This window comes from Kitasatospora sp. NPDC096128, from assembly GCF_040303105.1.
In the GTDB taxonomy this organism is placed as follows: domain Bacteria; phylum Actinomycetota; class Actinomycetes; order Streptomycetales; family Streptomycetaceae; genus Kitasatospora.
This window is the reverse complement of record NZ_JBEOSP010000011.1, coordinates 168,996-219,212: the sequence shown is the minus strand read 5'-3', so window position 1 is coordinate 219,212 and position 50,217 is coordinate 168,996. Positions and strand designations below refer to the sequence as shown.

The 50,217-nt window shown below is 72.2% G+C and carries 43 protein-coding genes (1 of these 43 cut by a window edge); 31 read left to right on the top strand and 12 right to left on the bottom strand.

The genetic code is table 11. The annotated features are described in order from the left end of the window. Positions 1–316 precede the first annotated feature (316 nt). The 4 genes from ABTY61_RS15620 (at position 317) to ABTY61_RS15605 (ending at position 5,007) form a co-directional block, all read left to right on the top strand. Positions 317–2,926 (top strand): ATP-binding protein, encoded by a 2,610-nt coding sequence (locus ABTY61_RS15620; RefSeq protein ID WP_350505502.1) that lies wholly within the window; start codon positions 317–319, stop codon positions 2,924–2,926. Between the two features lie 86 nt (positions 2,927–3,012). Then, a complete protein-coding gene (locus tag ABTY61_RS15615; RefSeq protein ID WP_350505501.1) occupies positions 3,013–3,693 on the top strand; it encodes a response regulator in 681 nt (226 codons plus the stop codon). Between the two features lie 76 nt (positions 3,694–3,769). Then, the gene (locus tag ABTY61_RS15610) at positions 3,770–4,177 is read left to right on the top strand and encodes an OB-fold nucleic acid binding domain-containing protein (protein WP_350505500.1); all 408 of its coding nucleotides are present in this window, start codon (positions 3,770–3,772) and stop codon (positions 4,175–4,177) included. A 2-nt stretch (positions 4,178–4,179) separates the two neighbouring features. Continuing rightward, positions 4,180–5,007 carry a DUF3159 domain-containing protein gene (locus ABTY61_RS15605; RefSeq protein WP_350505499.1) on the top strand — a complete coding sequence of 276 codons (828 nt, stop codon included), beginning with the start codon at positions 4,180–4,182 and terminating at the stop codon, positions 5,005–5,007. Between the two features lie 120 nt (positions 5,008–5,127). On the opposite strand, the gene ABTY61_RS15600 is transcribed toward ABTY61_RS15605, so the two are convergent. Then, a complete protein-coding gene (locus tag ABTY61_RS15600; protein ID WP_350505498.1) occupies positions 5,128–5,799 on the bottom strand; it encodes a potassium channel family protein in 672 nt (223 codons plus the stop codon). After that, a complete protein-coding gene (locus tag ABTY61_RS15595; protein WP_350505497.1) occupies positions 5,799–6,467 on the bottom strand; it encodes a potassium channel family protein in 669 nt (222 codons plus the stop codon). The genes ABTY61_RS15600 and ABTY61_RS15595 overlap by 1 nt, the downstream gene beginning before the upstream one ends. Positions 6,468–6,714: 247 nt before the next feature. On the opposite strand from ABTY61_RS15595, the gene ABTY61_RS15590 reads away from it, so the two are divergent. Beyond that, the gene (locus tag ABTY61_RS15590; protein ID WP_502895322.1) at positions 6,715–8,790 is read left to right on the top strand and encodes an APC family permease; all 2,076 of its coding nucleotides are present in this window, start codon (positions 6,715–6,717) and stop codon (positions 8,788–8,790) included. A 365-nt stretch (positions 8,791–9,155) separates the two neighbouring features. Beyond that, on the top strand, positions 9,156–10,502 hold the full coding sequence (locus ABTY61_RS15585) for a class I SAM-dependent RNA methyltransferase (protein ID WP_350505512.1): 1,347 nt from the start codon (positions 9,156–9,158) through the stop codon (positions 10,500–10,502). Positions 10,503–10,601: 99 nt separating this feature from the next. Here the strand turns inward: ABTY61_RS15585 and ABTY61_RS15580 are convergent, their stop codons facing one another. Continuing rightward, positions 10,602–10,796: a hypothetical protein gene (locus ABTY61_RS15580; protein WP_350505495.1), complete on the bottom strand. Its 195-nt coding sequence runs from the start codon at positions 10,794–10,796 to the stop codon at positions 10,602–10,604. Positions 10,797–10,930: 134 nt separating this feature from the next. Beyond that, positions 10,931–12,073, bottom strand: coding sequence for an acyltransferase family protein (locus tag ABTY61_RS15575; protein ID WP_350505494.1), 1,143 nt, complete (start codon positions 12,071–12,073; stop codon positions 10,931–10,933). 220 nt (positions 12,074–12,293) lie between these two features. On the opposite strand from ABTY61_RS15575, the gene ABTY61_RS15570 reads away from it, so the two are divergent. Both ABTY61_RS15570 and ABTY61_RS15565 read left to right on the top strand, forming a co-directional pair. Then, positions 12,294–12,530 carry a toxin-antitoxin system HicB family antitoxin gene (locus ABTY61_RS15570; protein WP_270146936.1) on the top strand — a complete coding sequence of 79 codons (237 nt, stop codon included), beginning with the start codon at positions 12,294–12,296 and terminating at the stop codon, positions 12,528–12,530. Further along, positions 12,527–12,955, top strand: a complete 429-nt coding sequence (locus ABTY61_RS15565) for a fic family toxin-antitoxin system, toxin component (protein WP_350505493.1) — start codon at positions 12,527–12,529, stop codon at positions 12,953–12,955. Before ABTY61_RS15570 ends, ABTY61_RS15565 begins: the two co-directional genes overlap by 4 nt. A gap of 170 nt (positions 12,956–13,125) precedes the next feature. Here the strand turns inward: ABTY61_RS15565 and ABTY61_RS15560 are convergent, their stop codons facing one another. Further along, a complete protein-coding gene (locus ABTY61_RS15560) occupies positions 13,126–13,986 on the bottom strand; it encodes a GNAT family N-acetyltransferase (RefSeq protein ID WP_350505492.1) in 861 nt (286 codons plus the stop codon). 341 nt (positions 13,987–14,327) lie between these two features. Between ABTY61_RS15560 and ABTY61_RS15555 the strand changes: the two genes are divergently transcribed. The 6 genes from ABTY61_RS15555 to ABTY61_RS15530 all read left to right on the top strand — a co-directional run bounded on the left by ABTY61_RS15555 (position 14,328) and on the right by ABTY61_RS15530 (position 19,872). Continuing rightward, complete coding sequence (locus tag ABTY61_RS15555) at positions 14,328–15,221, top strand: ATP-grasp domain-containing protein (RefSeq protein ID WP_350505491.1); 894 nt, start codon at positions 14,328–14,330, stop codon at positions 15,219–15,221. 37 nt (positions 15,222–15,258) lie between these two features. Beyond that, positions 15,259–16,083: an ATP-grasp domain-containing protein gene (locus ABTY61_RS15550; protein WP_350505490.1), complete on the top strand. Its 825-nt coding sequence runs from the start codon at positions 15,259–15,261 to the stop codon at positions 16,081–16,083. A gap of 173 nt (positions 16,084–16,256) precedes the next feature. Further along, positions 16,257–17,153 (top strand): putative RNA methyltransferase, encoded by an 897-nt coding sequence (locus ABTY61_RS15545; protein WP_350505489.1) that lies wholly within the window; start codon positions 16,257–16,259, stop codon positions 17,151–17,153. A 90-nt stretch (positions 17,154–17,243) separates the two neighbouring features. After that, positions 17,244–18,656 (top strand): AAA family ATPase, encoded by a 1,413-nt coding sequence (locus ABTY61_RS15540; protein WP_350505488.1) that lies wholly within the window; start codon positions 17,244–17,246, stop codon positions 18,654–18,656. Between the two features lie 56 nt (positions 18,657–18,712). Next, entirely contained in the window at positions 18,713–19,075 is a 363-nt protein-coding gene (locus ABTY61_RS15535; protein WP_350505487.1) for a nucleotide pyrophosphohydrolase, read from the top strand. Between the two features lie 167 nt (positions 19,076–19,242). Next, positions 19,243–19,872, top strand: coding sequence for a DUF6099 family protein (locus ABTY61_RS15530; RefSeq protein WP_350505486.1), 630 nt, complete (start codon positions 19,243–19,245; stop codon positions 19,870–19,872). Here the strand turns inward: ABTY61_RS15530 and ABTY61_RS15525 are convergent. The 3 genes from ABTY61_RS15525 to ABTY61_RS15515 form a co-directional block, all read right to left on the bottom strand. Beyond that, entirely contained in the window at positions 19,818–20,054 is a 237-nt protein-coding gene (locus tag ABTY61_RS15525; RefSeq protein ID WP_350505485.1) for a hypothetical protein, read from the bottom strand. The two genes, ABTY61_RS15530 and ABTY61_RS15525, sit on opposite strands and share 55 nt — an antisense overlap. A gap of 1,144 nt (positions 20,055–21,198) precedes the next feature. Beyond that, entirely contained in the window at positions 21,199–21,774 is a 576-nt protein-coding gene (locus ABTY61_RS15520) for a GNAT family N-acetyltransferase (RefSeq protein ID WP_350505484.1), read from the bottom strand. A 23-nt stretch (positions 21,775–21,797) separates the two neighbouring features. Next, the gene (locus ABTY61_RS15515; RefSeq protein ID WP_350505483.1) at positions 21,798–23,204 is read right to left on the bottom strand and encodes an NsdA family TPR-like regulatory protein; all 1,407 of its coding nucleotides are present in this window, start codon (positions 23,202–23,204) and stop codon (positions 21,798–21,800) included. A 370-nt stretch (positions 23,205–23,574) separates the two neighbouring features. On the opposite strand from ABTY61_RS15515, the gene ABTY61_RS15510 reads away from it, so the two are divergent. The 10 genes from ABTY61_RS15510 (at position 23,575) to helR (ending at position 36,331) form a co-directional block, all read left to right on the top strand. Continuing rightward, a complete protein-coding gene (locus ABTY61_RS15510; RefSeq protein ID WP_350505482.1) occupies positions 23,575–23,832 on the top strand; it encodes a hypothetical protein in 258 nt (85 codons plus the stop codon). A gap of 84 nt (positions 23,833–23,916) precedes the next feature. Then, complete coding sequence (locus ABTY61_RS15505; protein ID WP_350505481.1) at positions 23,917–24,657, top strand: LbetaH domain-containing protein; 741 nt, start codon at positions 23,917–23,919, stop codon at positions 24,655–24,657. A gap of 2 nt (positions 24,658–24,659) precedes the next feature. After that, positions 24,660–25,964 (top strand): UDP-N-acetylglucosamine 1-carboxyvinyltransferase, encoded by a 1,305-nt coding sequence (locus ABTY61_RS15500; RefSeq protein ID WP_350505480.1) that lies wholly within the window; start codon positions 24,660–24,662, stop codon positions 25,962–25,964. Positions 25,965–25,966: 2 nt separating this feature from the next. Further along, positions 25,967–27,010, top strand: coding sequence for a serine hydrolase domain-containing protein (locus ABTY61_RS15495; protein ID WP_350505479.1), 1,044 nt, complete (start codon positions 25,967–25,969; stop codon positions 27,008–27,010). 10 nt (positions 27,011–27,020) lie between these two features. Further along, entirely contained in the window at positions 27,021–28,094 is a 1,074-nt protein-coding gene (locus ABTY61_RS15490; RefSeq protein WP_350505478.1) for a UDP-N-acetylmuramate dehydrogenase, read from the top strand. Then, on the top strand, positions 28,091–28,654 hold the full coding sequence (locus ABTY61_RS15485; RefSeq protein ID WP_350505477.1) for a peptide deformylase: 564 nt from the start codon (positions 28,091–28,093) through the stop codon (positions 28,652–28,654). Before ABTY61_RS15490 ends, ABTY61_RS15485 begins: the two co-directional genes overlap by 4 nt. A 449-nt stretch (positions 28,655–29,103) precedes the next feature. Continuing rightward, positions 29,104–32,271: a CHAT domain-containing protein gene (locus ABTY61_RS15480; RefSeq protein WP_350505476.1), complete on the top strand. Its 3,168-nt coding sequence runs from the start codon at positions 29,104–29,106 to the stop codon at positions 32,269–32,271. Further along, positions 32,268–32,939 carry a hypothetical protein gene (locus tag ABTY61_RS15475; RefSeq protein WP_350505475.1) on the top strand — a complete coding sequence of 224 codons (672 nt, stop codon included), beginning with the start codon at positions 32,268–32,270 and terminating at the stop codon, positions 32,937–32,939. The genes ABTY61_RS15480 and ABTY61_RS15475 overlap by 4 nt, the downstream gene beginning before the upstream one ends. Before the next feature lie 612 nt (positions 32,940–33,551). Further along, positions 33,552–34,007, top strand: a complete 456-nt coding sequence (locus ABTY61_RS15465; RefSeq protein WP_350505474.1) for an SbtR family transcriptional regulator — start codon at positions 33,552–33,554, stop codon at positions 34,005–34,007. Positions 34,008–34,171: 164 nt separating this feature from the next. Beyond that, entirely contained in the window at positions 34,172–36,331 is a 2,160-nt protein-coding gene (gene helR / locus ABTY61_RS15460; RefSeq protein WP_350505473.1) for an RNA polymerase recycling motor ATPase HelR, read from the top strand. 122 nt (positions 36,332–36,453) lie between these two features. On the opposite strand, the gene dapD is transcribed toward helR, so the two are convergent. Continuing rightward, positions 36,454–37,458 (bottom strand): 2,3,4,5-tetrahydropyridine-2,6-dicarboxylate N-succinyltransferase, encoded by a 1,005-nt coding sequence (gene dapD / locus ABTY61_RS15455; RefSeq protein ID WP_350505472.1) that lies wholly within the window; start codon positions 37,456–37,458, stop codon positions 36,454–36,456. 141 nt (positions 37,459–37,599) lie between these two features. Here dapD and ABTY61_RS15450 point away from each other — a divergent pair, with 141 nt between their 5' ends. From ABTY61_RS15450 to argF, 3 genes are all read left to right on the top strand, one after another. Continuing rightward, positions 37,600–39,237 carry a 3' terminal RNA ribose 2'-O-methyltransferase Hen1 gene (locus tag ABTY61_RS15450; protein WP_350505471.1) on the top strand — a complete coding sequence of 546 codons (1,638 nt, stop codon included), beginning with the start codon at positions 37,600–37,602 and terminating at the stop codon, positions 39,235–39,237. Then, on the top strand, positions 39,234–41,879 hold the full coding sequence (locus tag ABTY61_RS15445) for a polynucleotide kinase-phosphatase (RefSeq protein ID WP_502895321.1): 2,646 nt from the start codon (positions 39,234–39,236) through the stop codon (positions 41,877–41,879). Before ABTY61_RS15450 ends, ABTY61_RS15445 begins: the two co-directional genes overlap by 4 nt. A 173-nt stretch (positions 41,880–42,052) precedes the next feature. Beyond that, the gene (argF, locus tag ABTY61_RS15440; RefSeq protein ID WP_350505470.1) at positions 42,053–43,054 is read left to right on the top strand and encodes an ornithine carbamoyltransferase; all 1,002 of its coding nucleotides are present in this window, start codon (positions 42,053–42,055) and stop codon (positions 43,052–43,054) included. Between the two features lie 28 nt (positions 43,055–43,082). Here the strand turns inward: argF and ABTY61_RS15435 are convergent, their stop codons facing one another. Both ABTY61_RS15435 and ABTY61_RS15430 read right to left on the bottom strand, forming a co-directional pair. Then, positions 43,083–43,823: a superoxide dismutase gene (locus ABTY61_RS15435; RefSeq protein WP_350505469.1), complete on the bottom strand. Its 741-nt coding sequence runs from the start codon at positions 43,821–43,823 to the stop codon at positions 43,083–43,085. Positions 43,824–43,921: 98 nt separating this feature from the next. Beyond that, positions 43,922–44,269 carry a hypothetical protein gene (locus ABTY61_RS15430; protein ID WP_350505468.1) on the bottom strand — a complete coding sequence of 116 codons (348 nt, stop codon included), beginning with the start codon at positions 44,267–44,269 and terminating at the stop codon, positions 43,922–43,924. A gap of 30 nt (positions 44,270–44,299) precedes the next feature. Between ABTY61_RS15430 and ABTY61_RS15425 the strand changes: the two genes are divergently transcribed. The 4 genes from ABTY61_RS15425 (at position 44,300) to ABTY61_RS15410 (ending at position 49,871) form a co-directional block, all read left to right on the top strand. After that, positions 44,300–45,358: a hypothetical protein gene (locus ABTY61_RS15425; protein WP_350505467.1), complete on the top strand. Its 1,059-nt coding sequence runs from the start codon at positions 44,300–44,302 to the stop codon at positions 45,356–45,358. Beyond that, a complete protein-coding gene (locus ABTY61_RS15420) occupies positions 45,355–45,513 on the top strand; it encodes a hypothetical protein (protein WP_188305384.1) in 159 nt (52 codons plus the stop codon). The genes ABTY61_RS15425 and ABTY61_RS15420 overlap by 4 nt, the downstream gene beginning before the upstream one ends. 220 nt (positions 45,514–45,733) lie before the next feature. After that, a complete protein-coding gene (gene acnA, locus ABTY61_RS15415) occupies positions 45,734–48,394 on the top strand; it encodes an aconitate hydratase AcnA (protein WP_350505466.1) in 2,661 nt (886 codons plus the stop codon). A 166-nt stretch (positions 48,395–48,560) separates the two neighbouring features. Continuing rightward, positions 48,561–49,871, top strand: a complete 1,311-nt coding sequence (locus ABTY61_RS15410) for a glycoside hydrolase family 18 protein (protein ID WP_350505465.1) — start codon at positions 48,561–48,563, stop codon at positions 49,869–49,871. 108 nt (positions 49,872–49,979) lie between these two features. Here ABTY61_RS15410 and pepN read toward each other — a convergent pair whose 3' ends face one another. Beyond that, positions 49,980–50,217 carry the final stretch of an aminopeptidase N gene (pepN, locus tag ABTY61_RS15405; protein ID WP_350505464.1) on the bottom strand. It continues 2,327 nt past the right edge of the window, so the window shows 238 of its 2,565 coding nt (coding positions 2,328–2,565); its start codon lies off the right edge, out of view; its stop codon occupies positions 49,980–49,982.

Below are 50,217 nucleotides of genomic sequence, written 5' to 3'. Positions count from 1 at the left end.
CTGCAGGGGGGACCCTGTGGGAGAGTAGGACGCCGCCGAACAATCATTCAGAAGAACCCCCATCCGGATTCCGGATGGGGGTTCTTCGCGTTTCCCGGAAAGCCGGCGGGAATCCGGTGGAGATTCGGCGGAGAACGGGCCGCCGGCCCCCGATCGACCCCCGCCGAGTGGCTGCTCCTCCGTCAATATGCCGCTAAAACCGCATGATCAGTGCACTGATCACTGGAATGCTGCGGCCCACGCCGTAGTCTCGAAGGCAGGGGGAACAGGTGTCCGGGGGTGGCTCCCGGACTGAGCCGGATCAAGAATGGTGCTCATGGGACGAGGCAGGCTGCGCATCTACCTCGGGGCGGCCCCCGGGGTCGGCAAGACGTACGCCATGCTCGCCGAGGCACACCGGCGGCAGGAGCGTGGGACGGACGTCGTGGTGGCGTTCGTGGAGGACCACGGCCGGCGACGGACCGCGGACCTCGTGGCCGGGCTGGAGGTCGTGCTCCGGCAGCAGGTGGTGCACCGCGGCGCGCGGTTCTCCGAGATGGACCTGGACGCCGTACTGGCCCGCCGCCCGCAGGTGGCGCTGGTGGACGAGCTGGCCCACACCAACGTCCCCGGCTGCCGCAACGAGAAGCGCTGGCAGGACGTCGAGGAGCTGCTCGCGGCCGGGATCGACGTGATCTCCACCGTGAACGTCCAGCACCTGGAGTCGCTCGGCGACGCCGTCGAGGGCATCACCGGGGTGCGCCAGCGCGAGACCGTCCCGGACGAGGTGGTCCGCCGGGCGGACCAGATCGAGCTGGTGGACATGTCCCCGCAGGCGCTGCGACGGCGGCTGGCGCACGGCAACGTGTACATGCCGGAGAAGATCGACGCGGCACTCGCCAACTACTTCCGCCCGGGCAACCTGACCGCACTGCGCGAGCTGGCGCTGCTGTGGACCGCGGACCGGGTCGACGAGTACCTGCAGAAGTACCGCGCCGAGCAGGGCATCGAGGGCACCTGGCAGGCCCGGGAGCGGATCGTGGTCGGCCTGACCGGCGGCCCCGAGGGGGCGACGCTGATCCGCCGGGCGGCCCGGATCGCCGCCCGCGTTTCCGGCGGCGAGCTGCTGGCCGTCCACATCTCCCGCTCCGACGGGCTCGCCGGCACCGGCTCCCCGCAGACGCTGATCGAGCAGCGCGCGCTGGTGGAGAGCCTCGGCGGCTCCTTCCACAACGTCCTGGGCGACGACCCGGCCGACGGGCTGCTGGACTTCGCCCGGGGGGTGAACGCCACCCAGATCGTGCTGGGCACCAGCCGCCGGCCCCGCTGGCAGTACGTCTACGGGCCAGGCGTCGGCACCCTGGTCACCCAGAAGGCCGGGGACATCGACGTCCACATGGTCACCCACGAGCACGCCGGGCACGGGCGGCGCAACAAGATACCCGTGCGGCGGATCACCGACCTGGGCCGGACCCGGACCATCGCCGGCTGGCTGATCGGACTGGCCGGCCCGCCGGTGCTGGCTCTGGTGCTGACCACGATCGGCGGGCTCGGCCTGTCCACCGACATGCTGCTGTTCCTGTCGCTCACGGTGTGCGCGGCGCTGGTCGGCGGGCTGCTGCCGTCGATCGGTTCGGCGCTGGTCGGCTCCTCGGTGCTGAACTTCTACTTCACCCCGCCGCTGCACACCTTCTCCATCAACGAGCCGCAGAACATCATGGCGGTGGCGATATTCACCATCGTCGGCTGCTCGGTCGCCTCCGTGGTGGACCTGGCGGCCCGGCGCACCCACCAGGCGGCCCGCGCCCAGGCCGAGGCGCAGACCCTCAGCGCGCTGGCCGGCACGGTGCTGCGCGGCGCCCCGAACGGGGACGGAGTGCTGACCGCGCTGATGGAACAGGTCCGGGAGACCTTCGGGCAGGAGAGCGCCGCGCTGCTGGAGCGCCCCGAGCCGACCGGCGGCTGGGCACCCGTCGCCACCGCCGGGCCGCGCCCGCCCGGGCGCCCCGAGGAGGCCGACGTCGACGTCCCGGTCGGGGAGAGCCTGGCCCTGGTGCTGCGCGGCCGGGTGCTGCCCGGGACGGACCGGCGGCTGCTGGGGGCCTTCGCCGCCCAGGCCGCCGTGGTGCTGGAGCGCCGCCGGCTGGCCCGGGAGGCCGCCGCGGCCCGCCGGGAGGCCGAGGGCAACCGGATCCGGACCGCCCTGCTGGCCGCCGTCTCGCACGACCTGCGCACCCCGCTGGCGGGCATCAAGGCCTCGGTGACCTCCCTGCGTTCGGCCGACGTCCAGTGGGACCCGGAGGACGAGGCCGAGCTGCTGGCCGGGATCGAGGCCGGAGCCGACCGGCTCGACCACCTGATCAACAACCTGCTGGACATGAGCCGGCTGCAGACCGGCACCGTCACCCCGCTGATCCAGGAGACCGACCTGGACGAGGTGGTGCCGTACGCGCTCGGCGGCGTCCCGCCGGAGGCCGTGCGGCTGGAGGTGCCGGAGACACTGCCGATGATCCGCGCCGACGGCGGGCTGCTGGAGCGCTCGCTGGCCAACCTGGTCGAGAACGCCGTCAAGTACAGCCCGGAGGGCGTCAAGGTGCTGGTCAAGGCCGACGCCCTGCACCAGCCGGGCCGGCCGGGCCGCGTCGAGCTGCGGATCGTGGACCGCGGGCCGGGTGTGCCCGAGGACGCCAAGGAGCGGATCTTCGCGCCGTTCCAGCGCTACGGGGACGCGCCGCGCGGCGCCGGGGTCGGCCTCGGGCTCGCGGTGGCGCGCGGGTTCGTCGAGGCCATGGACGGTACCGTCACCGCCGAGGACACCCCCGGCGGCGGCCTCACCATGGTCGTCAGCCTGCCCGCCGCGGAACGGCCGCCCGAGCAGCCCGAGCTGCCCGAACCGGACGCGCCGGGCGGCGAGGGCCGGGACCCGCTCTCCGAACTGATCACGTGAGACCCGGCGGACCGCGCCGTACGAGCCGTACGAACAGCCAAGACACAGTCCGTAAGATCCGACAGCCTGAAAGGCGGAGCCCGTAAATGACCCGGGTCCTCGTCGTGGACGACGAACCGCAGATCGTCCGCGCACTGGTGATCAACCTCAAGGCCCGCAAGTACGAGGTCGACGCGGCCCATGACGGGGCGACCGCGCTGGAACTGGCCGCCGCCCGCCATCCCGACGTCGTCGTCCTCGACCTGGGCCTGCCCGACATGGACGGCGTCGAGGTGATCCGCGGGCTGCGCGGCTGGACCCGGGTGCCGATCATCGTGCTGTCGGCCCGGCACGCCTCCGACGAGAAGGTCGAGGCCCTGGACGCCGGCGCCGACGACTACGTGACCAAGCCCTTCGGCATGGACGAGCTGCTCGCCCGGATGCGGGCCGCCGTGCGCCGGGCCGAGCCGGTCGCCGGGGAGGACGACTCGCTGGTCGTCACCGAGAGCTTCACCGTCGACCTCGCCGCCAAGAAGGTCAACCGGGACGGCACCGACGTACGCCTCACGCCCACCGAATGGCACCTGCTGGAGGTCCTGGTCCGCAACGCCGGGCGACTGGTCAGCCAGACCCAGCTGCTCCAGGAGGTCTGGGGCCCGGCCTACCGCACCGAGACCAACTACCTGCGGGTCTACCTCGCCCAGCTGCGCCGCAAGCTGGAGCGCGACCCTTCGCACCCGCGCCACTTCATCACCGAACCGGGCATGGGCTACCGCTTCGAGAGCTGACCGCCCGGCCGCCGAAAGGCCCCCCGGCGGAGGCGACGCCTGCCGCCGGGGGCACCGAAACCGGTACCCTGCCGACATGAGTGGTGACAACAGCAGTGGCCAGCCGCCGGGGCGATTCCGCCGCATGCTCAGCCGGCTGACCACCTCGGCCGAGGAACTGGACGCCGAGGACCTGCGCCAGGAGAGCGCCGCCGAGTCCGGCTGCACGCCGATCGCCGGCTGCGCCGACCGGCAGCTGGTCACCGTCGCGGGCACGCTGCGCACGGTGACGCTCCGCCCGCGGGCCGGGGTGCCGGCCCTGGAGGCCGAGCTCTTCGACGGAACCGAGGCGCTGGAGGTCGTCTGGCTGGGTCGCCGTTCGATCGCGGGCATAGAACCGGGCCGCCGGCTCGTCGCCAGCGGCCGGATCAGCCACGCACGCGGGCGCCGCGTGCTGTTCAACCCCCGCTACGAACTGCGTCCGGTCGGACACGGGAGCGAATGAGCGTGAGCAACCACCCCGGCGGAGACGCCGCCGCCCGGATCGACCTGGACGCCGCCGACGTGGCGGCCTGGCAGGACGCCGCCGCCGCGGAGGCCGTGGACGGACTGGCCCGGTCGATCGAAGGCACCGAGCCGACCGCCGCCGAGCCGCCGCTCGACCCGGCGGCCGCGGAGGCCGCCCGGCAGGCCGCCTCCAAGGAGGCCGCCGACACCGTCCTCCAGGCCTTCGGCGGCGTGCGCGGCATGATCGACATGACGCTGCCCGGCCTGGTCTTCATCGTCACCTACAACATCACCCACCAGGTCAGCGCCGCGGCCTGGGCCGCGCTCGGCCTCAGCGCCCTGTTCGTGGTGGCCCGGCTGGTCCGGCGGGAGACCATCCAGCACGCGTTCAGCGGGGTGTTCGGCGTCGCCCTCGGCGCCTGGATCGCGATGAAGAGCGGCAAGGCCGAGGACTTCTACCTGCCCGGCCTGCTCTGGAGCGTCGCCTACTGCGCCGGCTTCGCGGTCTCCGCCCTGGTGCGCTGGCCGATGATCGGACTGATGCTCGGCCCGATCACCGGCGAGATGTTCACCTGGCGCAAGGAGAACCCGGGCCGGCTCGCCGCCTACACCAGGGCGACCTGGGCCTGGGTGGTGATCATGGGCCTCAAGCCGGTGATCCTCTTCCCGCTGTACTTCACCCACAACGTCAACCTGCTCGGCTGGCTGAAGGTCGCCCTCGGCATCCCGCCGCTGCTGCTGGCGATGTACGTCACCTGGCAGATCCTGCTCAAGGCGCCGCCGCCGATCAAGGCGCCGGTCGACGACGAGGAGGAGCCGGCCAAGTAGCCGCTCCCACCGGTACGGCCGAGGGCCCGCACCCCCATGACGGGGGTGCGGGCCCTCGGCCGTACTCGCGCGTGCGCGCCCATGGGGCGCACGGGCTCCTCCCGGGCTCCTCCCGGGCTCCTACTGGGCGCCGGAGGTCGCCGACAGCAGCTGCTCCAGCTCCTCCTCGCGCTCCTGCGCGGCCACGAAGAGCAGCTCGTCGCCGCCCTCCAGGGTGTCGTCCTTGCCCGGAACCAGCACCCGGCCCTCGCGGATGATGCTCACCAGCGCGGTGTCCTGCGGCCAGGAGACGTCGCCCACCCGGGTGCCGACCAGCTCGGCCTCGCCGGCCAGGGTCAGCTCGACCAGGTTGGCGTTGCCCTGGCTGAAGCGCATCAGGCGGACCAGGTCGCCGACGCTGACCGCCTCCTCCACCAGCGCGGACATCAGGCGCGGGGTGGAGACGGCCACGTCCACGCCCCAGGACTCGTTGAAGAGCCACTCGTTCTTCGGGTTGTTCACCCGGGCGACCACCCGCGGCACCGCGTACTCGGTCTTGGCGAGCAGCGAGACGACCAGGTTGACCTTGTCGTCACCGGTCGCGGCGATCACCACGTGGCAGCGCTGCAGCGCCGCCTCGTCCAGCGAGGTGATCTCGCAGGCGTCGGCCAGCAGCCACTCCGCCATGGGCACCCGCTCCACCGAGATGGAGTTCGGGTTCTTGTCGATCAGCAGGACCTCGTGACCGTTCTCCAGCAGCTCGCCCGCGATCGAGCGGCCCACGGCACCGGCACCGGCAATGGCGACCCGCATCAGTGACCCTCCTCCTTCGGCCCCTGCGCGAACGCGGCCTCGACGGCCGTCAGGTCGGCCCGGCGCAGCATCACGTGCACCAGGTCGCCCTCCTGCACCACCATCTGCGGCGAGGGGAGCATCCCCTCGCCGAGCCGGGTGACGAACGACACCCGGGCGCCGGACGCCTCCTCCAGGAGGCTGATCCGCCGACCCACCCAGTCCGGGTGGTACGCGACCTCGGCCAGCTGCACGCTGCCGCTCGGGTCCTGCCACAGCGGCTCGGCGCCGCTCGGCAGCAGCCGGCGCAGCATCTGGTCGGCGGTCCAGCGGACCGTCGCCACCGTCGGGATGCCCAGACGCTGGTACACCTCGGCGCGGCGGGGGTCGTAGATCCGGGCCGCGACGTTCTCCACGCCGAAGGTCTCCCGGGCGACCCGGGCGGCGATGATGTTGGAGTTGTCGCCGCTGGAGACGGCGGCGAAGGCACCGGCCTCCTCGATGCCCGCCTCGCGCAGGGTGTCCTGGTCGAAGCCCACCCCGGTCACCCGGCGCCCGTTGAACCCGGCGCCCAGCCGGCGGAAGGCGGTCGGGTCCTGGTCGACCACGGCCACCGAGTGGCCCTGTTTCTCCAGGGTTCTCGCGAGGGCCGAGCCCACGCGGCCGCAGCCCATGATGACGATGTGCACCGGCGCTACCTCACCCGTCCCGAAGGGTTCTTGACCTGCGCAAACACCGTTCATCTCCCTTTCCCGCCCGGGCATTCCGGGGCGAGGGTTCTCGTGGGGCGTCGGCCGGACTCAGCCCGACAACCAGAGTGTTGCCCACCGACTCGTATCCGACACGCTAGCCGGTCCACCGAACACAGTCGCGACGAAGGGGGGGATGAACGGCGCAAGCCCTGCCGGGAAACCCCTACGATTCCTTAACGTGCCTATGCCGACTGACCTTCCGAAACGCCTCCTGATCGGGCGTGCCCTGCGCAGTGACAAGCTCGGGGAGACGCTCCTCCCCAAGCGGATCGCACTGCCCGTCTTCGCCTCGGACGCGCTCTCCTCGGTCGCGTACGCCCCGGAGGAGATCCTCCTCACGCTCTCCATCGCGGGCGTATCGGCCATCCACTTCTCCTGGCAGATCGGCGTCGTGGTGGCGGTCGTGATGCTCGCCGTCGTCGCGTCCTACCGGCAGAACGTGCACGCCTACCCCAGCGGGGGCGGCGACTACGAGGTGGCGACCGTCAACCACGGCCCGGCCGCCGGACTGGTCGTCGCCGCGGCCCTGATGGTCGACTACGTGCTCACCGTCGCCGTGTCCACCACCTCCGGCGTCGCCAACGTGGTCTCCGCCGTCCCGGCGCTGCGCGGCCACGAGATGATCGTGTCGGTGGTCGTGGTCGTGCTGCTGATGGGCATGAACCTGCGCGGGGTGCGCGAGTCGGGCTCCGCCTTCGCGGTGCCCACCTACGCCTTCATGGCGGGCGTGATCGGCATGGTCGGCTACGGCGTCTTCCGGCATTTCGTGCTCGGCCAGTCCATGCCGGCCGAGAGCTCCGGCTTCCACCTCGCCGCCATCCCCGGCAACGACTCGCTCTCCGGGTTCGCGCTGGTCTTCCTGCTGCTCAAGTCCTTCTCCTCCGGCTGTGCGGCGCTCACCGGCGTCGAGGCGATCTCCAACGGCGTGCCGGCCTTCCGCAAGCCGAAGAGCAGGAACGCGGCCACCACGCTGCTGCTGATGGCGAGCATCGCCGTGGTGATGTTCATGGGCATCATCTGGCTGGCCCGGCTGACCGGCGTGCAGATGGCCGAGAACCCGGCCGAACAGCTGGTCGGCTCCGGCCCCGGCTACCACCAGAAGACCGCGCTGGCCCAGATCAGCGAAGCCGTCTTCAACAACTTCACCCCCGGCTTCTACTTCGTCGCCGCCGTCACCGGCCTGATCCTGGTGCTGGCCGCCAACACCGCCTTCAACGGCTTCCCGGTGCTCGGCTCGATCCTCGCCCAGGACCGCTACCTGCCGCGCCAGCTGCACACCCGCGGCGACCGGCTGGCCTTCTCCAACGGCATCATCCTGCTGGCGATCGCCGCCATCCTGCTGATCATCGCCTTCAACGCGGACCCGACCCGGCTGATCCAGCTCTACATCGTCGGCGTCTTCGTCTCCTTCAACATGAGCCAGTCCGGCATGATCCGGCACTGGACCCGGCTGCTGCGCACCGAGACCGACCCGGCGACGCGGCGCCACATGCAGCGCAGCCGGGCGATCAACGGCTTCGGCCTGGTGATGACCATGGCCGTGCTGATCGTCGTCCTGGTCACCAAGATCGGCCACGCCTGGATCGCGATCGCCGCGATGGCCGTGCTGTTCGTGATGATGAAGGGCATCCGCCGCCACTACGACCGGGTCTCCGCGGAGCTCACCGCCGCCGAGGAGCCGGACGACGTGGTGCTGCCCACCCGGGTGCACGCCATCGTGCTGGTCTCCAAGCTGCACAAGCCCGCGCTGCGCGCCCTCGCCTACGCCCGGCTGGCCCACGCCGACACCCTGGAGGCCATCACCGTCAACGTCGACCCGGCCGACACCACGGCGCTGCGGCGGGAGTGGGACGAGCGCGGCATCGAGGTGCCGCTCAAGGTGCTGGACTCGCCGTACCGGGAGATCACCGGGCCGGTCCTGGACTACGTGAAGAACCTGCGGCGCAGCAGCCCGCGGGACGTGGTCGCGGTCTACATCCCCGAGTACGTGGTCGGCCACTGGTACGAGCACCTGCTGCACAACCAGAGCGCGCTGCGGCTCAAGGGACGGCTGCTGTTCAAGCCCGGGGTGATGGTCACCTCGGTGCCCTGGCAGCTGGAGTCCTCGGAGCGGCGCAAGCCGCAGAAGGCCTGGTCGGCGCCGGGATCCGTCCGTCGTGGCGAGCCGAGGGCGCCGAAGGCCGTAAAGTCGAAGGATTCCGTCCGTGCCGGTGCCAGCACCGGTGCCACCTCCGACCGCAGCAAGGACTCCTCCCAGTGACGCGCAACACTCCGCCCCGCTCCTCGGGCTCCTCCGGCGCCTCCGGCAAGGGCAAGGGCGCCCGTCGGGGCGGCTCCCAGCCCGGACAGGTGTCCCGGCCGCGCTGGGGCAAGCCGCGCCGGCCGGAGGCCACCGACCGTGACGGGCTGACCGTGAGCACGGCGCCGGTCGTGCCGGGGGAGGCCCCGACGGAGAAGCCGGCCCGGGTCGAGAAGCCGGTACGGGCCGAGAAGCCGGGTCGCGGGGAGAAGCCCGCCCGGGCCGAGAAGGCCGTCCGGGACGGGAAGCCCGCCAAGGACGGGAAGGGCGCGGCCGGGGCCGCTGCGAAGGCGCCGCGCAAGCAGGCGGTGCGGCCGCCGAAGGCGCTGCGCGGTGCCGCGCGGCCGTCGCGACCGGAGACGCCGTCCGGGGACCCGCTGGTCGGCGAGCGCTACGAGGTCGAGGTCGGCCCGGTCGCGCACGGCGGCGGGCACTGCGTGGCCCGGCACGAGGGCCGGGTGCTGTTCGTCCGGCACGCGCTGCCCGGCGAGAAGGTGGTCGCCCAGGTGACCGAGGGGACCTCCACCTCGCGCTTCCTGCGCGCGGACGCGGTGGAGGTGCTGGAGCCCGCCAAGGACCGGATCGAGGCGCCGTGCCCGTTCGCCGGGCCGGGCAAGTGCGGCGGCTGCGACTGGCAGCACGTCACCCCCGGCGGGCAGCGCAAGCTGAAGGCCGCGGTGCTGACCGAGCAGCTGGCGAAGCTGGCCGGGCTCACCCCGGCCGAGGCCGGCTGGGACGGCAGTGTCGAGCCGGTCGGCGCCAAGCTGCCGGCCGGGCAGGTGCCGGCCTGGCGCACCCGGGTGCAGTACACGGTGGACGCGGATAGCGGCAAGGTCGGGCTGCGCAAGCACCGCTCGCACGGCGTGCAGGTGATCGACCGCTGCCTGATCGCCGCCGAGGGCGTCACCGAGCTGGGCATCGAGTCCCGCGACTGGCCGGGCGTGGCGAGCGTCGAGGCGTTCGCCGCGACCGGTTCCTCGGACCGCCAGGTGGTGCTGACCCCGCGCGACGGCGCCCAGCTGCCGCTGGTCGAGCTGGACAAGCCGGTGTCGATCGCCCGGGTCGACGACCAGGGCGACGTGCACAAGGTGCACGGGCGCGGCTTCGTCCGGGAGCGGGCGGCCGGGCGCACCTGGCGGGTCAGCAACGGCGGCTTCTGGCAGATCCACCCGGAGGCGCCGGACACCCTGGTCGACGCGGTGCTGGACGGCCTGGACCCGCAGTGGGGCGAGAGCGCGCTCGACCTGTACTGCGGGGTCGGCCTGTTCGCCGGCGCGCTGGCCGACCGGGTCGGCGAGGACGGCGCGGTGCTCGGCATCGAGTCCGCCAAGCAGGCGGTCGTCGACGCCCGGCACAACCTGGCCGCGCTGGACAACGTGCGGATCGAGTGCGACCGGGTCGAGTCGCTGCTGCCGCGCACCGGCATCACCGCCACCGACCTGATCGTGCTGGACCCGCCGCGCTCGGGCGCCGGACGGGAGACCGTCGCGCACCTGGTCGGCCTGGAGGCGCGCCGGATCGCGTACGTGGCCTGCGACCCGGCGGCGCTCGCCCGGGACCTCGGGTTCTTCCGCGAGGGCGGCTACCGGCCGGTCTCGCTGCGGGCGTTCGACCTGTTCCCGATGACGCACCACTTCGAGTGCGTGGCCATCCTGGAGCCCGTCGGGGCGTGACCCCGACCGTCCTCCGGACGGCCGAGGAGGCGGCACCCCGTGGCGTACGGGGTGCCGCCTCCTCGGCGTTCGCGGGGCGCGGGCCGTCCTTCGCGCCCGCTACTCGTTGTGTTCCTCTTCGTCGGCGCTGTGCGGCAGGTCGATGCCGTGCTGGGCGGCGAGCCGCAGCAGCGAGGCGACCCGGCCCTCGTACGCCTGGACGCCGTCGGCGTCCCCTTCGGCCCGGGCCGCCGCGAGGTCCCGCCGGGCCTGGGCGAGCTGCTCGCGCAGCTCCTGGTCGAACATGGCTGTCATTGCCGGCCTCCACAAAACCGGTCGGTGCCGCTCGGGGAACGCTCAGGAGTGTTCAGAGTCCCGGAAGGTGCAGCACTCTTCAAGTCAGGCCCGGTCGGACGCGGGGCGGGTCGTCGGGCGGCCGCGGGGGAGGGTCAGGTGCGGGGGAGGGTGGCCATGGTGTTCTTCAGCGCCTTGTTGAGGCGCGGGCCCAGCCGCTTCTCCACCAGGTTGTGCACCAGCCACGCGGCGACCAGCGAGGACGCCGTCAGCGAGGCGACCAGCACGCCGGGGGAGACCCGGTCGCGGTAGTGGATGATGATCGTCCAGCCGATCTCGCAGTGCAGCAGGTAGAGCGGGTAGGTCAGCGTGCCCAGGCTGGTGAACCAGCGGAAGTCGAGGCGGTTGAACCAGCCGAGCGCGAGGCCCGCCATGATCACGAAGAAGACGGCGACCACGAAGTGGGTCGGCCACTCCGCCAGGTGGCGGCGGATGTCGTGCTCGACGATCCGGTGCCGCTCGATCACGTTGTGCTCGGCGAGGACGAACGAGAAGCCGACGATGCCCCACAGCAGCAGGTTCTGCTTGTACCGGTACATCAGGTAGAACGCGATGCCGGCCACGAAGAACGGTGTGGTGTTGGGTGCCAGCACGTACTGCAGCGCCTTTGAGTCCGTCGCCAGGGAGAGGATGCCGGCGGTCGTCCAGATGACGCAGAACGCCACCACCCGGCGGTAGGTGGTGCCCATCCAGACGACGACGGCGAACAGCAGGTAGAAGCGGAGCTCGACCCAGAGCGTCCAGTAGACGCTGTCGACGTAGGTGACGCCCATCGGCTCCTGGAGCATCGTGAGGTTGACCAGGCGGTCCCACTTGGTGGGGCTGCTGGTCGCGCCGCCGAAGTAGAGCGTGACGGCCGACGTGATGATCACTCCGCACCAGTACGCCGGGTAGAGCCGCACCACGCGAGAGGTGAAGTACTGGGATATGCCGCGGCCCCAGCTGCTCATGCAGATCACGAAGCCGCTGATCATGAAGAAGAGCTCGACGCCGAGCCAGCCGTACGAGGTGAACCGCACGTAGTCGCGGGGCAGCACGTCGGCGGGGGACTTGCCCCAGAGGAACCACATCGACGAGAGGTGGAAGCAGACGACCAGGATCGCGGCGACGAACCGGAAGCCGTCCAGGGCGGGCAGCCGCTTGGGCTTCGCCGAGGCGCGGGGCACCGGAGCTGCGGCCGGGCTGGGGGGCGGGGCGACAGCGGTGGGGCTGTCCGGCACGGGGGCGATAGAGGTCACGCCATAGGGTATTCAACCCCGTTCCGGGGCACCGTCGGCGGGGTACCAGCCCCTGAGGGGGCGTGCGGGGTCGGCCCGGGGGAGGGGCGCGGGGAGGGTTCGGCGGGCGGTTGGAGGGGCGGTGCGGTGACGGACAGGTTGCGCGGGGGCGTGCGGCAGGTGTGCGTGCGGTGTGCGTGCGCCCTTGTTGTGCTAGCGCTTCGGCGCTAGCTTGAACGGCATGGGCAAGAAGCAGCTGAACGTCCGAGTGGACGCCACGACCGCGGAGATGGCCCGGGAACGGGCGGAGCAGCAGGGGATCAGCATGAACCAGTACATCGAACGCCTGGTCCAGCAGGACATGGGTGAGTCCGGACGGGCCTTCATCGACGCCGCCGCGCAGTTCATGAAGGAGTACGAGACGGCCTTCCTCGCCGAGTTCGGGGAGTCGGGCGAGCTCCAGGACGTGCGCCGTTGAAACTGGAGGTCGACCTCTCGTGGCTGCTCATGACCGCCGAGCAGTACACGCCCGGTGACCCGCAGGTCACCGACTACGGCTCGCTGCTCGCGGCCGTCACCCGGCACCAGGCCGAGATCTTCGACATCTCCGTCTACCCCGAACCGCAGGACCGCGCGGCCGCGCTGATGCACCAGCTGATCCGGGTGCCCGCCCTGGAGAAGACCAACGAGCTCTTCGCGACCGCCGTCGCTTACGCCTACCTCGTCGCCAGCGGCTGCACCGTCGCCACCACCGCCCGCGAGGTGCGCAGCCTGTCCCGGGCCATCCGGGAAGGGCGGCTGGGGGTGTCGGGGGTCGCCGAACGGCTGGCGGCCTGGGTGGTCGACGAGGCCGCGGGGGAGGAGGTCACGGGGGCGGAGGACGAGGACGGGGACGACGACTGAGTGGTGCGTCCGCCGTCCCCGTGCTCCGTGCTCCGTGGGCCATGCCCTGTGGGCCACTGACCCGTGCCCGTGCCTGTGCCGGTGGGTCGGTGCGTCCGGGCTTCGGCGTCCGCGGGGGCGGGCTGGGTCGCCGGCTAGGTCGCGGGCTAGGTCGCGGGCTAGGTCGCGGGCTAGGCGGAAGGCTCGGTCGCGGGCTCGGCGACGAGGGCCGTCGCGAACGGGCGGAAGCCGGCCCGGCGGTAGATCCGGGCGACGTCCTCGTCCGCGGCGGACAGGAACACCGTCCGTACGCCGTTGGCGCGGGCGTGCGCCACCAGGGCCGCGGTGACCGTCAGGGCCAGCCCGCGCCGCCGGGCGGAGGGGAGCGTGCCGACCCCGACCACCTCGGTGACCGCGCCCACCGGGTTGTGCTGGCCCGCGCACAGCACCGCGCCGTCCTCCAGCACGGCGGCCAGCGCGGTGACGCCGTCGGCGATCCGCTGCGCGACCCGCGCCACCCCGCCATCGGCCGTCAACGTGGCCGCGCTCACGGCCAGTTCGGCCGCGCCCGCGCTGCCGGCGGCGGTGCCCGGATTGCCGAAGGCCACGTGCGGGACGGCGACCGCGTGGGCCAGCTCGGGGGCGTCCGCGGCCAGCACCCGCACCTCCGTCCGCTCCGGGAGCGCCGGCGTCGAGGTCGTCCCGTCCTGTGGGCCGAGCACCAGCAGCGGGTGCTCGTGCACCGTCAGACCGGCCGCCTCCACCGCCGTGCGCAGCTCGGGGTTCTGCTCGGCCACCCACTCGAAGGCCTCCGGCAGTCCCAGCTCCCGCTGCCGCTCCAGCACCCGGCGGACGTCGTCGGCGGTGGCGGCCGGGCCCTCGTGGCCGGGCGTGGGGCGGGCGTAGTAGTGCCAGCCGGTGCTGCCGCGGCGGACGAACAGGGTCAACGGGCCGAAGTCCTCGGCGGTGGCGGCGCTGCGGGGCGCGGCGTCGTAGTAGCGCTCGAGGTCGTCGAGCAGGGCACTGTCCGGAGCATGATCAGCTGAAGTCACGGCGTGCATCCAAGCAGGGGCGGCGGTGGGGCGCCACCGCTTTCTGTGGGTGGTCCGCGGGCTGACGGCGGCTCGGCGGCGGCTCGGCAGTTGGGTGCGGGGCGGTCGGGCGGCTGACGGCGGCTCGCCAGTTGGGTGTGGGGCGGTCGGTCAGCTGACGGCGGCTCGGCGGCGGGCGGTCCGGCCGTCGGCGTTCGAATGTTGCGAACGATTGTTGCCGAACGATTACCCGCTCGCGGCGATCTTGTGCGTGTACGCCGGGCATGCTGAGCCCTTCACAGCTCTGCCGAGGGGGACGGCGGACGTCCGCACTCGGCGAGGCAAGGGGGGAAGTCAGGCCCATGAGGCTCTGCTTTCTGGTGGAGGAGCGCTACCGGCGGGACGGCATGCCGTTGGACGTGGCGCGTCAACTCGCCGCGTGGGGGCACCGGGTGGACGTGCTGCGCCCCGGCGACTCGCTGCTGGTGATCTCCGAGGCGGTCCGGGCCGGCAGCCACGACGCCTGGGTGCTCAAGACCGTCTCCGGCGGTCCCGGGCTCACCCTGCTGGAGGCGGCCGCCGCGGTGGGCCTCACCACCGTCAACGACGTCCGCTCGATCCGCGGCGTCCGGGACAAGGCGCTCGCCTCGGTGATCGCCCGCATCCGCGGCCTGCCCGCCCCGGTCACCTACGCGGCCGCCCGCTGGGAGCGGCTCGCCGAGATCCCGGCCGCCGAGTACCCGCTGGTGGTCAAACCCGCGGACGGCAGCTCCGGGCGGGGCGTACGACTGGTGGCCGGGCCCGACGACCTGGTCGGCCTCGGCCCCGAACTCGCCGGGGAGGGGCTGCTGATCGCGCAGCCGTACGTGCCCAACGACGGCACGGACCTCAAGGTCTACTGCGTCGACGGCGAGTTCTTCGCGACCGAGCGGGAATCCCCGCTGCACCCCGGGCAGGGCGTGCGCGAGCGGCCGGTGCCGCTGCCGGCGAGCGTCGCGCGGATCGCCGCGCAGGTGGGCGAGGTGTTCGGGCTCGACCTGTACGGCATCGACGTGCTGCTCGGGCCGGACGGGCCGGTGGTGGTGGACGTCAACGACTTCCCCAGCTTCCGGCAGGTGCCGGACGCGGTGGAGCGGGTCGCCCGGGCGGTGCTGCGACTCGCGCGCAGCGGCACGGCGGTGTCGGCGCCCGCGCTGGTGCCGGCGGGCGGCGCGGACTACGGGCGGCTCGGCCTGGTGGACGGGGGTCTGCGGTGAGGCCTGAGGTGAGGTCTGCGGTGAGGCGAGGTCTGCGGTGAGGGTCGGACTGATCACGGGCGACCCGGGGCACCCCGTGCTCGCGGCGGCCGCCGCGGTGCTGGAGCGGCGCGGGTGCCGGGTGGAGGTCGTGCCCTTCGGTGCGGGTGCCGGCGGTGCCGGTGGGGGCGGTGCCGGTGGGGGTTCGCTCGCCGATGTCTATCTGCTCAAGGCACGTACGCCGCAAGCGCTTGCGCTGGCAAGGGAGTTGGAGCGGCGCGGTGCGCCGGTGGTCAACTCGGCCGCGGCGACGGAGCTTTGCCAGGACCGGGTGCGGATGGCCGGACTGGCCCGGGGCGCCGGACTGCCGTTCGCGGCGACGCTCGCGGCCGGGCCGCTGGGCGAACTCCCCGGCCAGGAATACCCGTTCGTGGTGAAGAGCCGGCACAGCCGACGCCACGACCTGGTGGCCCTGGTCGACGGAGCGGCGCGGCTGCGGGAACTCGCCGGGCAGTGGCCGCAGGAGGAGGTCGTCACCCAGCCGTACGTCCGGGGCAACGGCTGGGACCAGAAGCTGTGGGTGGTCGACGGTCAGGTGTTCGCGGCTCGAAGGCGGTCCGAACTCTCCAGCGGTGACGGCGAGTCGGGGTCGGCCGCGGAATGGGAGCCGTCCGCCCGGCGGGCCGCGCTCGCCCTGCGGGTGGGGGAGGTGTTCGGGCTGCAGGTGTACGGGGTCGACCTGCTGGACGGGGCCGCCGAGCCGGTGATCGTCGACGTCAACGCCTTTCCGGGGGTACGCGGGCGGCCCGGTGCGCCGGAGGCCCTTGCGGGGCTCGCGCTGCGGGTGGCGGGGGAACGGGGGAGGTTCGGGGCGTCGGGGTGACCGGTGCGGGGCGGTGTCCGAGCAGGGGGTGCCGGTGCGGGCGTTCGCCCGGCCCGCACTGGGGCCGGTGGGCCGGTGTCGGCGCAGCGGGGGCGGCCGTCGACGGGCCGGGGTGGTTAGGCTGGCTGGCGCCCCCGACCGGCCGGGGCCGAACGGCGAGAGAAGACGGAACGTTGCTGCAGGACATCGAGCCCTACCTGGCCTGCCCCCACTGCGCGCAGGACCTCACCCGGCACGAGCGCAGCCTGCGCTGCCCCGCCGGGCACAGCTTCGACCTCGCCAAGCAGGGCTACGTCAGCCTCCTCGCCGGTGACGCCCACACCGGCACCGGCGACACCGCCGAGATGGTCGCAGCCCGTGCCGACTTCCTCGCCGCCGGCCACTACCGGCCGATCGCGGACGCCCTCGCCGCTGCCGCCGCCTCGGTCGCCGCTGCCGCCTCGGTCGCCGCTGCCGCGGCGGCGACGGGTGCCGCGGCGGAGGCGGAGGCCGGACCGGACGGCCTGGTCGCCGACCTCGGCGCCGGCACCGGCCACTACCTGGCCCACGTCCTCGACGCCCTGCCCGGCCGGGCGGGCGCCGCCCTCGACATCTCCAAGTACGCGCTGCGCCGCGCCGCCAAGGCCCACCCCCGGATCGGCGCCGTGGTCTGCGACGCCTGGCGCCCGCTGCCGCTGCGCGACGCCACCGCCGACCTGATGCTCAACGTCTTCGCCCCGCGCAACGGCCCCGAGATCCGCCGCGTGCTGCGCCCCGGCGGCACCCTGCTGCTGGTCTCGCCCACCGCCCGCCACCTGCGCGAACTCGTCGCCGCCCTCGGCCTGTTGTCGGTCGACGAGGAGAAGCAGCGCCGGATCGACGAGAAGCTCGGCCCGTACCTCACGCCGACCGGCCGGCAGTCGGTCGAGTTCACCCTGCGGCTCTCCGCCCAGGACGTCCGGACCGTCGTCGGCATGGGGCCGAGCGCCTGGCACACCGACCCCGACCGGCTCGCCGCCGCCTTGGCGGACCTGCCCGAACCGGTCGAGGTGACCGCCTCGGTGACGGTGGCCGCGTACCGCCGGCCGTAGGTCAGCGGCGTGCGATAGGCCCGCCACGTTGGGATGAATCTGCCCAGCAGGCACGTTTCGCCCCGTCGGGCTGCGGCTAACGTCCGACGGGTGAACCGCGACGCCGCCGCGCCCGCCGGGCCGGCCCAACTGCGCCCGGGCGCCCCGGGGCCCGACCGGCCGCCCGTGCCGCGCCCCACCGTCGAGGAGCTGCGGCTCACCGCCTTCAAGTCCTACCGGCGGGCCGTCCTGCCGCTCGCACCGCTCACCGTGCTGCACGGGCCCGCCGGGGTCGGCAAGTCCAACGCCCTCGACGCGCTCGCCGTACTGTCCCGGCTCGCCCTCGGCGAGGAGATCGCCGGCTCCCTGGACGGGCTGCGGGACCGCACCGGCCCGCTCGCCACGCCCGTACGCGGGGGCCTCGGCGGCTGCGTGCCGCACGGGCGGGACGCCGTCATCCTGGGCTGCACCGTCCGCTCGCCGCGCGGCCGGATCCGGCTCGACCTGGTGATCCGCACCGACGGGGCGGTCCGGATCGCCCGGGAGTCGCTCACCCTCGACGGCCGGACCCTGATGGACACCGGCGAGCAGGACGTACGCAACGGGCGCGTCAACGTCTGCTGGCACAACGACACCCGGCAGGGGGACATCCGGGCGCCGTTCCCCAGCGGCACCATGATCACCGCCCAGCTGCCGCTGCGGGTGGCCGGCTCCTCCACCGGTGAACGGCTCGTCCTCGCCGCCACCGAGGACCTGCTCACCGCGCTGCGCGAGGTCTTCCCGCTGCACCCCGTCCCGGCGCTGATGCGCGGCTGGGCCAAGGCCGACCCGCAGGCCCGGCTGCGCAGCAACGCCGCCAACATCTCGGCCCTGATCAACCGGCTCGCCCACGAGTGCCCGCGCCGGTACGGGCAACTGCTGCGGGCCGTCCAGGAGGCCGCGCCGCACCCGCTGCTCGGGCTCACCCTCGCCGAGCGCGAGACCCGGACGGGGCTACGGGTCCTGGCGGTCTTCGACGAGGGCGTGCTCGGGCGCACCGGCGCCGACCAGGCCTCCGACGGCATGCTGCGCCACCTCGCCTTCGCGGCGGTGCTGCTGACCGGGGCCGGGGTGCTCGACCTCGACGTGGCCGCCGAGGTGCCGTGGGCGCACCGGCAGCTCACGGTGCTCGCCGAGGACCTCGGGGCCGGGCTCGCCACCGAGCAGGCCGCCTCGCTGCTGCGGCTCGCGCGGGACATGGCGGGGCGCAACCAGTTGCGGGTGGTGGCCGCGCTGCAGGAGCCGGCAGCGGCGCGGGAGGCGTTCGGGGCGGGCGAGGAGCGGGCGGGCGCGGTGGCGCTGGTGGAGTGCCGGCGGGATCCGGCGACGGGGCTGACGGTGCTGCGGCCGGAGGCGGCCCGGGTGCCGGTCCAGGGCGGGCACGGGGAGGAGGGCCCGGCGGTCGGCGGGGGCTCGGCGGCGGCTGGGGGCGGGGACGCCCCGGCTGCGGTCGGGGGAGCGGATGCGGTAGACCTGGGAGCGTGAACGAGCGAGTGACGAGGTCGGGGGAGTCGGCGGCGTCCGGGGCGTCCGGGGGTGTCGTGCAGCCTGGGGAGCCGACTCTGGAGGGGCTGCGGCAGCGGCTGGTGGAGTTCGCGGCGGCCCGGCGGTGGGAGCCGTACCACACGCCGAAGAACCTGGCGGCGGCGCTGACCGTGGAGGCGGGGGAGCTGCTGGAGATCTTCCAGTGGCTCACGCCGGAACAGGCGGCCGCGGTGATGTCGGACCCGGACCGGGCCCACCGGGTGCGCGACGAGGTCGCGGACGTGCTGGCGTACCTGGTGCAGTTCTGCACGGCGGTCGGGGTGGACCCGCTGGAGGCGCTCGCCGCCAAGATCGAGCGCAACGAGCACCGCTTCCCGGTCCCGGGGACAGCGACCGATGTCAATCCGGGCCTGGCCTGATCACCTGTCCGAGGGACAGAAGTTATCCACAGCCCCCGGGTTTTCCACAGCTTTTGAAAGGGTGGATGCACCCCACCCCGCCTTCCCCGCACGCTCTCCTCGTGACCACCCCACCGCCCCGGCGGCGGTGCTGGTCGACGGCGACGACGAGCGGAAGGAGCGGGGCCATGGAGGCGCTGCGACTGATCAAGACGGCCCGGCACGCCCTGGCCGAGGCCAGACACGTGCCGGACGTGCTGGCCGAGGCGCGGCAGGCCGCGTTGCTCGCGGAGGCGGTGGGCGCCCGGCTCGCGGAGTCGGAGGACGATGAACTCACGGGGCTCGGCCGGCAGCTCTCCGAGGCGGGGGCGCATGCGGCGGTCTGCCTGGAACGGTCCGTCGCCACGAACGCCCTGGTGAGCGGCGGCCGGGCCGGCCGGCTCACCGAAGTCGGCGAACCGGCGGCGGCGTTGGGAGCGCTGGACGAACTGCTGAGGGAGGTCGGGGAGACGCTCGTGGTGCTGGCCTGCGGGGCCGACACCGAGAGCCTCTACTGGACGTGCATCGACGGGGTCGACGCGGTGTCGGACTGCAAGGACGTGGCCGCGCGGTTGCGCGAGGCGACCGATCGGGGCGGAGGGGAGCGGCGTACGGCGCTCGGTGGCGCGGAGCCCGAACGGGCCGGTCAGGCTTTGCCGTTACTGGTGGTCCGGCTCGGCCCGCCAGGTGACGGCGGGCCGACGGAGGAGGAGCGGGCGCCGGACTACCGGGCGCCCGGCGAGATCGGAGCGGCGGAGGTGTCGGTGCAGGCCGGGTAGGCGGCGGCCGAGGCGGTGTCCCGGGTGTCGGACTGGAGCGCGGCGAGGTCCGCGGTCACCGAGGCGAGCAGTTCCTGCATCTGCTCAAGCAGGGTCTTGGGGGTCGCGGGCCCGGCCGAGCCGCCGGTGGCCGAGCCGGTCGGGCTGCTCGGGAACTGCGGCGTGGCAGAGGGTTCGGACATGACGGGGACCTCTTCGGATCGGCGGTGCGGTGTGCCGCACCGACCAACGAACCGTTCCGGCGGCCGGTCACCGCGCACCACCCGATGCGGTCCAACTCCGGTACGCCGTAAGCCTCCCGGGTGAGCCGGGGTTGCCGCTGCAGCGCGGCCTCGGCTAGGGGTGCGGATTGACGAGGGCGGAGGGGGAGGCGGCGGGAGGGGGAGGGGAGGGGAGGGGAGGGGAGGGGGCCCAGGGAATCGAAGAGAACCAAGGATGGGCCCCGGCGCCGCGCGGTCGCGGCGCCGGGGCCCATCAGGAGCGGGCTGGCGGTCAAGGCCGAAGGCGCCGCTGGTGGTGCCGGGGGCGGCCAGCAGGCCCGTTACCGCCCGTCCGTCCGACACATCACCGCCGTCTCCTGACCGCCACCGCGACCGGAGTGATCGGGGACAGCACGGGTGACCGCGTCCGCGGCCGGTCCGTCGTACTGACCGACCGCAGTGACCGGGGTTCCGGCCACCCCGGTCACTCTGACCGACCGGACTGACTGACTGAGGTGACCGCGTCGGCCAGCGGGCAACGCCAACCGTCGCAACCGGCCCGCCGGTGGACACGGGGGCAGCTTCCGTGCGTGGACCGTGCATGGGACCGTCCACCCGCCCCTTCCGCAGAGAGCCCTGCGAAAGCCGTTCACGCCGTCCACGCTCGACAAAGAAACCGCAGGTAGAGCGATCACGGAGGCGCACACGCCGTCCACGCGACCGAGCGTTCACGCGCGAGCCCCCTCTAATAGGGGGCTCGCGTGTACGCCTCGCCGTGAACGCCCTACCTTCGAGCAGTTTTCCGCGCTTCCACCGCACGCCGTAACGTCCCGTGATTGGTCTGCATGAGCCTAGAAAGAACACTGCCAGCACATTGGCAGCCCCTGGCTACAAGAGTTCACCTGTGATCCGGACCCAGGTCAGACCGCCGGAGGCCGGAGCAAGTTGTGGGGTAAGTCATCATTACCCCGGCCCGCTCCTGACCGAGCAAGTTGTCGCGTCGGGACGGTCCTACCGCCCGCCACACGCATCTGCCCTCGCCCAGGGGTGCGAAGGCAGCCCCCGAAGCCATGGCCAGCAGGGAGGTCGCGAAGGTGCTGCGTCGCCAGGCCCGTAGGCCCGGAACTCAGTTCTCGTGCTCGGCGGCGATCCCTAGCACACCGTTCGGCGACCACTCGTGCTCCAGGATCGAGTAGGTGATCGAGTCGCGCCAGGCACCGTGGACGAAGACGTGGTCACGGATCCGCCCGTCCTCCGTCATGCCTGCCCGCAACAGGGTGCGCGCCGATGCCTCGTTGAGCGGTGAGCGGGCCGCCCAGATGCGGTGCAAGCCCAGGGCGTTGAAGCCGAGGGCGCACAACAGGTGGACGGTTTCCGTGCCGAGGCCCTTGCCCCACTCGGCCGGGTGGAGGGCGAAGCCGATGGTGGCGGCCTGCTGCGGCTCGGTGGCCAGGCGCGCGTAGCCGATCAGCCGGTGCTCGCCGAGCCGGGTGACGGCGAGGCAGTACTCGGTTCGCGGAATGGCGTTCGCGGAGGCGATGGAGCGGGCGGTGATCGCCTGGACCTGCTCGCGGGTGCGGGGTTCGAAGCTGAGGTGCCGGGTGGCCTCGGGATCGCCGTAGACGGCCAGGAGGTCGTCGGTATCCTCGGGGTCGACTTCGCGCAGGGCCAGGCGGGGGCCGGCCAGGTGGACTGGGGTCATGGCTGCGGAGCCTATCCGTGGGGTCACCGGACGAGGACCGAGGTCGGGGTGGCAGTGAAGGCCTCGATCTCTTGCTGCAGGTTGACGCCCACGATGCCGTTGCGACGGCCATCGACGCTCAGCGCGGCATGGACGCGCTGAGCGCTGCTGACGATGCCGAAGTTCCGCTGCTCGATGGGGAGGTCGAGCACCGGGCGGACGGCCTCGGCGGCACCTTCGATCTCGCCCCGGGCGATGCGGGCGAGGGCGAGATCGGTCTGGGCACCGGCCTCGTCACCGAAGGCCCACTCGTCCTCGGAGGCGTCGCGGTAGGCGGTGACGGCAGCCTCGGACTGGCTCTCGCCGAGCGCTGGGTCCTCGCCGAGCTGCACGGTGGCCTCGGCGACGTAGTAGAGCTGGCGAGGCACGGGGAAGGTCATGATGCCGCCGAACGCGTCGAGGTCATCGGGTTCGACGGCCGCGCGGGCATCCTCGGCCTGTTGGATGGCGGAGCGGGTGCCCTCGCCGTCGCCGAGGAGGGAGTGGGCGCGGGCGGAGAGACAGGCCAGCCAAACGCTGGTGGTGCCACGGACGTCGCCGACCGCGCTCTGCCCGAGGGCGGCGTACTCGGCGGCCTGGGCGGGGCGGCCCGCCCAGTAGGAGATGAGCGATTGGAGCGAGCGGACCCAGGCGCGCATGGCGTGGTGGTCGGCGTTGTCGGCGCACACGAAGGCGGTGCGGGCCTGCATCATCGCGGCGCTCGGGTTGCCCAAGTCGTGGCTGGCCTTGGCGAGCATGCCGGAGGTGATCCCGGCGAGCAGGTACAGCTCACGGGCCTGCAGGGGCTTGACCCGGCCGTGTTCCAGCAGCCGGAAGGTGAGGTCCTGGACCTCGACCAGGTCGCCGAGCAGGGTCGGCAGCGCCAGCCTGGGGTAGGTGACGGTCAGTCGCCGTACCTCGTCGTGGATCTGGCCCAGGGTCTCCGGGCCGATGCTGCTGCCCTCCGCCATCGCGGTGAACCGAAGTGCGCGACGAGCCGCCATCGCGACCTGCCTTTCCAATTCCATGGTGCCCGCGTCGAAGCGGGTCTCCCTGTTGGACGGGCCACCGGCAAGCAGTGTCACTGCCTGCTCGGAGGGGAGAAGGACAGGGACCGGCCGTGGTGGCGGGACGACGAAGGAGGCGGCGACCGCAGACGCGGCCAGGGAAGCGGCCGGTGCGGGGGCGAGGAGCAGGTCGACGCTGACGCCGAACATCGTCTCCAGCACCCGGCACTGGTCCGGGTAGGGGCGGGTCTTCACCGCGCCGCCGTACCAGCGCTCGAACTGCCGCTTGGAGACCGACAGACCCCGGAGCCGGGGGTCGTTCTCCTGCTCGGCGGCCGAGTTCGCCGTCGCCTCGAACCGGATCCGGAAGGTCTCGTAGACCTGCCAGTGTCGCTGCAGCGTCAAGACCCTTAAGAGCGTGGGAGTTTCGGCCACTGCGAATCCTCTCCGTCCCCGTTCGTCTGCTCTGACGATAGCCATGGCCGGTCCGCAGGAAACCCGTTCGGAGGGCTCTCGGGCCAGATGGCGGCAGCCATGACGGTGGTCATGACGCGCGACGTCGTCGGCCACACCAGCCAGCGCCAAGTGACGACGCAGCCATGACGGCAACGACGTCGTATCGATGCGTAACCGCCCGCAGCCATGCTGACGGCACTTCGCAATCCGCGCACAAATGACAGCGAAGAGTGAGGATCGGGGTGGCTTGCGGCACTGCCGATCATCCCGTCCAGCGCCACGGGCGCACCGACCCGCGGCCAGTAATGGAAAGGATCCAATGGACGACGCCATGACCGGACACGTCGCGGAAGCGCGATCGCCGACGGGAGGCGAGGCAAGCGCAACCGTCGAAGAGGACCGTGCCACTCGCGCCAGGCGCCGTCCGGGTCTGACTATCCGGACGTTCAGGGTGGCGCAGGACGGCACCCGCTACGACGAATCTGGCGTGATCGCCGCCAACCCGCACCCCGACGAGTACGTCGCCCGGATCGAGGTCTGGCCCGACTGCGCCTGCCCGCAGCATCGCGCCAGCTGATCCACGCGAGTCGCATCCACCAACACGGGGACGTAACAACGCCCCGAGCCTTTTCCACTCGCTCACCCGCGAGGAGAACCAGCCATGCACCGGCTGACCGACGCGCCCGCGCTGCACACCGAGTTGGAGCGCATCGACTACCGCACCACCCCCGCTTACTACTTCGACACCGAGCAGATCACCGACCCGGTGGTGCTGCACCTGCTGAGCTGTTGCCCGACCGTGTTCGGCATCAAGAAGGCCATCACCGACCTACTGGCCAGCAACCTGGACATCCCGTTGCCGGAGACGAGCGGGATCATCGAGCCCGGCGCCAGCGTTCGCGGCCACGTGATCGTGGCACCCGGGGCCGTCATCGCCGAAGGCGCGTTCGTCACTGGCCCGGTGCTGGTCTGCCCCGGCGCGGTAATCGAGGCCGGCGCCAGGGTGCGCGACAACACCGTCGTCGGCCCCGGCTGCCACATCGGCTTCGGAGCCGAAGTCACCCGCTCCCTGCTGACCGGTGGCGTCTTCATGAAGCACACCAGCTTCGTCGGGGACTCCGTGCTCGGCCTCGGCGTCAACATCGGCGCGTTCGTCTCCACCACCGGCCTGCGGGTCACCTCCGGCCCGGTCACCGAACCGGCCACCGAAGAGGTCTGCGCCCACCTCGACGGCCACCGAGTCGCCACCGGCCAGACCAAGTTCGGCGCGGTCATCGGCGACGGCGTGATCGTCCCTGCCGGCACCGTCCTCCAGCCCGCCACCCTCATCGGCCCCCGCACCCTGCTCTACCCGAAGGCCCAGGTCGGGGGCTTCTTCCCGGCCGGAAGCCAGGGAAGGTGACCATGCCCACCACCGACACCACCACGACGAGCGACGAGCGCGCCGTGCACATCACCGGCGGCTACCGCCTGGCCGGCACCACCACCGTCCAGGGCAGCAAGAACATCGCCCTACACCTGTACGCCGCCGCGATCCTCGCCGACGACCCGCTCACCCTGGCCGGTGCGCCCAAGATCCTGGACACCTTGGTCGTCGCCGACATCCTGCACCGCACCGGCACCTGCGCCACCGTGATCGACGACGAGTTCGCCACCCGGCCGGCCGACTCCTACTTCCCCGTCATCCCGGACGACCTCGGACGGCGCATCCGCACCACCGCCGTGATGGGCGGCGCCTTGCTGGCACGCACCGGCAAGGTCACCTTTCCCACCCCCGGCGGGGACGCCTTCTGCGCCCGCTACATCGACCGGCATCTGGCCGCGATGGAGGCCGCAGGGGCCGAGGTCGAGGTGAACCGGGGCCGGGTTCGGGCGCGGTTCACCGGCAAGCGGCTGCCGTTCATCACCGACGCCGAGACCCGCTCGTGGGGGCCGAGCCTGGGCGCGACGGTCACTGCGATGCTGCTGGCCGCCCGCACTCCGGGCACCTCCGCGATCCTCAACCCCAGTGTGGAGCCCGAGGTCACCCACACCGCAGCTCTGCTCTCGCAGGCCGGCGTCGGCATCGAGTGGCGGGGCCGGACGGCCCTGAACGTCACCGGCACCGACAGCATCCGGGGCGGAGTGTTCACCGTCCCACCGGACCGGCTGGAAGCCGCCACCCTCGCACTGGCCGCCACCATCACCGGCGGCACCGTTCACCTGGACGGCTTCCCGTCGGCCGCGTTCCCGGACGGGCTGGTGTCGGTGTTCGCCGACGCGGGAATCCAGCTCGACCCGCTGGACGGCGGAACGGCCGTCAGCAGCCCGGCCGGGCCGCGGCCGGTGCAGATGGCCACCGGCCCGCACCCGGGCTTTCCGAGCGACGTGCAGCCGCAGTTGACCGCCTTCCTCACCCAGGCCGAGGGCGCCTCCCGCATCGACGAGCGGATCTACACCCAGCGCGACACCCACCTGCCCGCCCTGGCGGCGTTCGGCGCCGCCGTCAACGCGACCGGCTCGGTGATCACCGTCCGGGGCCGGTCCGCCCTCACCGGCGCCGACGTGGCCGGGGAGGACATCCGGGCGGTGACCGCTCTCGTGATCGCCGCCCTTGCCGCCGAGGGCACCTCTACGATCCGAGGCATGTATCACCTGCGGCGCGGATACGGCAGCCTGCTGCCGAAGTTGGCCGCGCTCGGTGCCGACCTGACGATCGACCAGGAGTAGCCGTGACCACCACCGTGCCGTGGACCCCGAACGCGCTCGCCGACCTGCGCGAGTGCCTGGACCTGATGACCGCAGACGGCACCGTGCCCGGCGGGGTCATCGCCCACGGCACCTTCGACACCGAGCCCGGCTACCTGGCCTCCGGCGTTGTCGCCCCCGAGTGCGGCGACGCCCGGCCGGGGCCGGACACGGTGTACGACGTGGCGTCGCTGACCAAGGTCCTGGCTACCTGGCCGCTGGTCGGCACCTCCCTCATGGACGGCTTCACCCTGGACACCCCGATCCGCGAACTGCTGACCGGCATCCCGGCCGAGGCGTCCGGAGGCAAGGTGACGGTTCGCCAGGTACTGGCCCACACCTCCGGCCTGCGGGCCGACACCCGCCTCGACCAGTACCGCAACCGCACCGAGCCACTGGCCGAACTGATCTGCGGCGAGGACCTGACCGCCGAACCCGGAGCCGAACACCGCTACGTCAACCGCGGTTTCATCCTCCTCGGCCTGGCCCTGGCCCACTATCGCTGCCAGCGCCTGGACGAGCTGGCGGCCGAGCTCTGGCAGCACATCGGCATGACCGCCACCACCTACGGGCCCGTCGCCCGCTCTGCCCGCGTCGCCCCGACCGAGCAGCGGTTGACCGGCGGGCCCCGACTGTGGGGCATGCCGCACGACGACAACGCCGCCCTGCTCGGCGGCGTCGCCGGCCACGCCGGGGTATTCACCACCCCGGCCGACCTCGCCACCTTCGCCACCCACCTGCTGTCCTCGCACGCCACCGATGGGCCCTTGGGCCGCTGGCTCGCCCACAGCATGCAGCCGCAGGCCGAGATCGAGCCCGGCCTCGACCGTGGCCTGGCCTGGATCCTCGCCGACGAGGGCCGGGTCGCCTACCACCACGGCTTCACTGGCACCAGCCTCTACCTCGCCCCGGTCACCGGCCGCTACCTGGCCATCTGCACCAACGCCGTCTACCACCACCAGGACAACCGCACCCGCCTCGCCCCGCTGCGAACCCTCGCCCTCAAGGCGATCACCGACGAACCCTAGGAGGCCCCCCGTGCCCCGTCCCACGCTCGCGGCCCTGACCACCCTGCGGCTCGGCGGCCCGGTCAGCGATGTCCTGCAGGTCGCCGACCCCGACGACTGGTTCGAACTGGTCCGTACGATCGGCGACCGGCAGGAAGAGGCACCCCTCACCCTCGGCCACGGCAGCAACGTCATCGCCTCCGACACCGGCCACGAGGGCACCGTCGCCGTGATGAACACCCGGGGCATCACCGTGAAGCGGGTGGACGACGACACGATGGCCGCGACCGTCCAGGCTGGCCACCCGCTCGCCGACTTCGTCCAGTGGGCCGCAGCCGAATGCCTCGCCGGGATCGAGTGCCTGGCCGGCATCCCCGGAACTGTCGGCGCCGCCCCCGTCCAGAACGCCGGAGCCTACGGCCAGCAGGTGTCCGACGCCTTCGACCACCTCACCGCCTGGGACTGGGACATGGGCCGACTGCGGACCCTGCCCGCCCCGGCCTGCCGCCTTCGCCACCGCGACAGCCGCTTCAAGAACGACCCCGGCCGCTGGACCATCCTCACCACGACGTTCCACCTCACCCGCTCACCGGCCGCCCCGATCACCTATCAGCCGCTCGCCGACGAACTCGGCGTCCACGTCGGCGCCCGACCGCCCGTGGCCGAGGTGGCCGCCGCCGTCCTCGCCAACCGTCACCGCCGCGGACTCCTCCTCGACCCCCACGGGCCCGATGCCCGCCAGGCCGGATCGGTCTTCCTCAATCCGCCTGTCACCGCCGCCCAGGCCGCCCGCTGGTCGGCTGCCGGCTGCCCGGTCCACACCGACAGCGACGGGCAGCTGCGGGCCAGCGCCGGCTGGCTGCTGGAGCACACCGGCTACCGCCCCGCCTACAAGATCGCAGACGGCATTCGCTGCTCGGACCGCCGCACCCTTACCCTCACCGCCCACGACGGAGCGACCGCGACGGGCTTCGCCCAGGCCCTCACCGAACTCTCGGCCCAGGTCGAGATCGCGACCGGGATCAAGCTCCGGCCCGAGCCGACGTTGGTCGGCGCCTGGACCTCCACCGCCAACGACCCGCAGCAGACCAAGGAGATCAAGTGATCGAGGTGCGACCCAGCCAGCAGATGCAGTCCCTCGGCGTCGTCCAACGGGGCGTCCCCGTCCTCAACCAGCCCGCCGAACCCTTCGACCTCCCGGCCGAACACGCCGCCGCCCAGACCGTGATCGACGAACTGTTCACCGCCGTCGATCGCATCGGCCGCGTCCACTCCTTCGCCAAGGGCATGGGCCTCGCCGCCCCGCAGATCGGCATCCCCCGCGCCGCCGCCCTCGTCCTTCCCCCGACCGCCGGCGCCGAGCCGATCATCCTGATCAACCCGAAGATCACCGCCGTCTCCGACGAGACCGATGAACAGTACGAGGGCTGCCTCAGCTTCTTCGACGTCCGCGGCATGGTTCCCCGCCCCCTCCGGATGAATGGCACCGCAACCACCCTCAACGGCACCATCACCACCGTCACCTACGAGTTCGGCCTCGCCCGCCTCGTCGCCCACGAGATCGACCACCTCGACGGCCTGCTCTACACCGACCGCATGCGCCCCGACGTCCACCCGATCCCCGTCGAGGAATACCGCGGAACGGGCTCGACCTGGTCCTACTGATCAGCTCAGCTGACCTCCGGAGCACGTCGATCGGCATCCGGCCAAGCCCACCCGTGGACCACCAGCTGCATGCCAGCATCTAGGAACGCGGACTGGCCCGCCTGATCCACCGCGAACTCAACGTGGCCCGTGCGCACCGCTACCTGTCGGTAACTGGTCGATATTAAGGGACTGAAGTGCGGCTTTCGCGGGACATCACTGGGTGGGCGTTCATAGCGGAAGTGGGTGGCATTCGACGGGCCGGGCTGGCAGTTGGCCTGGCCAGCATCAGCCCATTCACCACCGGCAGCGGGAGCGCCGGAAGTCTGTTCACCCGCGCGTACGCACGGGGCTTGCCAGCCCTTCTCTCGCTGAACGAGTTGCCTCTCCGCGAGCCTGTCGTTCCCGGGTGGGCCGTCGTACGAGAGGGCGGAAATCTACTCTCCGTCCGTAGCCCTGGCGGCGCGCCCATGGTGCATGACCTCGATCTGGAGCTGCCGCCCGGCTGGTTGGAAGCGGCGGGTGCTTCGGGATCGGTCGTGCTGGTCGTCTCCCATGTGTTGCCGGCCACTGACGATCTGTTCGGTGCACTCACCTTCGAAACACGACAGGGGATGGTGTGCGCCGGCTCAGTGCATTTCGGGGAGCTTGGCCACGAACCTGAGGGGGAAGGAGGAGCAGACCCGGACCACCCGACCGTCAGGTTCCTCATAGACCCTGTCGGCGAACTGCTGGAGTTGGCAGACTTCGTCTGCGAGCGCATCCTCTCCCTGGATCAGGCCAAATACCTGACACGCGAACTGGAGCGGACGCGACAGGTCCTGGCCGAGTACCGCGCTCTCTCTGCCGAGACGATGCTGGCTCTGCTGTTCCGTGACGAGTTCATCGAGCATCGCGGCCTGACGGAACTCATGTTCGTCTACTGGCGGCTGGTCACAGAGCTCGCCGATGCCGCTGCGGTGGCCGACACATGGCGAGTCGCGGCGCTGCGCACTGTCGAGTGCGCTGTGCCGTTGGTGGCCAGCCGGGGCGAGCAAGCGGTGTTCGACGAGGCCGATGCGGTGTCGGCGCGGCTGATCGCCATGGTGAGCGACTCCGCTGAGTTGGAGGCCGCCTTGCTGGCCGCTGCGCGGCTGCGGGTGGCCATGCGCGGAGCGGAGTACTTCGCAGCCGACGAGTACGCCCGCGGGGGACAGAGCACCTGGGTCGCGCGTTTGACGGCGGAGCTGTACCGCACCTGGTTCACCGACGAGGAGCCCTTCCAGGGGCAGTCTCACCGCCTTCTCGTGGAGGCGGCAGATTTGGCGGTGCGCGCGCTGCGGTTGAACCGCGGAACACGGCGTCCCCGGCTGCTGGCCTTGCTCGCAGTGATCTACGCCAACGAGGAGGGCGTCGACCAGGAGGCTGCCCGCGCCGCGCTGTCGGCGCTGCTCAAATCGTCCACCGCGACCGAACCGGATCTCCTCCTCTTCCTGCTCAGGACAGTGGACGAGGTTCACCCGGACACGGTCAGAGGGCTGATCGCAGCAGTGTTCGGAACGCCCTTAGCAGATTTCGTTGCCGCCCACGGCACCACGATGACCTCGAACGTGATCAGCCAGGGCATCAACCTGGCACGGGAGCATGGCAACCAGCCGCTGCTCAGGACCGTGCTGAGCTGGGTGGACCAGCTCAGCTTCCAGTGGGATTCCGCGCATCGAAGGCAGTTGATCGAGGCGCGACTGCACGTGTTGCCCGGCGATCCCACCACCTGCCCCAGCAACGACCAGCCACTCATTACGTCGCTCCCGAGCTCTTGGACGTCGACACAGCGGTCGGCTGCGTTGTTGCACATGGCCGCGCACGCCCGAGACCGGGAACAGTCGGCGCTGGGGCTCGCCCTGTTACGGCAGGCAGAGGCAGAGCAGAGCGAAGAAGTCCGGCTGCTGGCAGGGGACCTGCACCACCAGGCGGCCGAGGCAGGCACCCCGATCCCGGGTCCACTTCCGATCCCGTGGGGCTACTACAGCTACGCGGCGCTCGCCTATGCCTCGCTCGGCTTTGAGGAACTGGCCCGGGCGAGCCTGGTGCCGTTCGTACAGCAGTTGGGCAACCTTCAAGGCCAGGAGCTCCAGAGCGCGTTGCATGTGGTCATCGTGTATGTGCCGAACTTTCATCCGAGCGGCGCGCCAGAACTCGCCGAGGTGCTGCGCGACCTCGTTCACACAGCGGTCTGGCAGCTCGCCGGAGAGATCGAAACTCTGCCCATGGCGCTGATGCTCGGACTCCACCAGGTTGGAAAGGGAGCGGAGTTGGGTGCATGGTGGCGGATCGACGGTCCGCTCGCGCTGCCCGGCCACATCCAGCATTTCGTCGGCAGGCTACGTGATTTGGAGGAACCTGCCAGCGTCGCGGGTGGCTCGCCAGGTCTCCTGAATTTCCTCGACGCTGACCTCCGTCCCGCAGGACGAGATCACAAGCAGCTCGCCCGGAACCTGCGGTGGCGCATCTCATCGTTCATCGACAACGCGCTGCGCAGCCGCACGGCAGCTCTCATCGACGACCAGCACCTGTGGGCCCGCGCGCACGAGCTCCTGGACGACCAGACTGTGCTGCTGTCCTGGTTCCTCCCCATGTACGTGGGTGCCGCGGCCGTGCTGCTGGCCATCACCCGGCAGGGCCGGACATTGGCCATCCAACTCGGCGACGCGGGCGACGGCGAGGGTGAGAGCCAGGAGCGGCATCGCGTGGCGGACCAGGTCGAGGCGATCCGGACGGAAATTCAGCACGACCCACTGTTCGCCGACATGACACCGGAAGGCCTTCGGTTGCTGGAGCTGAGCTCCACACTGTTTGGCGGCAACGACTACTGGGAGGAGTGGCGCGCTCAGGGAAAGAACCGGCTGCTGGTCTGGCCGCACGGCGCGCTGCACTACCTTCCGGCCGCGCTGTGCCGCCCCGGGGGCCGCGTGATCGCGGATGATTGGACGGTCATCACCATCGCCGGCCTGGATGCTCTGGCGCCTGTCGAGGGCCCGATCAGGGAACACCGCACCGCCGTGCTGGCCTCTGCGTCTGGCGGTACGCCCTACGGCCTCTACGCCGAACCGGCGTTGGAAGATCACGCCCGGAAAGTAGCCGAGGCAGTCGGCACGAAGGCCCTCATCGGACCTGCGGCGAACCGCGCCGCGCTGCTCGCCGAATTGTCCACGGCCGACGTTGTTCACGTCGCCGCACACGGGACGATGGACCAGGACGCGCCGTGGATGCACTGCCTCTACCTCACTCCGGACGGTGACGACGACGGCCGGGTCTTCGCCCACGACTTCCTGACTGCTGACCTTCGCGGCGTCCGCCTCGTCACCCTCGCCGCGTGCGAGTCGGCGCTGGGCCGGTTCGACCGAGGGGACAACGTCCGCGGCATCCCCTCGGCACTGATAACCGCTGGGGCACAGGCAGTTGTCGGATGCCTTTGGCCCGTACAGCCGGAACCTGCTACGTACTTCTACTACCGCCTGCACCATCTGGTCGCACACGGTGTGGATCCGGTCCAGGCGTTTCGTGATGCCCAACTGGCCACCCGTGCCAGGTACACCCACTACCGTGACTGGGGAGCGTTCACCTACCTGCAGGGTCGGAGCAAGGGAGCCGCCGCATGACCGAGGTTCGGCTGCACGACATCGAACTCGTGCCGGAACGCACGCTTGGCAGCCCGGCCGAGGCTGGCCCACTGCACGGCAGGCTGACGTTCGGATGGGACCTGCTGTCGGCCAACAACGAGGTGGTCTCGGCCGACTGGCTGTCCTACGTCGAGGCCGCGCCCGACCGTGAGTTCCGACAACTGCTGATGGTGTGCTCGTTCCGTCCGGAGACAGACACGAGCGATGGCGTGTTCCGGCACGCCTCGCTGGCTGTTTCGCTGTCCTCATCGGACGAGGAGACACGGCCTGTCGCGCGACTGATCGACCCAGGCGAGCGCACCCGCCCGGTTACCGGCCCCAGCTCGGGCATGAGCTTCACGGTCAAGGCCGGGGTGTTGGACGTTGGTATCCAGAGGCCGACAGGAACTGAACCGACGAAAGAGGAGTGGATGGTCCGCGGCTACGGCTCATCCCAGCCGAACCCTCAGTGGGAGTTCCGCCCGGTCAAGCGCTTCCCGTTGGTTGGGGATCACCCGGTGGCCGCACTGGTGGAACTGGTACCCAACCGAGTGAATACCGCAGAGGTGTTGATAGCGGCCGAACTGGAGCATCGCAGCTGGGGCGTACGCCGCTACCGGGCACGGCTTACGCCGGCGTCGCAGTCCCTGGTGCTGGCGGGCCACTAACCCTCGCGCCGCCACGAAGCGGGCGCCCCGGCAATTGATCAGCAAGGCAGGAAGGGCCTCTCAGACCACAGCCTCCATGGTTGCAGTTTTGGTTGCATTCACCCCCGTCCAGCACCGTACAGTCACTGGCCGCTGAGTCATTCTGCCGCAGGTCAGGGCCCCTACGGCCGTCCCTGGACAGCCGGACGAACATTTGGAAAGCGTGTTGGGATATAACCCTCACGCGTTCGAATCTCGTATCCTCCGCCGGCCCAAGGCCCGGACTGCTGCGAAGCAGTCCGGGCCTTCTGCGTCTCCTGGTCGCAGTTCTGGTCCCAGTCGCACTTCTGAGCCATGCGAGCCCTCACCACTGGCCACAGATCCGTGACTGCAGCCTGCTCCGCGCACGTGGTCGATCGGGGGGGGGGGGGGGGCAGGCGGCGGGCGAGCAGGACGACAGGAAGTGGTCGACGTTGGTCGCGACCGCCGTCACAGCGCGGGGTCAGTGCTCCGAAGGCTGCGAAACGCCATGGGGGTCGCCCAGCCGCGCAGCGTGGCGTGAACCGTCGATGGGAACGCGGTCTCGGCCGTGGCGGCGTCGAGAGCTCCGGTCAGCTAGAGGGTGACGAGCCCGTGCAGGGTCACCCACAGCGAGAGGGCGATCAGCGTCGCCTCGCCCGCAAGGACGGAGTCCGCTACGGCGCGGTCGATCGCCGCGAGGGGCGGCTGGACCGGGTCGCGGGTGTCGCCCGTACGGAATGCCTGCAACACCCGGACGCCGGGCAGGGGTTGACCCGGTACCTGCACTACGTCGGCGAGGTGCTGGACGGCGACCGGGGGTTGTCCGCGGCGATCGAGGCGGCCAGGGGATCGGCTTCGACCGCCCCGACGGGCGAGACGCGCGGGCAACTCGAAAGCGCCGTAGGTGCGTTGATCGAACAGGGGCGGGCCGCCGGCAGTATCCGGGGGGACAGCACCGTCGCGGACGTCTACATGATCGTCGGCTGCCTGTCCGCGGTCATCCGCACCGACAGCGGTGACTGGCGTCGGCTCATCGACCTCGCCCTCGACGGACTGCGACCCCGCTGAGCAGGTCGGCCGGGCTCCTCCGAGGGGAGCCGGAGCAGGGGAGGGAGAACAGCGAAGGGGGAGAACTCACCCCCCGCCACTATCAACCTATAGCGCACGGGGGGCCTTGCGGCAAGGCCCCTGTGGTGGCGCACAATCGCAGGCCTCAGATCGGAGCTGATGCCATGAACCCCCTGACCACCAGCGCTTTCGACCTCCCCGAGCGGCTGTCCGCCAAGGCCGACCCCGCGTTGGTCGCGGCCGACGAGCGGCACTTCGCGGCCGTCGCGGAGAGCCTGGAGCGGGCGATCGCCGAACTCTCCGACCAACTCGACACCGTGCGCCGGGCCCCGGGCGGCGCCGGGCGGGCAGCGATGGACCGCGACATCGAGGTCCACCGGCTGAGCGGCCGGCTGCGCGCCCTGCGCCGCTACGGCCTGGACCTGTGCCTCGGGCGCACCGTGACCGCGGCGGGCGCCGAGCCCCTGTACATCGGCCGGCTCGGGCTCACCGACAGCGAGGGCCGGCGGCTGCTGGTCGACTGGCGCTCGCCCGCGGCCGAGCCGTTCTTCGCGGCGACCCACGCCGACCCGATGGGCCTGGCGAGCCGCCGCCGCTACCGCTGGACCCGCGGCCGGATCTCCGACTACTGGGACGAGGTGTTCACCGCCGAGGGTTTGGCGGGGCACGCCGCGCTCGACGACCAGTCCGCGTTCATCGCCAGCCTGGGCGGCAACCGCTCGGCCCGGATGCGGGACGTGCTGGCCACCATCCAGGCCGACCAGGACGCGATCATCCGGGCCGGTTCGCGCGGCGCCCTGGTGGTCGACGGCGGCCCCGGCACCGGCAAGACCGTGGTCGCCCTGCACCGCTCCGCCTACCTGCTGTACGCCGACCCCCGCCTCGGCCACCGGCGCGGTGGCGTGCTGTTCGTCGGCCCGCACCAGCCGTACCTGAACTACGTCGCCGACGTCCTGCCCAGCCTGGGCGAGGAGGGTGTGCGCACCTGCACCCTGCGGGACCTGGTGCCCGAGGGCGCGGACGCGCCGGAGGAGACGGACCCGGAGGTCGCGCGGCTGAAGTCCTCGGCGGAGCTGGTGCGGGCGATCGAGAAGGCCGTCCGGTTCTACGAGGAGCCGCCGACCGAGGGGATGCTGGTCAGCACCCACTGGGCCGACCTCTGGCTGAGCGCCGGGGACTGGGCCGAGGCCTTCGACGCCCCGGACCCGGGCACCCCGCACAACGAGGCGCGCGAGCAGGTCTGGGACGAGCTGGCGGCGATCCTGCTGGACAAGCTGGGGCAGGGTGAGGAGGAGGTCCCGCCCGAGCTGTTCCGCCGCTCGCTGCGGCAGGACCGGGAGCTGGTGGAGACGCTCGGCCGGGCCTGGCCGCTGCTCGACGCGACCGACCTGGTCGGCGACCTCTGGTCGGTGCCCGCCTACCTGCGGATGTGCGCGCCGCACCTCGCCCCGGAGGAGGTCCGCGCGCTCCAGCGCAAGCACGCCCCGCAGGCGTGGACGGTCTCCGACCTGCCGTTCCTGGACGCGGCCCGGCAGCGGCTCGGGGACCGCGAGGCGACCCTGCGCCGACAGCGCCGACGGGCCTCGGCGGCCGCCGAGCGGGAGCGGATGGCGGACGTGATCGGCGACCTGATCCAGGCCGACGACGACGGCGAGGGCGTGGTGACGATGCTGCGCGGCCGGGACCTCCAGGACACCCTGGTCGACGAGGACGCGCTGCCCGCCGCCGACGCGGAGCCACTGGCGGGCCCGTTCGCCCACATCGTGGTGGACGAGGCGCAGGAACTGACCGACGCCCAGTGGCAGATGCTGCTGCTGCGCTGCCCGTCCCGGAGTTTCACCATCGTCGGGGACCGGGCCCAGGCCCGGCACGGTTTCGCCGAGTCGTGGCAGGAGCGGCTCGACCGGGTCGGCCTCGACCGCACCACCATGGCCTCGCTGAGCATCAACTACCGCACGCCGGCCGAGGTGATGGCGGTGGCCGAGCCGGCCGTCCGGGCGGCGCTGCCGGACGCCAACGTGCCGACCTCGGTGCGCAGCAGCGGCATCCCGGTGCGGCACGGATCGGTGGCGGAGCTGTCGGCGGTGGTGGACTCCTGGCTCGCGGAGCACGATGAGGGCGTCGCCTGCGTCATCGGCGCTCCGGGCTTCCGGGAGCGGTCGCGGGTCCGTTCGCTCACCCCGGAGCTGGCCAAGGGGCTGGAGTTCGACCTGGTGGTCCTGGTCGACCCGGAGGCGTTCGGCGACGGTGTCGAGGGCGCGGTGGACCGCTACGTCGCGATGACCAGGGCGACCAGCCGGCTCGTCATCCTGCGCAGCAGCTGAGGCGCGACCGCGGGTACGCGGAAGGGCCCGGCGCATCCCGGCGCCGGGCCCCTCGGGGTACCGTCAAGGCCCTTGGCCCGCAGGTCAGTTGTGCGCCCCCAGGCCAGTTGGGCGCGGGCGGGTCAGTTGTGCGCGTGCAGGTCCGCGTTCAGACCGCCCCAGGAGCCGGAGCGGGCGATGACCTCGACCGCGCCGGTCTGCGAGTTGCGGCGGAACAGCAGGTTGTCCTGGCCGGACAGTTCGACGGCCTTGGCCACCGTGCCGTCCGGGGTGGTGACCCGGGTGCCGGCGGTGACGTACAGGCCGGCCTCGACGACGCAGTCGCTGCCGAGCGAGATGCCGATGCCCGCGTTGGCGCCGAGCAGGCAGCGCTCGCCGACGGAGACGACCTGCTTGCCGCCACCGGACAGGGTGCCCATGATCGAGGCGCCGCCGCCGATGTCGCTGTGGTCGCCGACCACGACGCCCGCGCTGATCCGGCCCTCGACCATCGAGGTGCCGAGGGTGCCGGCGTTGAAGTTGACGAAGCCCTCGTGCATCACGGTGGTGCCGGGCGCGAGGTGCGCGCCGAGCCGGACGCGGTCGGCGTGGGCGATGCGCACGCCGGTGGGGGCGACGTAGTCGGTCATCCGCGGGAACTTGTCGATCCCGTAGACGGCCAGCTGGCCGCCCTGGGCGCGGACGGCGAGGCGGGCCTGCTCGACCAGGTCGACCGGGACGGGGCCGATGCTGGTCCAGGCGACGTTGGCGAGCAGGCCGAAGATGCCGTCCAGGTTCTGGCCGTGCGGCCGGACCAGGCGGTGGCTGAGCAGGTGCAGGCGCAGGTACAGGTCGTGGGTGTCGAGCGGCTTCTCGTCCAGCGAGGCGATGGTGGTGCGCACGGCGACCACCTCGACGCCGCGGCGGGCGTCGCTGCGCAGGGCGGCGCCGGCGCCGGCGCCGAGCTCGGCCTCGGCCTGCTCGGCGGTCAGCCGCACGGTGCCGGCCGGGCCGGGTTCGGCGGCCAGCGCGGGGGCGGGGTACCAGGTGTCGAGGACGGTCCCGTCGGCGGCGATGGTGGCCAGGCCGGTGGCCACGGCACCGGTCGCCGGGGAGGTGGATTCGAGCGAGGTGGATTCAGCAGTCACACCGTGCACGTTAACCAATGGCGGGCTCCGCTGCCGAACACGCCCATCGTCCGGACGCGCCGCTCGGATCCGCAGGCCGGCGGCGTGCGGGGCGGGAAAACCCGGTGCTGGGACGCCTGGTGCTGGGCAATACTCGGCCGGGTGTTCATGTCGATTTCCACCACAGGCAGCGCCGAGCGCCCGGCGACGGATCTCGGGTTCCTGCTGCACAAGCATCCCGGCAAGGTCCAGCGGTTCACGACGTCGCACGGTGAGGCCCACGTCTTCTACCCCCGGGCGGAGGACGAGGTCTGCACGGCGGCGGTGCTGCTGGACATCGACCCGATCGCGCTGGTCCGCAAGGGCCGGGGCAACGGCAAGGGGCGCGGCGGTTCGCCCGACTTCGCGCTCTCCCAGTACGTCAACGACCGCCCGTACGCCGCGTCCTCGCTGCTCGCGGTGGCGCTGCGGACGGTGTTCCGCTCGGCGATGAAGGGCGACTGCCGGCTGCGCCCGGAACTGCCGGGGCAGGTCCGCCCGTTGCGGATCGAGCTGCCCGCGGTGCCCGCGAACGGCGCGGGCGAGGCCGGCGGCCCGGCGATGGTGGCCCGGCTGTTCGAGCCGCTGGGCTGGCGGGTGGAGGCGTCGGCGGTCCCGCTGGACGAGGCGTTCCCGGAGTGGGGCGAGTCCCGCTACGTGCGGATCGTGCTCGCCTCGGAGTCGGTGCGGCTGGCCGACGCACTCCAGCAGCTGTACGTGCTGCTGCCGGTGCTGGACGGCGCGAAGCACTACTGGGTCGCCCCGGACGAGGTGGACAAGCTGCTCGCCGCCGGTGAGGGCTGGTTGGCGGCGCACCCGGAGCGGGCGCTGATCGCCCGGCGCTACCTGTCCCGGCGCTGGTCGCTGACCCGGGCCGCGATGGAGCGCCTGGAACTGGCCCGGCTGGCCGAGGCGGACGACCGCGAGGTCGAGGAGATCGACAACGCGGTCGACGACCGGCCGGAGGAGGAGAGCCCCGGGCACACCACGGACGAGCCGGCCGGAGGGGCGGGGCAGGACGGGCAGGACGAGCCCAAGCAGCCCTCCCTCGCGGAGCAGCGCCGCACCGCGATCCTCGCCGCCCTGCGCGACACCGGCGCGACCCGGGTCGCCGATCTCGGCTGCGGCCAGGGCGAGTTGATCGGTACGCTGCTGAAGGACGCCCGGTTCGCCGACATCCTCGGCGTGGACGTGTCGGCGCGGGCCCTGCAGGCGGCGAACCGCAAGCTGCGCCTGGAGCGCCTGCCCGAGCGGCTGGCGGCGCGGGTGACGCTGGCGCAGGGCGCGCTGACGTACACCGACGCCCGGTTGAAGGGCTACGACGCGGCGGTGCTGTGCGAGGTGATCGAGCACCTGGACCTGCCGCGGCTGCCCGCCCTGGAGTACGCGGTGTTCGGCGCGGCCCGCCCGAAGGCGGTGGTCGTCACGACGCCCAACGTCGAGTACAACGTCCGCTGGGAGAGCCTGCCGGCGGGCCGGGTCCGGCACGCGGACCACCGTTTCGAGTGGTCGCGCGCCGAGTTCGCCGCCTGGGCGGGGAAGGTCGCGGCGGCGTACGGCTACACGGTGGAGCTGCGCCCGGTCGGCCCGGAGGACCCGGAGGTCGGCCCGCCGACCCAGCTCGCCCTGTTCCGCGCCGTGACCGACAACGTGACCGACGCCGCAGTCACCACGTCCGACACCACCACGTCCGACACCACCACGTCCGACACCACCACGCCCGACACCACCACGACGCCCGAAGGAGGCGAGACCCGATGACCGAGGACGCGACCAGCGCCGAAGCACCCGCGACCGAGCCGGAGGCCACCGAGGCCACCGAGGCCGCCCCCGCCCCGGCCCCCCGCCGCCTCCCCGTCACCGACGTCTCCCTCGTCGTCCTGATCGGCACCAGCGGCGCGGGCAAGTCCAGCTTCGCCCGCCGCCACTTCCTGCCCACCCAGGTGGTCTCCTCCGACTTCTGCCGCGGCCTGGTGGCCGACGACGAGAACGACCAGTCGGCGTCCGCCGAGGCCTTCGACGTCCTGCACTACATCGTCGGCAAGCGCCTCGCGGCCGGCCGCCTCACCGTGGTGGACGCCACCAACGTCCAGCAGGAGGCCCGCCGTCAGCTGGTCGCGATCGCCCGGGCGCACGACGTGCTGCCGATCGCGATCGTGCTGGACGTCCCGCCGGGCGTGTGCGCCGAGCGCAACCGCTCCCGCCCGGACCGCCAGCTGCCCGCCCACGTCGTCCCGCGCCAGAACCGCGAGCTGCGCCGCTCGCTGCGCGGCCTGGAGCGTGAGGGCTTCCGCAAGGTGCACATCCTGCGCGGCGAGGCCGAGGTGGAGGCCGCCGAGATCGAGCTGGAGAAGCGCTTCAACGACCTGCGCCACCTCACCGGCCCGTTCGACATCGTCGGCGACATCCACGGCTGCCGCTCCGAGCTGGAGACCCTGCTGACCCGCCTCGGCTACACGCTCGGCCGGGACGCCGAGGGCCGTCCGGTGGACGCCGTCCACCCGCAGGGCCGCACCGCCGTGTTCGTCGGCGACCTGGTCGACCGCGGCCCGGACACCCCGGGCGTGCTGCGCCTGGTGATGGGCATGGTGGCGGCCGGCCACGCGATCTGCGTGCCGGGCAACCACGAGAACAAGCTCGGCCGGGCGATGGACGGCAAGAAGGTCACCGTCTCGCACGGCCTCCAGGAGTCGCTGGACCAGCTGGCCGGGGAGAGCGAGGAGTTCAGGGCCGAGGTGCGGGCCTTCATGCGCGGCCTGGTCAGCCACTACCTGCTGGACGGCGGTGCCCTGGTGGTCTGCCACGCCGGCCTGCCGGAGCGCTACCACGGTCGCGCCTCCGGCCGGGTGCGCTCGCACGCGCTGTACGGGGAGACCACCGGCGAGACCGACGAGTACGGGCTGCCGGTGCGCTACCCGTGGGCGGAGGAGTACCGGGGCCGGGCGCTGGTGGTCTACGGCCACACCCCGGTACCGAGCGCGAGCTTCGTCAACAACACCATCTGCCTGGACACCGGCTGCGTCTTCGGCGGCAGCCTGACCGCGCTGCGCTACCCGGAGCGCGAGCTGGTGAGCGTCGAGGCGGAGCGGGAGTGGTACGCCCCGGTGCGCCCGCTGATCACCGACGCGCCGGGTGCCCGGGAGGGCCGTCCGCTGGACCTCGCCGACGTGGCGGGGCGCCGGACGGTGGAGACCGCTCTGCACGGCCGGGTCGCGGTCCGCGAGGAGAACGCGGCGGCCGCGCTGGAGGTGATGAGCCGCTTCGCGCTGGACCCGCGGCTGCTCGCCTACCTGCCGCCGACCATGGCGCCGAGCCCGACCTCCCGCCGCAAGGGCTACCTGGAGCACCCGGAGGAGGCCTTCTTCGCCTACCGCGCGGACGGGGTCCGGCACCTGGTGTGCGAGGAGAAGCACATGGGCTCGCGCGCGGTGCTGCTGGTCGCCCGGGACGCCGCGGCGCTGGAGCGGCGCTTCGGCGTGGCCGGGCCGGGAGCGATCTGGACCCGGACCGGCCGGGCCTTCCTGGACGACGAGGAGCTGACCGGCGCGGTGCTCGGCAGGGTCCGCGCGGCGGCCGAACGGTCCGGTCTGTTCGAGGAGTCGGGCTCCGACTGGCTGCTGCTGGACGCCGAGCTGATGCCCTGGTCGCTGAAGGCGGTGGAGCTGCTGCGCCGCCAGTACGCGGCGGTCGGCGCGGCGGCCGGTGCCGCCCTGCCGGAGGTGCTGTCGGCACTGGAGCAGGCGGCCGGGCGTGGGCTGGAGCTCGGTGAGCTGACCGCCCGCCAGCGTCGCCGCGCCGCCGATGCGCAGGCCTTCACCGAGGCGTACCGGCGGTACTGCTGGCCGACCGAGGGTCTGGCGGGCATCCGGCTGGCGCCGTTCCAGCTGCTGGCCGCGGAGGGGGCGAACCTGGCGGTGCGCCCGCACGACGAGCACCTGGCCTGGATCGACCGCCTGGTGGCGGCCGACGACGAGTCGGCGCCGGTGCTGCACCGCACCGGGCGGGTCCTGGTGGACACCGAGGATGAGGCCTCGGTGGCGGCTGCCACCGCCTGGTGGGAGGAGCTGACGGCGGCGGGCGGCGAGGGCATGGTGGTCAAGCCGCTGGCCTCGATGGTGCGGACGGTGCGCGGCGAGGGCCGTTCGGGCGGTCTGGTGCAGCCGGGCATGAAGGTCCGCGGCCGGGAGTACCTGCGGATCATCTACGGCCCGGACTACACCGAGCACCTGGAGCGGCTGCGGGTGCGCTCGCTGGGCCACAAGCGCTCGCTGGCGCTGCGCGAGTACGCGCTGGGCCTGGAGGCGCTGGACCGGCTGGCGGCGGGGGAGCCGCTGTGGCGGGTGCACGAGGCGGTGTTCGCGGTGCTCGCCCTGGAGTCCGAGCCGGTCGACCCGCGCCTGTAGGACCGCTGCGCCCGCAGGACCGCTGCGCCTGTGGGAACGTGGCAGTGCAGGACGCACAGGAGGGGAAGTCCCACCGGGGGCTTCCCCTCCTTCGCCGCCAGTCTGTATAGAAATTCCGGGCATCGTATACACTTGCCGCTTTCCCCCAAGTCCCGTCATCCCAGGAGCCCGGTATGGCCTTCAACCTCCGGAACAGGCACTTCCTCAAGGAGCTCGATTTCACGCCCCAGGAGTTCCGCTTCCTGGTGGACCTCGCGGCCGGGCTCAAGGCGGCCAAGTATGCGGGCACCGAGCAGCCCCGGCTGCGCGGCAAGAACATCGCGCTGGTCTTCGAGAAGACCTCGACCCGCACCCGCTGCGCCTTCGAGGTGGCCGCGCACGACCAGGGCGCCACCACCACCTACCTGGACCCGTCGGGTTCGCAGATGGGGCACAAGGAGTCCGTCAAGGACACCGCCCGGGTGCTCGGCCGGATGTTCGACGGCATCGAGTACCGCGGGCACGGCCAGGAGATCGTCGAGGAGCTGGCCGAGTACGCCGGCGTCCCGGTCTGGAACGGCCTGACCGACGAGTGGCACCCCACCCAGATGCTGGCCGACGTGCTCACCGTCACCGAGCACACCGCCAAGCCGCTCGCCGAGGTCGCCCTGGCCTACCTCGGCGACGCCCGCTCCAACATGGGCAACTCGCTGCTGGTCACCGGCGCCCTGCTCGGCATGGACATCCGGATCGTCGCCCCGCGCGCCCTCTGGCCGGCCGAGGAGGTGCGGAAGGCGGCGCAGGAGCTGGCCGTCCGGACCGGCGCCAGGATCACGCTGACCGAGGACGTGGCCGAGGGCGTGGCCGGCGCCGACTTCCTCTACACCGACGTCTGGGTCTCGATGGGCGAGCCCAAGGAGGTGTGGGCCGAGCGGATCGAGCTGCTCAAGCCGTACCAGGTGTCCATGGACACCGTCCGGGCCACCGGCAACCCGAACGTGAAGTTCCTGCACTGCCTGCCGGCCTTCCACGACCTCGGCACCGTGGTCGGGCGGCAGATGTACGAGGCGACCGGGATGACCGAACTGGAGTGCACCGACGAGCTCTTCGAGTCGGCGCACTCCATCGTGTTCGACCAGGCCGAGAACCGCCTGCACACCATCAAGGCGGTCCTGGTCGCGACCCTCGGCGCCTGAACACCCGAACGCCTGAACGCCCGAGGGGCTACCGGTCCAGCTTGACGCAGCCCACCCGGTCGCCCGCCGCGTGCGGGCCGGCCGGGGTGCCCGCGTGCAGCACCAGCGACCGCGCCTGGCCGGCCCGCGGCTGCCAGGCCACCTCGGCCGTGGCGGTTCCGTCGCCCCGCTCGTCGGTGCGCACCACCAGCCGCAGCTCGTTGCGGTCGTTGGCGTAGGCCGGGTCGGCGGACGGCTGCACCGGGTCGACCACGTCCTGGTAGTGCGGCCCGGAGGCGGCCGGGTCGGCCCCGCAGGTGCCGGTGTGCAGGTGCACCGGGAACTCGTGCCCGGCCGCGACTCCGGCGAGCGTCACGGTGAGCACCGTCCGCCCGGGCGCCGAGCGGTCGGTGACGACGGTGGCGTGCGAGCCGTACGGGACCAGGTCCTGGGCGTAGCTGATCGCGGCCGGCGGGACGAAGGCCGTCGCCGGGTCGAAGTCCGCCTCCATGACGGAGACCGGCGCGACGGCGGGGGCGAGCAGCGCGAGCGGCAGCAGGGCGGCGGCGAACGGGAGGGGCATCGGCGGGCCTTCCACGGGCAGGGCGACGGTCACCCTGCTAACGCCGTCGGGCCGCCCGGGACACTCTCGGCCGGCCGCGCTCGGGATGCCCCGGATCTCGCAGCGCGGGCCGCTGGCCCGCATCAGCCGCAGGTCGGCGGTGACCAGCGGCGCGCCGTACCGCTCGGCGACGGCGACGTACGCGGCGTCGTCCGGGGGACCGATCACCGCTGCCTCCCCGTGCCCCGCGTGCCGGGCGGCTCCACCCCGTGCCCGACTGGACGCCCGAGCCCCGGGCCCGCGTCACGGCCCCGGGCCCTGGCGGTTCAGCCGCCGAGCAGCAGCCCGGCCAGCAGGGAGGTGGCGTTGGCGGTGCCGGAGGCGAGCCAGGGCAGTGGGTCGCGCGGGCGCAGCCCGGTGAGGGGGCACAGCAGCAGGGCCTCGGCCACGCAGACCGCGGCCTCGCTGAGCGCGAAGCCGGTCCAGTACGCTGCGGCGGGCCCGTCGGTCCAGTGCCGGAGGGTCCACCAGAGCAGCGGGTGGGTCACCAGGTTGACGAGCACGCCGGCCGCCGCCGCCCGCCGGGGGCGGACCTGTCCGATCCGGGCGAGGGCGGCGGTGTAGACGGGTGTCTCGGTCAGCAGGGTGAGGGCGAGGGCCACCGGGTAGCGCACGGCGGGGATCGTGCCACGGGGAGGGGGAGCATGGCGAGCACGGGGATCCGGGCGGCCGCCGGGGCGGGGCCGTGGCCCGCGCCCGGTCCGGCGGTCCGGCTGGGCGGGGCGCCGTTCGCGGGGTTCGCGCTGGCGGTGGTGGCGGCTCTGGTGCCGGCGCTGCGGGCGCCGACCGGTCTGGCGGTGCTGGGGCTGGCGGTGTTCGGCCTGCTGCACAACGTGCTGGAACTGCGGTACGTGGCCGGGCGGTTCGCGGCGGTGCTGGCGGGTCCGCTGCTGCGGCTGCTGCTGGCGCTGGTGACCGGGATCGTGGTGTGCCGGCTGCTGCCGGCGTCGCGGCTGTCCCAGTCGGCGGAGATCCTGCTGGCCTATGGTCTGCTGGCGGCGGCCTGTCGGTACGGGCTGCGCGGCCGGCCGGGGCCGTCGGTGGCGGCGGGGGTGGGGCTGGTGGCCGCGGCTTCGGCTTCGCTGGCCTTCCCGGCGTACCACTTCGTGGTGCTGGCGCACCTGCACAACGTGGTGCCGCTGCTGTTCCTGGCGGAGTGGTCGCGCCGGCTGGCGCGGGGGCGCGCGGCGTTCCTGGTGCTGCAGTGCGGCTGGGTGCTGCTGGTGCCGGCCCTGTTGCTGAGCGGGTGGCTGGACGGCTGGCTGTCCCAGCGCCCGGGGGGTTGGACGGACCGGCTGGCGGCGGTGTACACCCCGCCGGGTTGGCTGACCCCGCAGGTGGGGTTGCGGTTCCTGGCGGTGTTCGCCTTCCTGCAGACGATGCACTACGTGGTCTGGGTGTGGTTCCTGCCGCGGTACGCGCCGGAGGCGGCGGAGCGTTTCGACGCCCGGGTGCCGGGTCTGCGGGGCGGCCGGGCGTGGGCGCTGGGGGCGGGGGCGGGCGGGCTGCTGGCCCTGTTGTTCGCCGTGGATTACGCCCAGGGCCGCTCGGTGTACGCGGCGCTGGCCAGTTACCACGCGTATCTGGAGTTCCCGGTGCTGCTGGCGCTGGTGCTCGGACTCGGCGAAGGCCGGAACGCGGAGGCCGACGCGGCCGCGGACCCGGACCAGGTGCGGACGGGCCGAAAGGAGGTGAAGGTATGAGGACGACGACCCTGTTGGCCGACATCGCTCCGGCGCCGACCGGCGGCTCGGGTGGTGAGCTCGTGGTGGTGCTGTTGCTGGCCGCCGCGATCGTGGCGGGGGCGGTCTGGCTGATCCGGCTGGAGCGCAAGCGCCGTGGCCCGGACGGCCGCTGACCTGCGGCGAAACGCACCGGGGCATGCCTGCGGTGGTGATGGCGGCGGCATGCACTATGGTTTATCTCGACATCGAGATAACTGCCCCTTACGATATATCTCGACATCAAGATACTTGCCGAGGGGCGCGCCCGGCGATGCGGCGAGGTCAGTCCAAGTAAGGCTGACCTTACCAGCGTGGCGGCCGGATATCGCACGAAGCACCCAGAAGGAGTCAGTCGTGTCCGCGAACAGCTTCGAAGCCCGCAGCTCGCTGCAGGTGGGCGACGAGTCGTACGAGATCTTCAAGCTCTCCGCCGTCGAGGGTTCCGAGCGGCTGCCCTACAGCCTCAAGGTGCTGCTGGAGAACCTGCTCCGCACGGAGGACGGCGCGAACATCACCGCCGACCACATCCGCGCGCTCGGCAACTGGGACGAGAACGCCCAGCCGAGCCAGGAGATCCAGTTCACGCCCGCGCGCGTGATCATGCAGGACTTCACCGGCGTCCCCTGCGTGGTCGACCTGGCCACCATGCGCGAGGCCGTCAAGGAGCTGGGCGGCGACCCGGCCAAGATCAACCCGCTGGCCCCGGCCGAGCTGGTCATCGACCACTCGGTCATCGCCGACAAGTTCGGCACCAAGGACGCGTTCACCCAGAACGTCGAGATCGAGTACGGCCGCAACAAGGAGCGCTACCAGTTCCTGCGCTGGGGCCAGACCGCCTTCGACGAGTTCAAGGTCGTCCCGCCGGGCACCGGCATCGTCCACCAGGTGAACATCGAGCACCTGGCCCGCACCGTCATGGTCCGCGGCGGCCAGGCCTACCCGGACACCTGCGTCGGCACCGACTCGCACACCACCATGGTCAACGGCCTGGGCGTGCTGGGCTGGGGCGTCGGCGGCATCGAGGCCGAGGCCGCGATGCTCGGCCAGCCGGTCTCCATGCTGATCCCGCGCGTCGTCGGCTTCAAGCTGACCGGCGAGCTGCCGGCCGGCACCACCGCCACCGACCTGGTCCTGACCATCACCGAGATGCTGCGCAAGCACGGTGTGGTCGGCAAGTTCGTCGAGTTCTACGGCGACGGCATCGGCTCCATCCCGCTGGCCAACCGCGCCACCATCGGCAACATGTCGCCGGAGTTCGGCTCGACCTGCGCGATCTTCCCGATCGACGCCGAGACCATCAACTACCTGAAGCTCACCGGCCGCGATGCGCAGCAGCTCGCCCTGGTCGAGGCGTACGCCAAGGAGCAGGGCCTCTGGCACGACCCGGCGCACGAGCCGGTCTACTCGGAGTACCTGGAGCTGGACGTCTCCACCGTCGTCCCGTCGATCTCCGGCCCGAAGCGCCCGCAGGACCGCGTGATCCTGGCCGAGGCCGCCGAGAAGTTCGCCGAGGCGCTGCCGACCTACTCCGCCGAGGCCTCGAAGCCGACCGCCGTCACCGCCCCCGACGGCTCGACCTACGAGATCGACAACGGCGCGGTCGTGATCGCCTCGATCACCTCCTGCACCAACACCTCCAACCCCTCCGTCATGCTGGGCGCCGCCCTGCTGGCGAAGAAGGCCGTGGAGAAGGGCCTGCACGTCAAGCCCTGGGTCAAGACCACCCTGGCGCCCGGCTCCAAGGTCGTCATGGACTACTACGAGAAGGCCGGCCTGCTCCCGTACATGGAGAAGCTGGGCTTCAACCTGGTCGGCTACGGCTGCGTCACCTGCATCGGCAACTCGGGCCCGCTGCCCGAGGAGGTCTCGGCCGCCGTCAACGAGTCCGACCTGGCCGTCGTCTCGGTGCTCTCCGGCAACCGCAACTTCGAGGGCCGGATCAACCCCGACGTCAAGATGAACTACCTGGCCTCCCCGCCGCTGGTGGTCGCCTACGCCCTCGCCGGCAACATGAACGTCGACATCACCAAGGACGCCCTGGGCCAGGACGCCGACGGCAACGACGTCTTCCTCTCCGACATCTGGCCGTCGGAGCAGGAGGTCGCCGAGACCGTCGCCGGCTCCATCGACGAGGCCATGTTCGACAAGGGCTACCAGGACGTCTTCGCCGGCGACCACCGCTGGCAGTCGCTCCCGGTCCCGACCGGCAACACCTTCGAGTGGGACACCGAGTCCACCTACGTCCGCAAGCCCCCGTACTTCGAGGGCATGGCCAAGACCCCGAGCCCGGTGACCGACATCGCCGGTGCCCGCGTCCTGGCCAAGCTGGGCGACTCGGTCACCACCGACCACATCTCCCCGGCCGGCAACATCAAGCCGGGCACCCCGGCGGCGCAGTACCTGACCGCCAACGGTGTCGAGAAGCGTGACTTCAACTCCTACGGCTCGCGCCGCGGCAACCACGAGGTCATGATCCGCGGCACCTTCGCCAACATCCGCCTGCGCAACCAGATCGCGCCGGGCACCGAGGGCGGCTACACCCGCGACTTCACCCAGGCCGACGCGCCGGTGTCGTTCATCTACGACGCCTCGCAGAACTACCAGGCCGCCGGCGTCCCGCTGGTCGTCCTGGCGGGCAAGGAGTACGGCTCCGGCTCGTCCCGCGACTGGGCCGCCAAGGGCACCGCGCTGCTCGGCGTCAAGGCCGTCATCGCCGAGTCCTACGAGCGCATCCACCGCTCGAACCTGATCGGCATGGGCGTCCTGCCGCTGCAGTTCCCGGAGGGCGAGAACGCCGAGTCCCTCGGCCTCACCGGCGAGGAGACCTTCTCCTTCACCGGCGTGACCGAGCTCAACGAGGGTCGCACCCCCAAGACCGTCAAGGTCAAGGCCACCCGTGACGGTGCGGCCGACAAGGAGTTCGACGCGGTCGTCCGCATCGACACCCCCGGTGAGGCGGACTACTACCGCAACGGCGGCATCCTGCAGTACGTGCTGCGCTCGCTCATCGGCTGAGCTCCGCGCTAGTGCCCGAAGGGGTCGGACCGCCCACCGCGGTCCGGCCCCTTCTGCACGGCGCACCGGATGCCGACGCCCCCTTGTGCGGCCGGCCGTCGATGGACTAAACCTCTGTGCCATCTGGTCCAGACCATTTGACGCCGCCTCAGAGAACGGGTCCGGTATGCCCACTCGCGCCTCAGCGCTGCTCGCCGCCACCACCGTCGCCGCCCTGCTCGTCGCACCCACCGCCGCGAACGCCGCGGAGCGCGGCCACCACGGGCCCGGGCTGAAGGGCCAACGGGTCGGCTACTTCACCCAGTGGGGCGCCGACAGCTCCGCCAAGCGGGTCCAGGACTCCGGCCAGGCCGCCAGGCTCACCGTCGTCAACTACGCCTTCGGCAACGTCTCCGCGGACGGCACCTGCTTCGAGGGCAACGACTCCGGCCAGGGCGACGCCCGCGACGACTACCAGCGGACCTTCTCCGCCGCCGACTCGGTGGACGGCGTCGCCGACGCCCCCGGCCAGCCGCTCAAGGGCCACTTCAACCAGCTGCGCAAGCTCAAGGCGAAGAACCCGCAGCTGCGCGCGGTCATCTCGCTCGGCGGCTGGAGCTGGTCCAAGTACTTCTCGGACGCGGCCGCCACCGACGCCGCCCGCAAGAAGTTCGTCTCCTCCTGCATCGACCTCTACCTCAAGGGCGACCTCCCGGTCCTGCCCGGCTCCCCGGAGGGCGGCGCGGGCGCGGCCGCCGGCGTCTTCGACGGCATCGACATCGACTGGGAGTACCCGGGTGGCGGCGGGGACGCCGGCAACGTGGTCCGCCCCGAGGACGGCCGCAACTACACCCTGCTGATGGCCGAGTTCCGCCGCCAACTCGACGCGCTGAGCGGCCGGAAGGGCAAGCACTACCTGCTCACCGCCGCCGTCGCCGCCAACGAGACGGTCGCCGACCGGCTCGAACTGCCCGCGCTGAGCCGGTCGGTGGACTGGCTCAGCCTGATGGCCTACGACCTGCACGGCCCCTGGGAGGGCAAGGGCCCGGCGAACCACCAGGCCAACCTCTACTCGGACCCCGCCGACCCGGACACCCGGCAGCGCTCCGCGGACAGCGCCGTCACCCACTACCAGGACCGCGGCCTGCCCTCCGAGCAGCTCGTCCTCGGCGCCCCGCTCTACGGCCACGGCTGGACCGGCGTCGCCCCCGGTCGGCGCGGCGGCCTCTACCAGAGCGCCGGCGCCGCCGCCCCCGACCACTCCTACGCCGAGCTCGACGCGCTGCCCGGCCGGGTGTACGTGGACCGCGACCACGGCGCGTCCTGGAAGTACGACGGCACCACCTTCTACAGCTACGACACCGCCGAGGTGCTCACCGAGAAGGCCCGCTACGCGCGCTGGAACGACCTGGCCGGGGTGATGGTCTGGTCGCTGGACGGCGACGACGCCAGGGGCAGCGCGATCGCCGCCCTGGACCGCGGCCTGCGCCGGGACTGACCCGGCCCGCCGGGGCCGATCCGCCGGGACCGACCCCGGTACGGGCCCGCCGGAACGGATCCGGCGGGCCCCTTCGCGGCGGCGTCAGGCCTGCTGTCAGGCCTCGCGTCAGGCCTGGTCGCAGGCCTGTGCCCGCAGGGCGCGGGCCAGGTCGTCCCGGCGCTCCAGCACCAGGCGGCGCAGTGCCGGCGCGGCCTGCGGGTGGCCGTCCAGCCAGGCGTCGGCCTCGGCCAGGGTCTGCGCGTCGGTCTGGGCGATCGGGAAGAAGCCGCCGACGATCCGGATCGCGATCTCGATGGTCCGCTCGGCCCAGACCCGCTCCAGCAGCTTGAAGTACGGCGCCGCG

Excerpts from the sequence above, each read along its gene's own strand:
- ABTY61_RS15620 (WP_350505502.1), top strand. The coding sequence starts at position 317 with ATGGGACGAGGCAGGCTGCGCATCTACCTCGGGGCGGCCCCCGGGGTC.
- ABTY61_RS15615 (WP_350505501.1), top strand. The coding sequence starts at position 3,013 with ATGACCCGGGTCCTCGTCGTGGACGACGAACCGCAGATCGTCCGCGCA.
- ABTY61_RS15610 (WP_350505500.1), top strand. The coding sequence starts at position 3,770 with ATGAGTGGTGACAACAGCAGTGGCCAGCCGCCGGGGCGATTCCGCCGC.
- ABTY61_RS15600 (WP_350505498.1), bottom strand. The coding sequence starts at position 5,799 with ATGCGGGTCGCCATTGCCGGTGCCGGTGCCGTGGGCCGCTCGATCGCG.
- ABTY61_RS15590 (WP_502895322.1), top strand. The coding sequence starts at position 6,715 with ATGCCGACTGACCTTCCGAAACGCCTCCTGATCGGGCGTGCCCTGCGC.
- ABTY61_RS15580 (WP_350505495.1), bottom strand. The coding sequence starts at position 10,796 with ATGACAGCCATGTTCGACCAGGAGCTGCGCGAGCAGCTCGCCCAGGCC.
- ABTY61_RS15570 (WP_270146936.1), top strand. The coding sequence starts at position 12,294 with ATGGGCAAGAAGCAGCTGAACGTCCGAGTGGACGCCACGACCGCGGAG.
- ABTY61_RS15555 (WP_350505491.1), top strand. The coding sequence starts at position 14,328 with ATGAGGCTCTGCTTTCTGGTGGAGGAGCGCTACCGGCGGGACGGCATG.
- ABTY61_RS15530 (WP_350505486.1), top strand. The coding sequence starts at position 19,243 with ATGGAGGCGCTGCGACTGATCAAGACGGCCCGGCACGCCCTGGCCGAG.
- ABTY61_RS15525 (WP_350505485.1), bottom strand. The coding sequence starts at position 20,054 with ATGTCCGAACCCTCTGCCACGCCGCAGTTCCCGAGCAGCCCGACCGGC.
- ABTY61_RS15520 (WP_350505484.1), bottom strand. The coding sequence starts at position 21,774 with ATGACCCCAGTCCACCTGGCCGGCCCCCGCCTGGCCCTGCGCGAAGTC.
- ABTY61_RS15510 (WP_350505482.1), top strand. The coding sequence starts at position 23,575 with ATGGACGACGCCATGACCGGACACGTCGCGGAAGCGCGATCGCCGACG.
- ABTY61_RS15505 (WP_350505481.1), top strand. The coding sequence starts at position 23,917 with ATGCACCGGCTGACCGACGCGCCCGCGCTGCACACCGAGTTGGAGCGC.
- ABTY61_RS15500 (WP_350505480.1), top strand. The coding sequence starts at position 24,660 with ATGCCCACCACCGACACCACCACGACGAGCGACGAGCGCGCCGTGCAC.
- ABTY61_RS15480 (WP_350505476.1), top strand. The coding sequence starts at position 29,104 with ATGGTGCATGACCTCGATCTGGAGCTGCCGCCCGGCTGGTTGGAAGCG.
- ABTY61_RS15475 (WP_350505475.1), top strand. The coding sequence starts at position 32,268 with ATGACCGAGGTTCGGCTGCACGACATCGAACTCGTGCCGGAACGCACG.
- helR (WP_350505473.1), top strand. The coding sequence starts at position 34,172 with ATGAACCCCCTGACCACCAGCGCTTTCGACCTCCCCGAGCGGCTGTCC.
- ABTY61_RS15445 (WP_502895321.1), top strand. The coding sequence starts at position 39,234 with ATGACCGAGGACGCGACCAGCGCCGAAGCACCCGCGACCGAGCCGGAG.
- argF (WP_350505470.1), top strand. The coding sequence starts at position 42,053 with ATGGCCTTCAACCTCCGGAACAGGCACTTCCTCAAGGAGCTCGATTTC.
- ABTY61_RS15425 (WP_350505467.1), top strand. The coding sequence starts at position 44,300 with ATGGCGAGCACGGGGATCCGGGCGGCCGCCGGGGCGGGGCCGTGGCCC.
- ABTY61_RS15420 (WP_188305384.1), top strand. The coding sequence starts at position 45,355 with ATGAGGACGACGACCCTGTTGGCCGACATCGCTCCGGCGCCGACCGGC.
- ABTY61_RS15410 (WP_350505465.1), top strand. The coding sequence starts at position 48,561 with ATGCCCACTCGCGCCTCAGCGCTGCTCGCCGCCACCACCGTCGCCGCC.